General features: G+C 67.5%; 59 protein-coding genes and 3 tRNA genes (1 of these 62 only partly in view). 35 read left to right on the top strand and 27 right to left on the bottom strand.

From position 1 onward, the window contains the following. Positions 1 to 226 precede the first annotated feature (226 nt). The 4 genes from ACI2KI_RS14070 (at position 227) to tldD (ending at position 3,553) form a co-directional block, all read left to right on the top strand. Entirely contained in the window at positions 227 to 643 is a 417-nt protein-coding gene (locus ACI2KI_RS14070; protein ID WP_292083787.1) for a PadR family transcriptional regulator, read from the top strand. Continuing rightward, positions 640 to 1,206, top strand: coding sequence for a DUF1700 domain-containing protein (locus ACI2KI_RS14075; protein WP_292083788.1), 567 nt, complete (start codon positions 640 to 642; stop codon positions 1,204 to 1,206). Before ACI2KI_RS14070 ends, ACI2KI_RS14075 begins: the two co-directional genes overlap by 4 nt. Positions 1,207 to 1,225: 19 nt before the next feature. Next, positions 1,226 to 2,005, top strand: coding sequence for a GIN domain-containing protein (locus ACI2KI_RS14080; protein WP_404621062.1), 780 nt, complete (start codon positions 1,226 to 1,228; stop codon positions 2,003 to 2,005). A 117-nt stretch (positions 2,006 to 2,122) separates the two neighbouring features. Continuing rightward, on the top strand, positions 2,123 to 3,553 hold the full coding sequence (tldD, locus tag ACI2KI_RS14085) for a metalloprotease TldD (protein WP_404621064.1): 1,431 nt from the start codon (positions 2,123 to 2,125) through the stop codon (positions 3,551 to 3,553). 7 nt (positions 3,554 to 3,560) lie between these two features. Here the strand turns inward: tldD and ACI2KI_RS14090 are convergent, their stop codons facing one another. Genes ACI2KI_RS14090 through ACI2KI_RS14100 form a run of 3 tightly spaced genes read right to left on the bottom strand, consistent with a single transcriptional unit; the run spans position 3,561 to position 5,501 of the window. Next, positions 3,561 to 4,271 (bottom strand): TraB/GumN family protein, encoded by a 711-nt coding sequence (locus ACI2KI_RS14090; protein WP_404621066.1) that lies wholly within the window; start codon positions 4,269 to 4,271, stop codon positions 3,561 to 3,563. A 9-nt stretch (positions 4,272 to 4,280) separates the two neighbouring features. Next, complete coding sequence (locus ACI2KI_RS14095) at positions 4,281 to 4,478, bottom strand: hypothetical protein (RefSeq protein WP_404621068.1); 198 nt, start codon at positions 4,476 to 4,478, stop codon at positions 4,281 to 4,283. A gap of 57 nt (positions 4,479 to 4,535) precedes the next feature. Beyond that, entirely contained in the window at positions 4,536 to 5,501 is a 966-nt protein-coding gene (locus ACI2KI_RS14100) for a TraB/GumN family protein (RefSeq protein ID WP_404621070.1), read from the bottom strand. Positions 5,502 to 5,649: 148 nt separating this feature from the next. Between ACI2KI_RS14100 and ACI2KI_RS14105 the strand changes: the two genes are divergently transcribed. After that, entirely contained in the window at positions 5,650 to 7,686 is a 2,037-nt protein-coding gene (locus ACI2KI_RS14105) for a TonB-dependent receptor plug domain-containing protein (RefSeq protein ID WP_404621072.1), read from the top strand. Positions 7,687 to 7,819: 133 nt separating this feature from the next. On the opposite strand, the gene ACI2KI_RS14110 is transcribed toward ACI2KI_RS14105, so the two are convergent. Continuing rightward, the gene (locus ACI2KI_RS14110; protein WP_312064163.1) at positions 7,820 to 9,598 is read right to left on the bottom strand and encodes an oligopeptide:H+ symporter; all 1,779 of its coding nucleotides are present in this window, start codon (positions 9,596 to 9,598) and stop codon (positions 7,820 to 7,822) included. A gap of 223 nt (positions 9,599 to 9,821) precedes the next feature. Here ACI2KI_RS14110 and ACI2KI_RS14115 point away from each other — a divergent pair, with 223 nt between their 5' ends. Next, a complete protein-coding gene (locus ACI2KI_RS14115; protein ID WP_404621075.1) occupies positions 9,822 to 10,991 on the top strand; it encodes an N-acetyltransferase in 1,170 nt (389 codons plus the stop codon). 36 nt (positions 10,992 to 11,027) lie between these two features. Here ACI2KI_RS14115 and mscL read toward each other — a convergent pair whose 3' ends face one another. The 6 genes from mscL to aroA form a co-directional block, all read right to left on the bottom strand. Further along, complete coding sequence (mscL, locus tag ACI2KI_RS14120; RefSeq protein WP_313101346.1) at positions 11,028 to 11,429, bottom strand: large-conductance mechanosensitive channel protein MscL; 402 nt, start codon at positions 11,427 to 11,429, stop codon at positions 11,028 to 11,030. Between the two features lie 19 nt (positions 11,430 to 11,448). Beyond that, entirely contained in the window at positions 11,449 to 11,739 is a 291-nt protein-coding gene (locus ACI2KI_RS14125) for an integration host factor subunit beta (RefSeq protein ID WP_105562595.1), read from the bottom strand. A gap of 212 nt (positions 11,740 to 11,951) precedes the next feature. Then, positions 11,952 to 13,655, bottom strand: a complete 1,704-nt coding sequence (gene rpsA / locus ACI2KI_RS14130) for a 30S ribosomal protein S1 (protein ID WP_292083798.1) — start codon at positions 13,653 to 13,655, stop codon at positions 11,952 to 11,954. Positions 13,656 to 13,863: 208 nt separating this feature from the next. Continuing rightward, entirely contained in the window at positions 13,864 to 14,514 is a 651-nt protein-coding gene (cmk, locus tag ACI2KI_RS14135; RefSeq protein WP_404621306.1) for a (d)CMP kinase, read from the bottom strand. Further along, positions 14,511 to 14,750, bottom strand: coding sequence for a hypothetical protein (locus ACI2KI_RS14140; protein WP_313412994.1), 240 nt, complete (start codon positions 14,748 to 14,750; stop codon positions 14,511 to 14,513). The genes cmk and ACI2KI_RS14140 overlap by 4 nt, the downstream gene beginning before the upstream one ends. 40 nt (positions 14,751 to 14,790) lie before the next feature. Continuing rightward, the gene (gene aroA / locus ACI2KI_RS14145; protein ID WP_404621078.1) at positions 14,791 to 16,119 is read right to left on the bottom strand and encodes a 3-phosphoshikimate 1-carboxyvinyltransferase; all 1,329 of its coding nucleotides are present in this window, start codon (positions 16,117 to 16,119) and stop codon (positions 14,791 to 14,793) included. A 131-nt stretch (positions 16,120 to 16,250) separates the two neighbouring features. Here aroA and ACI2KI_RS14150 point away from each other — a divergent pair, with 131 nt between their 5' ends. From ACI2KI_RS14150 to ACI2KI_RS14160, 3 genes are all read left to right on the top strand, one after another. Continuing rightward, a complete protein-coding gene (locus ACI2KI_RS14150) occupies positions 16,251 to 16,718 on the top strand; it encodes a TIGR02300 family protein (RefSeq protein WP_292083801.1) in 468 nt (155 codons plus the stop codon). A gap of 125 nt (positions 16,719 to 16,843) precedes the next feature. Then, a tRNA-Ala gene (locus ACI2KI_RS14155) sits at positions 16,844 to 16,919 on the top strand. Positions 16,920 to 16,965: 46 nt separating this feature from the next. After that, positions 16,966 to 17,041 (top strand) — tRNA-Ala (locus ACI2KI_RS14160). A 50-nt stretch (positions 17,042 to 17,091) separates the two neighbouring features. Here ACI2KI_RS14160 and ACI2KI_RS14165 read toward each other — a convergent pair. Next, positions 17,092 to 17,304: a hypothetical protein gene (locus ACI2KI_RS14165; protein ID WP_404621080.1), complete on the bottom strand. Its 213-nt coding sequence runs from the start codon at positions 17,302 to 17,304 to the stop codon at positions 17,092 to 17,094. Positions 17,305 to 17,525: 221 nt separating this feature from the next. Between ACI2KI_RS14165 and ACI2KI_RS14170 the strand changes: the two genes are divergently transcribed. After that, on the top strand, positions 17,526 to 18,437 hold the full coding sequence (locus tag ACI2KI_RS14170) for an isopenicillin N synthase family dioxygenase (RefSeq protein ID WP_404621308.1): 912 nt from the start codon (positions 17,526 to 17,528) through the stop codon (positions 18,435 to 18,437). An 81-nt stretch (positions 18,438 to 18,518) separates the two neighbouring features. Here the strand turns inward: ACI2KI_RS14170 and ACI2KI_RS14175 are convergent, their stop codons facing one another. The 3 genes from ACI2KI_RS14175 to ACI2KI_RS14185 all read right to left on the bottom strand — a co-directional run bounded on the left by ACI2KI_RS14175 (position 18,519) and on the right by ACI2KI_RS14185 (position 22,206). Next, positions 18,519 to 20,378, bottom strand: coding sequence for a ubiquitin-activating E1 FCCH domain-containing protein (locus ACI2KI_RS14175; protein ID WP_404621082.1), 1,860 nt, complete (start codon positions 20,376 to 20,378; stop codon positions 18,519 to 18,521). A gap of 117 nt (positions 20,379 to 20,495) precedes the next feature. Further along, positions 20,496 to 21,200: a monofunctional biosynthetic peptidoglycan transglycosylase gene (gene mtgA / locus ACI2KI_RS14180; protein WP_404621084.1), complete on the bottom strand. Its 705-nt coding sequence runs from the start codon at positions 21,198 to 21,200 to the stop codon at positions 20,496 to 20,498. A 40-nt stretch (positions 21,201 to 21,240) separates the two neighbouring features. Continuing rightward, positions 21,241 to 22,206 (bottom strand): WD40 repeat domain-containing protein, encoded by a 966-nt coding sequence (locus ACI2KI_RS14185; RefSeq protein ID WP_404621086.1) that lies wholly within the window; start codon positions 22,204 to 22,206, stop codon positions 21,241 to 21,243. Between the two features lie 87 nt (positions 22,207 to 22,293). Between ACI2KI_RS14185 and ACI2KI_RS14190 the strand changes: the two genes are divergently transcribed. Next, positions 22,294 to 22,986, top strand: a complete 693-nt coding sequence (locus ACI2KI_RS14190; RefSeq protein WP_404621088.1) for an alpha/beta fold hydrolase — start codon at positions 22,294 to 22,296, stop codon at positions 22,984 to 22,986. Positions 22,987 to 23,128: 142 nt separating this feature from the next. On the opposite strand, the gene ACI2KI_RS14195 is transcribed toward ACI2KI_RS14190, so the two are convergent. The 4 genes from ACI2KI_RS14195 to ACI2KI_RS14210 all read right to left on the bottom strand — a co-directional run bounded on the left by ACI2KI_RS14195 (position 23,129) and on the right by ACI2KI_RS14210 (position 26,506). Next, a complete protein-coding gene (locus ACI2KI_RS14195; protein WP_404621090.1) occupies positions 23,129 to 23,353 on the bottom strand; it encodes a DUF2093 domain-containing protein in 225 nt (74 codons plus the stop codon). Continuing rightward, positions 23,350 to 24,453, bottom strand: a complete 1,104-nt coding sequence (locus tag ACI2KI_RS14200) for a CobW family GTP-binding protein (protein WP_404621092.1) — start codon at positions 24,451 to 24,453, stop codon at positions 23,350 to 23,352. The genes ACI2KI_RS14195 and ACI2KI_RS14200 overlap by 4 nt, the downstream gene beginning before the upstream one ends. Positions 24,454 to 24,765: 312 nt before the next feature. Next, complete coding sequence (locus ACI2KI_RS14205; RefSeq protein WP_404621094.1) at positions 24,766 to 25,761, bottom strand: cation diffusion facilitator family transporter; 996 nt, start codon at positions 25,759 to 25,761, stop codon at positions 24,766 to 24,768. 85 nt (positions 25,762 to 25,846) lie between these two features. Beyond that, the gene (locus tag ACI2KI_RS14210) at positions 25,847 to 26,506 is read right to left on the bottom strand and encodes a hypothetical protein (protein WP_404621096.1); all 660 of its coding nucleotides are present in this window, start codon (positions 26,504 to 26,506) and stop codon (positions 25,847 to 25,849) included. A 274-nt stretch (positions 26,507 to 26,780) separates the two neighbouring features. Here ACI2KI_RS14210 and rplU point away from each other — a divergent pair, with 274 nt between their 5' ends. From rplU to ACI2KI_RS14265, 11 genes are all read left to right on the top strand, one after another. Further along, positions 26,781 to 27,260, top strand: coding sequence for a 50S ribosomal protein L21 (gene rplU / locus ACI2KI_RS14215; RefSeq protein ID WP_003163928.1), 480 nt, complete (start codon positions 26,781 to 26,783; stop codon positions 27,258 to 27,260). 96 nt (positions 27,261 to 27,356) lie between these two features. Further along, on the top strand, positions 27,357 to 27,641 hold the full coding sequence (rpmA, locus tag ACI2KI_RS14220) for a 50S ribosomal protein L27 (RefSeq protein WP_207823383.1): 285 nt from the start codon (positions 27,357 to 27,359) through the stop codon (positions 27,639 to 27,641). A 174-nt stretch (positions 27,642 to 27,815) separates the two neighbouring features. Beyond that, positions 27,816 to 28,349, top strand: a complete 534-nt coding sequence (locus ACI2KI_RS14225) for a GNAT family N-acetyltransferase (protein WP_404621310.1) — start codon at positions 27,816 to 27,818, stop codon at positions 28,347 to 28,349. Between the two features lie 124 nt (positions 28,350 to 28,473). Continuing rightward, a tRNA-Leu gene (locus tag ACI2KI_RS14230) sits at positions 28,474 to 28,560 on the top strand. Between the two features lie 158 nt (positions 28,561 to 28,718). Continuing rightward, on the top strand, positions 28,719 to 29,333 hold the full coding sequence (locus ACI2KI_RS14235; RefSeq protein WP_404621099.1) for a ribonuclease D: 615 nt from the start codon (positions 28,719 to 28,721) through the stop codon (positions 29,331 to 29,333). Positions 29,334 to 29,340: 7 nt separating this feature from the next. Further along, on the top strand, positions 29,341 to 30,003 hold the full coding sequence (gene lptC / locus ACI2KI_RS14240) for an LPS export ABC transporter periplasmic protein LptC (protein ID WP_404621101.1): 663 nt from the start codon (positions 29,341 to 29,343) through the stop codon (positions 30,001 to 30,003). Continuing rightward, positions 30,000 to 30,485, top strand: a complete 486-nt coding sequence (locus ACI2KI_RS14245) for an LptA/OstA family protein (protein WP_292083816.1) — start codon at positions 30,000 to 30,002, stop codon at positions 30,483 to 30,485. Before lptC ends, ACI2KI_RS14245 begins: the two co-directional genes overlap by 4 nt. 6 nt (positions 30,486 to 30,491) lie before the next feature. Further along, positions 30,492 to 31,286: an LPS export ABC transporter ATP-binding protein gene (lptB, locus tag ACI2KI_RS14250; RefSeq protein ID WP_292083817.1), complete on the top strand. Its 795-nt coding sequence runs from the start codon at positions 30,492 to 30,494 to the stop codon at positions 31,284 to 31,286. Positions 31,287 to 31,394: 108 nt separating this feature from the next. Further along, positions 31,395 to 32,909 carry an RNA polymerase factor sigma-54 gene (gene rpoN, locus ACI2KI_RS14255; RefSeq protein WP_404621103.1) on the top strand — a complete coding sequence of 505 codons (1,515 nt, stop codon included), beginning with the start codon at positions 31,395 to 31,397 and terminating at the stop codon, positions 32,907 to 32,909. Between the two features lie 76 nt (positions 32,910 to 32,985). Beyond that, a complete protein-coding gene (gene hpf / locus ACI2KI_RS14260; RefSeq protein WP_292083819.1) occupies positions 32,986 to 33,633 on the top strand; it encodes a ribosome hibernation-promoting factor, HPF/YfiA family in 648 nt (215 codons plus the stop codon). 78 nt (positions 33,634 to 33,711) lie between these two features. Continuing rightward, positions 33,712 to 34,176: a PTS sugar transporter subunit IIA gene (locus tag ACI2KI_RS14265; RefSeq protein ID WP_292083820.1), complete on the top strand. Its 465-nt coding sequence runs from the start codon at positions 33,712 to 33,714 to the stop codon at positions 34,174 to 34,176. A 49-nt stretch (positions 34,177 to 34,225) separates the two neighbouring features. On the opposite strand, the gene ACI2KI_RS14270 is transcribed toward ACI2KI_RS14265, so the two are convergent. Next, a complete protein-coding gene (locus tag ACI2KI_RS14270) occupies positions 34,226 to 34,480 on the bottom strand; it encodes a DUF1150 family protein (protein WP_404621105.1) in 255 nt (84 codons plus the stop codon). Positions 34,481 to 34,538: 58 nt separating this feature from the next. After that, on the bottom strand, positions 34,539 to 34,958 hold the full coding sequence (locus tag ACI2KI_RS14275; RefSeq protein ID WP_404621107.1) for an Hsp20 family protein: 420 nt from the start codon (positions 34,956 to 34,958) through the stop codon (positions 34,539 to 34,541). Between the two features lie 202 nt (positions 34,959 to 35,160). On the opposite strand from ACI2KI_RS14275, the gene ACI2KI_RS14280 reads away from it, so the two are divergent. Next, entirely contained in the window at positions 35,161 to 35,835 is a 675-nt protein-coding gene (locus ACI2KI_RS14280) for an OmpA family protein (protein WP_292083823.1), read from the top strand. Positions 35,836 to 35,908: 73 nt separating this feature from the next. Here ACI2KI_RS14280 and ACI2KI_RS14285 read toward each other — a convergent pair whose 3' ends face one another. Together ACI2KI_RS14285 and ACI2KI_RS14290 are read right to left on the bottom strand one after the other, a co-directional pair. Beyond that, positions 35,909 to 37,225, bottom strand: coding sequence for a UDP-glucose dehydrogenase family protein (locus ACI2KI_RS14285; RefSeq protein WP_404621109.1), 1,317 nt, complete (start codon positions 37,223 to 37,225; stop codon positions 35,909 to 35,911). 175 nt (positions 37,226 to 37,400) lie between these two features. After that, a complete protein-coding gene (locus ACI2KI_RS14290; RefSeq protein WP_390182447.1) occupies positions 37,401 to 38,561 on the bottom strand; it encodes an OmpA family protein in 1,161 nt (386 codons plus the stop codon). Between the two features lie 244 nt (positions 38,562 to 38,805). Between ACI2KI_RS14290 and ACI2KI_RS14295 the strand changes: the two genes are divergently transcribed. From ACI2KI_RS14295 to ACI2KI_RS14325, 7 genes are all read left to right on the top strand, one after another. Next, positions 38,806 to 40,128, top strand: a complete 1,323-nt coding sequence (locus ACI2KI_RS14295) for a glycosyltransferase family 4 protein (RefSeq protein ID WP_390182446.1) — start codon at positions 38,806 to 38,808, stop codon at positions 40,126 to 40,128. 1 nt (position 40,129) lies between these two features. After that, the gene (gene cysD, locus ACI2KI_RS14300) at positions 40,130 to 41,053 is read left to right on the top strand and encodes a sulfate adenylyltransferase subunit CysD (protein ID WP_404621111.1); all 924 of its coding nucleotides are present in this window, start codon (positions 40,130 to 40,132) and stop codon (positions 41,051 to 41,053) included. Continuing rightward, positions 41,053 to 42,891 carry an adenylyl-sulfate kinase gene (cysC, locus tag ACI2KI_RS14305; protein ID WP_404621113.1) on the top strand — a complete coding sequence of 613 codons (1,839 nt, stop codon included), beginning with the start codon at positions 41,053 to 41,055 and terminating at the stop codon, positions 42,889 to 42,891. Before cysD ends, cysC begins: the two co-directional genes overlap by 1 nt. Positions 42,892 to 43,070: 179 nt before the next feature. Continuing rightward, entirely contained in the window at positions 43,071 to 43,844 is a 774-nt protein-coding gene (locus ACI2KI_RS14310; protein ID WP_292082192.1) for an ABC transporter permease, read from the top strand. Positions 43,845 to 43,885: 41 nt separating this feature from the next. Further along, the gene (locus ACI2KI_RS14315; RefSeq protein WP_404621115.1) at positions 43,886 to 45,049 is read left to right on the top strand and encodes a chain-length determining protein; all 1,164 of its coding nucleotides are present in this window, start codon (positions 43,886 to 43,888) and stop codon (positions 45,047 to 45,049) included. After that, positions 45,049 to 45,720 (top strand): ABC transporter ATP-binding protein, encoded by a 672-nt coding sequence (locus ACI2KI_RS14320; protein ID WP_404621117.1) that lies wholly within the window; start codon positions 45,049 to 45,051, stop codon positions 45,718 to 45,720. The genes ACI2KI_RS14315 and ACI2KI_RS14320 overlap by 1 nt, the downstream gene beginning before the upstream one ends. Continuing rightward, positions 45,717 to 46,595 carry a hypothetical protein gene (locus ACI2KI_RS14325; RefSeq protein WP_404621119.1) on the top strand — a complete coding sequence of 293 codons (879 nt, stop codon included), beginning with the start codon at positions 45,717 to 45,719 and terminating at the stop codon, positions 46,593 to 46,595. The genes ACI2KI_RS14320 and ACI2KI_RS14325 overlap by 4 nt, the downstream gene beginning before the upstream one ends. Here ACI2KI_RS14325 and rfbB read toward each other — a convergent pair. The 3 genes from rfbB to ACI2KI_RS14340 are packed head-to-tail and all read right to left on the bottom strand — an operon-like array spanning position 46,592 to position 49,234. After that, positions 46,592 to 47,641, bottom strand: coding sequence for a dTDP-glucose 4,6-dehydratase (rfbB, locus tag ACI2KI_RS14330; RefSeq protein WP_404621121.1), 1,050 nt, complete (start codon positions 47,639 to 47,641; stop codon positions 46,592 to 46,594). The two genes, ACI2KI_RS14325 and rfbB, sit on opposite strands and share 4 nt — an antisense overlap. Positions 47,642 to 47,672: 31 nt before the next feature. Beyond that, positions 47,673 to 48,260, bottom strand: coding sequence for a dTDP-4-dehydrorhamnose 3,5-epimerase (gene rfbC / locus ACI2KI_RS14335; protein ID WP_404621123.1), 588 nt, complete (start codon positions 48,258 to 48,260; stop codon positions 47,673 to 47,675). Continuing rightward, a complete protein-coding gene (locus ACI2KI_RS14340) occupies positions 48,257 to 49,234 on the bottom strand; it encodes a cell wall hydrolase (RefSeq protein WP_404621125.1) in 978 nt (325 codons plus the stop codon). The genes rfbC and ACI2KI_RS14340 overlap by 4 nt, the downstream gene beginning before the upstream one ends. 115 nt (positions 49,235 to 49,349) lie before the next feature. On the opposite strand from ACI2KI_RS14340, the gene ACI2KI_RS14345 reads away from it, so the two are divergent. From ACI2KI_RS14345 to ACI2KI_RS14355, 3 genes are read left to right on the top strand one after another with little or no spacing between them, the layout of a single operon-like run. After that, on the top strand, positions 49,350 to 49,976 hold the full coding sequence (locus ACI2KI_RS14345) for a prepilin-type N-terminal cleavage/methylation domain-containing protein (protein WP_404621127.1): 627 nt from the start codon (positions 49,350 to 49,352) through the stop codon (positions 49,974 to 49,976). Then, the gene (locus ACI2KI_RS14350; RefSeq protein WP_404621129.1) at positions 49,963 to 51,006 is read left to right on the top strand and encodes a general secretion pathway protein GspK; all 1,044 of its coding nucleotides are present in this window, start codon (positions 49,963 to 49,965) and stop codon (positions 51,004 to 51,006) included. The genes ACI2KI_RS14345 and ACI2KI_RS14350 overlap by 14 nt, the downstream gene beginning before the upstream one ends. Next, the gene (locus ACI2KI_RS14355; protein ID WP_404621131.1) at positions 50,975 to 52,060 is read left to right on the top strand and encodes a hypothetical protein; all 1,086 of its coding nucleotides are present in this window, start codon (positions 50,975 to 50,977) and stop codon (positions 52,058 to 52,060) included. The genes ACI2KI_RS14350 and ACI2KI_RS14355 overlap by 32 nt, the downstream gene beginning before the upstream one ends. A gap of 10 nt (positions 52,061 to 52,070) precedes the next feature. Here the strand turns inward: ACI2KI_RS14355 and ACI2KI_RS14360 are convergent, their stop codons facing one another. After that, positions 52,071 to 52,508, bottom strand: coding sequence for a Tfp pilus assembly protein FimT/FimU (locus tag ACI2KI_RS14360; RefSeq protein WP_404621133.1), 438 nt, complete (start codon positions 52,506 to 52,508; stop codon positions 52,071 to 52,073). Between the two features lie 4 nt (positions 52,509 to 52,512). Further along, positions 52,513 to 53,025, bottom strand: a complete 513-nt coding sequence (gene gspG, locus ACI2KI_RS14365; protein WP_404621134.1) for a type II secretion system major pseudopilin GspG — start codon at positions 53,023 to 53,025, stop codon at positions 52,513 to 52,515. A 92-nt stretch (positions 53,026 to 53,117) separates the two neighbouring features. Here gspG and ACI2KI_RS14370 point away from each other — a divergent pair, with 92 nt between their 5' ends. Together ACI2KI_RS14370 and ACI2KI_RS14375 are read left to right on the top strand one after the other, a co-directional pair. After that, on the top strand, positions 53,118 to 53,798 hold the full coding sequence (locus tag ACI2KI_RS14370) for a hypothetical protein (protein WP_404621135.1): 681 nt from the start codon (positions 53,118 to 53,120) through the stop codon (positions 53,796 to 53,798). After that, positions 53,795 to 54,070 carry the 5' portion of a hypothetical protein gene (locus tag ACI2KI_RS14375; protein ID WP_404621137.1) on the top strand. It continues 192 nt past the right edge of the window, so the window shows 276 of its 468 coding nt (coding positions 1-276); it begins with the start codon at positions 53,795 to 53,797; the stop codon falls past the right edge of the window. Before ACI2KI_RS14370 ends, ACI2KI_RS14375 begins: the two co-directional genes overlap by 4 nt.

The raw sequence follows: 54,070 nt of genomic DNA on the forward strand, positions 1-54,070 counted from the left end.
CAGCCGATACTTGCGAGCAATTCGCAAACACCCCCCGGGCCCTTGCGGACCTCGGCGTTTCAGGCCGGTCCTTATCGGCTCGGCTTGCGCTTGCCAAGCGATCAAGACGCTCAAGTGACGGGATGAGGCGAAAGTTCGGCGGATTAATTCGCTGTCATGTACCGACAGCTACCTTGCACCGCACGATACCTTGCGATACCCATTCGTTATCAACGAAGGGAACGCCATGCCCGACTCCATCGACATCCAACTGAAGAAAGGCGTGCTGGGATTATGCGTGCTGGCCCTGCTGGCCCGCTCCGACAGCTACGCCTACGAGATCGCCAGCCGCCTGTCCGACGCCATCGGCATGGGCGAAGGCACCATCTATCCGCTGATGCGGCGGATGCAGAGCGACGGTCTGGTCGAGACCTATCTGGTCGAATCGCCCAGTGGCCCGTCGCGCAAGTACTATCGCCTCACCAGCGCCGGCCGAACGGCGCTGGAAGGCCAGACCGCCGAATGGCGCGCCTTCGCCCAGGCCGTCGAGGCCCTGGTGGCGAACACCGCGCCGCACAGCGACGCCATAGCGGCGGGCGCGCCGGTCGAACCGGCGGCCTTGACCGACCAATCCGAAGACGCTCAACGGGGAGCTGAACAATGAACCGCGCAGAATTCCTGGCCCGCCTGAAACGCGGACTGGTCGGGCTGCCGACCATCACGGCGAACGAGATCGTCGCCGACTATGAAAGCCATTTCGCCGACGGCGCCGCCGCCGGCCGCACCGAGGCGCAGGTCGCCGAAGCCCTGGGCGATCCCGATCGTCTGGCTCGCGAACTGAAGGCCGAGGCCAGCGCCAAGCGCTGGACCCAGGAACAGTCCCCGCCCGCCGCCGCCGGCGCCATCTTCGGCATCCTTGGCCTGGGCGCGATCGACATCCTGATCCTTCTGCCCATCGCCCTGCCGATCTTCGGCACGGTTCTGTCCATGCTGATCGGCGGGGTCGGGGTCTTCGTGGCCGGCGGCTTCGTCATGGTGGCCGGCTCCTTCATGGGCCTGCCGGGCGGCGCCCTCGCCGCGGCGCTGCTGGGCGTCGGCCTGATGGGCCTGGGAATCTTCATGGTCGCCCTGATGGCCCTGCTGACCAAGTGGCTGATCGACGCCACCATCTGGTACGCCCGGCTGCACTACCGCGTCCTGAAACCCGCCCTCGAACCGCAAGCCTGAGCCAAGGGAGAATAATGTCATGATCCGCAATCTGCTCATCATCTCCGCCGCCGGCCTGGTTCTGGCCGTTGTCGGCATCGGCGGCGCCTTCGCCGTCGGCGGCCGCGACCTGGCGCGCCACGACTGGACCTGGGTCGTCACCGACGACGAGCCCGGCGACAGCGGCTTCACCATCGAACGCGGCAAGGTTTCGCCCGAGACCACCCGCACCATCGCCTGGGTCGAAGGCGAGCGCCTGGCCATCGATCTGCCCGCGGACGTGGTCTATGACCAGCAGGCCGACGCCCCCGGGATCACGATCACGGGCGCCGAGAACGTGGTCAATCGCGTGCGCTTCGCCAACGGTCGGCTGACCCTGGACGAATCGCCGCGCGGCGACCGGAGTTATGTCCGCTGGACCCGCACCGGCATTCGCGGCTGGAGCGAGACCGACGCCCTGAAGGTCATCATCAAGGCGCCGTCGGTGAAAGCCTTTGATCTGTCCGGCATGACCGAACTGAAGATCCGCGGCTATGACCATCCGACGCTGGAGTTGAGCCTGACCGGCGCTTCCGACGTCAAGGTCCAGGGCCGGACCGGCGCCGCGACGATCGACGCCTCCGGCTCCAGCGACGCCCGCCTGGACGAACTGATCGTCGACGACGCCAAGGTGCGGGTCAGCGGCTCGGGCGACGTCCGCGTCGGCCCCACGGGCAAGGCCGACGTCGACGTCTCGGGCAGCGGCGACGTGCGCCTGACGCGCCGCCCGGCCGAACTGCGGCAGTCGGTCAGCGGGTCGGGCGACGTCACCCAGGACTGATCCTCCATATTGCAGACGTCCTCACGCCCCCTTTCGCCATGCGGAAGGGGGCCTTCCCTATGCGGAACCGGCGGTCTGCCCCGTGACGGGAGCCGGTCGAGCGCCTATCTAGCCTCCATGAGCACCGTCGCCTCCCCCTCCCCCATCCTCGACGCTTCCGGCGTGGCCCCCGACGAGGCCCTGTCCATCCTGCAGACGGCCCTGGCCGGCGCGGACGACGGCGAGCTGTTTCTGGAAAAGACCGAGAGCGAATCCCTGGTCTTCGACGACGGACGGCTGAAGGGCGCCTCCTATGACGCGGTCGAGGGTTTCGGCCTGCGCGTCGTGGCGGGCGAGACCGCCGGTTACGCCCACGCCAACGAGATTTCCGCCGCCGCCATCCGTCGCGCCGCCGACAGCGCCGCCCTGGCCAAGCGCGGCTACGCCGGCCAAGCCGCCGAGGCCCCGCGCGCCACCAATCAGAAGCTCTATGACGAGGTCGATCCCCTCGCCTCGCCCGGCTTCTCGGACAAGATCGAACTGCTGTCGGAAATCGACGCCTGGGCACGCGCCCGCGACCCCCGCGTGGTTCAGGTCTCGGCCTCGATCATCGGCGAGCGCCGCGCCGTCGAGATCCTGCGCGCCGACGGCCGCCTGCTCAGCGACGTGCGCCCCCTGGTCCGGCTGAACGTCTCGGTCACGGTCGAACGCGACGGCAGGCGCGAGAGCGCCTCGTCCGGCGCCGGCGGCCGCGCCGGCTTCGAGGCCTGGATCGCCCCCGACCGCTGGCAGGGCCAGATCGACGAGGCCCTGCGCCAGGCCCTGATCAACCTCGACGCCGTCGACTGTCCGGCGGGCGAGATGGATGTGGTCTTGGGCGCCGGCTGGCCGGGCGTCCTGCTGCACGAAGCCGTCGGCCACGGCTTCGAGGGCGACTTCCACCGCAAGGGCTCCTCGGTCTTCAGCGGCAAGATGGGGCAGCGCGTGGCCGCCCCCGGCGTGACAGTGGTGGACGACGGCTCGATCGCCGGACGTCGCGGCTCCCTGTCCTTCGACGACGAAGGCACCCCGACCTCGCGCACCGTCCTTATCGAGGACGGGATCATGGTCGGCCTGATGCACGACCGCCTGTCGGCGCGTCAGCTGGGGGCGAACGCCACCGGCAACGGGCGTCGCCAGTCCTTCGCCCACATGCCCATGCCCCGCATGACCAATACCTTCATGGAAGGCGGCAGGGACACGCAGGCCGACATGATCGCCAGCACCAAGCGCGGCCTCTACGCCGCCAACTTCGGCGGCGGCCAGGTGGACATCACCAACGGCAAGTTCGTCTTCCAGTGCACCGAGGCCTATCTGATCGAGGACGGCAGGATCACCGCCCCGGTGCGCGGCGCCACCCTGATCGGCGACGGGGCCACGGCCCTGACCCATATCCAGATGATCGGCGACGACTTCGCCTTCGACCCCGGCGTCGGCACCTGCGGCAAGTCCGGCCAGGGCGTCCCCGTCGGCATCGGCCAGCCCAGCCTCAAGATCGGCGGCCTGACCGTGGGCGGCACGGCGGTCTGATCTGGGATCAGTCGGCCTTCCAATCCGGGCCGCTGACGTCCAGTCCTCGCGCCTCGGCCTGATCGAGCAATCCGGCTGGCTCGGCGGCGATGCTGACGGGGGCGACCATCAGGGTGGTCTTGGGCGCGGCCAGCGCATCAATGAGCGCCTGGCCCCATTGGGCGCGGCCCGCGCGGCGCAGTTCGCCATCCGCGAACCAGGCGCAGCGGTCGATGGCCTGTCCCAGGGGCGTCGCCATCAGGCTGGGCACGTCCTGACGCGCCCAGCTGGACGCCCGCAAGACGACGCCGTCCCGCCCAGCCTCGACGGCGCTCATGGCGGCCGTCAGACAGGCGACCTGGCCCTGATCCGGCACAGCGACCGCCTCATCGATGTGATGGGCGTCCATGTCGCCGACCAGGACCGAAGTCTTGTTCGCCTTCCGCGCCGTGGCGCGGATCACGCTCTCCGCGCTGGGTCCGTTCCCGCGTCCATAGGCCAGTCGGCGGTTCAGCAAGTCCTCGGCGATGGCGACCAGGCCGCGTTCGGAATAGTCCCGCCGACAATTGACGCCCAGCCGCTGCAGCCGCCCCTGCTGTTCAGCATCGATATAGTCGGCGACCGTCGTCCCTTGCGGCAACCGCGCCTTGGCGCGGCGAAGACGCATGAAATCCCCCAGGCTCATCGTCGCCGACTGCGACATGACGATGGCGTCGGCCTGCTGCACCGCCGCCTCCAAGGCCTCGGGTCACCAGACGATGTCGCGGGGGATCGACCGGGCCGACCCGACCAGGATCACCGTGCTGTCGCCGTCACGGATCCGCCAAAACGGGGCGCCAGACCGGCGCGCGATCACGACGATGTCTTCCAGCTCGGTCGTCGGATCATCCTGAGCGGCGGCGGGCAGCCCGAGGACCAGACCCGCCATCGCGGCGAGAAGCGTCATAGATCTCGGCATCCTCGACCTCCCCGGCATTGGTCCAACCTGTATCATTCCGTCCGCTCAGTCGTCAGCGGCGGCAGCCTTCCACGCCGGCCCCTCGATCTCGTAGCCTTCGGCCTCCAGCGCATCGAGCACGCCATTCGGTTCGGCCAGGACGCGCAACTGGGCGACGGCCAGGGTCACGCCCGGCTCGTCCAGCGCCGTCTGCACCGCCTCGGCCCACTGACGGCGCAGCAGGGGCGCGATCTCGGGGTCGCCCCAGGGCCAGCACAGGCCGAGCGCCTGCTCCAGCGGCTGGGCCATGACCTCGGGGACGCGGCGCGCCTTCCACGCCGCAATGCGCACTGCGGCCCCCTCCGGTCCCGCCTCGGCGGCGGCCAGGGCGCGCTCCACGCAGGTGGCGTAGGCGGCGGGCGGGGCGGTGATCAGGTTGTCGACGATCTCGTCGCCGCGCACGGTCCCGACCGGGCGCACCGGGATGCGGGCGTCGCGTGCCGCCTTCTTGATGACGTCAGTGGCGTTGCGGGTGCGGCCCCGCTCATAGCCGGCCTTGTCGCCCGTCAGATCCATGCTGAGGATCATCAGGCTGTTGGTGCGCCAGCCGTCGTTCCGCTGGTCCGCCATCACCGTCTCGAGTCGCGCCTGAACCTCGGGCGACAGGTAGTCCGCCGTCGTCGTGCCGTTCGGAAGGCGTGCGATCGTACGGATACGCCAGATCAGGCGCATCACGTCGGCCAGGGACGCGCGGCCCTCCTGAGGGAAGAGGATGCGTTGCGCGCGCCGCGCCGCGTCCTCAAGGGCCTCGGGCCGCCACTCGACATCGCGCGGCACGCCGCTGATGGCGCCGACCAGGATCAGGGTGCTGTCGCCGCGCGTCACCTCCCAGATCGGGGCGTCGGTGCGACGGGCCGTGACGACGATCTCGTCCACCGTGGTCGCGGGCGTCTCGCCGTCCTGCGCTTGAGCGGTAGCGCCGACCGACAGCGAGAGAACAAGCGTCGAAAGAGCGAGGATACGTGAGATCATGTCAGATGGCGTAACAGTATCCAGCCAGGCTGTAATCTGACTATTCGGTAATGCTGTCCGCAATTTAATCCACCTGTCAGGCTTGTAACTGGAGGCTGGGCCTCGCTGCCGTCACACCTTCCCCACGACCGAGGGAGAGGACGACGCCATGACCAAGACCATTCTGCTGGCCACCACCGCCGCGCTGGCTTTCGCCGCTGCAGCCCCGGCCCTGGCCGAGACCACGCGCGCCCCCCAGACCGCCGAGGCCAGCGACCAGGGCGTCCTGATCTTCGCGCCCGACTTCTTCAAGGACGCCCGTCCGAACACGGCGCTGGACATGGTCAACCGGATCCCCGGCTTCTCGGTCAACGACGGCGACGGCGCCCGGGGCTTTGAAGGCGCGGTCGGCAACATCCTGATCAACGGCTCGCGTCCGGCCTCCAAGAACGACACCGGCTCCAATGTGCTGAGCCGCACGGTCGCCGCCCAGGTCGAGCGCATCGAACTGGTCCGGGGCGGCGCCCCCGGCATCGAGATGCAGGGCTATTCGGTCGTCGCCAACGTCATCCTGAAAACCACCTCCAGCCGCGAACACATCCTGACGACCAACGCCAGCCTGTTCGAAGGCGGCCAGGATCTGTTCGGCGGCTCCTATCAGTTCACGGCTCGCGAGGGCGACCGGACCTGGGGCGTGACCCTGAGCGACGGCATCTCGTCCAGCGATTCCAACGGCGCCGGCTACGTCGTGCGCTCCGACGCCAACGGAAACGTCCTGCGCAACGAACAGTATTACAACGACGGCTACGGCGGCGGGAACTCGATCCGCGGCAACTACTCCAGCCCCTTCATGGGCGGCAAGATCGACCTGACGGCGCGCTACGGCATCAACGACTGGCACAACATCAACCGTCAGACGGCCCCCAACGTCCTGCGCGAAAGCTTCTATGACAACGACGGCAAGAGCGGCGAAGTCGGCGTGGTCTATACGCGGCCGCTGAGCGAGAAGCTGAAGCTGGAGACCCGCTTCATCCACGAGTTCGAGGAGTTCGACAACGTCTCCACCTCGCGCAACCGCGACGGCGCCGTGGTCAGCCCGGAACAGCTGTTCGCCTCCAACGGCAATGGCTCCGAGACCATCCTGCGCGGCCTGGTCCGCTATGAGCGGTCGCCCGCCATGGACTTCGAGGCCGGCGGCGAGGTCGCCTACAACATGCTGGAGACCGAACAGGCCTATTCGGTCGGCGGCGTGGCCGTTCCCCTGCCCTCGGCCTCGGTCAAGGTCGAGGAGACGCGCGGCGAGCTGTTCGGCAAGGGCACCTGGCGGATCAATCCGAAATGGACGCTGGAGAGCGGCCTGCGGCTGGAATCCTCGACCATCAGCCAGTCGGGCGACGCCTCGCAGGAAAAGAGCTTCTTCTTCGCCAAGCCGCGCATCCTGGCCACCTGGACGCCCATGGCCAATACCCAGGTCCGCGCGCGTTTCGAGCGCACCGTGGGCCAGCTGGACTTTGACGACTTCGCCGCCTCGGCCGAATTCGCCGATGAGAGCGTCTTCGGCGGCAATGTGAACCTGTCGCCGGAGTCTCGCTGGATCAGCGAGCTGACGTTCGAGAAGCGCTTCTGGGGCGAGGGCATCGTCAGCCTGGGTCTGCGCCACGACGAGATCACCGACGCCATCGACCTGATCCCGCTGGACGGCGGCCTGGCGGCGGTCGGCAACATCGGCGACGGCACCCTGGATCAGTTGGCGCTCAACGTGACCATCCCGACGACGAAGCTGGGACTTTCGGGCGGCAAGTTCGGCTTCCGCAACACCTGGAACAAGACCGAGGTCACCGACCCGACGACGGGCGAGACCCGCCCCATCTCCGGCGTGCGGCCGACCCAGGCGACCGTCACCTTCCAGCAGGACATCACATCGTGGAAGCTGCAGTGGGGCGGCGCCTGGATCCCGCTGCTGGGCCAGAAGAACTACCAGCCGGACCAGGTCTCGGGCTGGCGCGGCACCGACTATTACGAGATGTGGGCCGAGTACAAGCCGACCCCGACCCTGTCGATCCGAGCCCAGGTCAACATCTGGAACGACTTCGATCAGGAGAAGATCGTCTTCGCCAACCGCCAGACCCGGCCCGTGGCCTTCGTCGAGGAGCGCTTCGTCGACCCTCGCACCTTCTGGCAGATCCGCGTGCGCAAGACCTTCTAGGGCTCAAGACCAAGACCCCGGCCCGTCTCCTGGAGGAAGCACGGGAAGAACGGGGCCTCCCCCGGACCAACTGAAAAGGGCGGCGCCTCCTGCGAGACGCCGCCCTTCTCTTGTCGATCGGGATGTCAGGCGATCAGTGGATGCCCGCCATGCCCTTCTTCAGCAGCGGCGACAGCACCAGCAGGACCACGCCGACGACGACGCCGGTCCAGCCGATGGTCCCGAAGATCGAGCCATAGGTCTGCAGCGCCAATTCGGGGCTGGTGACCACGCCCGCGACGGTGTCGGTCGAGGTGGCCTGGGCGATAAAGCCAGCGGCGATGTGCGCCACCGAGCTGGACAGGAACCAGACGCCCATCATCAGGCCGACAACGCGATCCACCGACAGCTTGGTGATCATCGACAGCCCGACCGGCGACAGGCACAGCTCGCCCATCGTGTGCAGGAAGTAGGTGAAGAACAGGAAGATCAGCGGCACGCGGAAGTCCACGTTGGCCTGGGTCATCGAAGCCCAGGTCAGCAGCAGGAAGCCGGCGCCGACCAGGACCAGGGCGAAGGAGAACTTCACCGGGGTCGAGGGCTCCATGTTGCGCTTGCCCAGCCACACCCACAGGGCGGCGATGATCGGACCGCCGATGACGATGATGCCCGGGTTGAACATCTGGGTCATGGGCGCATTGAACCACGACGGCATGGCCGTCGACTGGTCGGCGAACAGGGTCAGCGACGAACCGGCCTGTTCGAACAGGGCCCAGAACAGCACCGAGAAGAAGATCAGGGTCAGGGCGACCAGCATGCGGCTGCGCTCGGTGCCGCGCAGCTTGAACACCACGTAGCCGACCACCGAAGCGAAGATGAGGCCGGCCAGCCAGGGCAGGGCCGTCTCGATGATGTGGTGACGCTGCATCAGCAGCCAGACCGGCAGGACGGTGACCAGGCCGCCGATCCAGAAGACGGCCTCGAACGGCACGCCGAAGACCTTGCGGGTCTTGAGCATTTCCGGCTGCGGCGGGCCGCCGCGACCTTCCAGCCAGCTTTGGCCCAGGATGAAGGTGATCAGACCCAGGGTCATGCCGATGCCGGCCAGACCGAAGCCATAGGCCCAGCCGTACTTGATGCCGAGATAGGAACAGGCCGCCGTGGCCAGGACCGAGCCCAGGTTGATGCCGACGTAGAAGATGGTGAAGCCGCCGTCCCGACGGGGATCGTTCTCTTCATAAAGGGCGCCGACGACGGTCGAGATATTGGCCTTCAGGAAGCCCACGCCGACGATGATCAGCGACAGGGCGAAGAACAGAACCGGCTCCCCAAAGCCGAGATCGCGAACGGTTTCCAGCTTGTAGCCGTCCGTGGCGGTGAAGGCCGGGAAGCCGCTCGCCTGGGCCACCGCCGGAACAGCGGCGTCAGCCGCGACTGCGGCCGCCGGCTCGGCGCCGACCCTGGACACGCCTTCCGGCGAGATCGTGATCTGGGTGCGCTCGTCGCCGTTGACGGCGAAGATGGCGCGGTTCTGATCGCGGCCTTCGACCTGAAGTTCATAGGTCGTGGCGCCGATGGTCAGCTTCTCGCGACCGCCGGTGCCTTCAAAGGCCATCATGAAGTGGCCGGCGACCAGCAGAACGGCGCCGATGATGACCGCCTTGCGCGATCCCAGATACTTGTCGGCCAGCATCCCGCCGACCACCGGCATCAGATAGACCAGCGCGGCGTAGGCCGCGTAGATGCCCTGCGCCTCTTTCGGGCCGAACAGGAAGTGCTGGGTCAGATAGAGGACCAGCAGGGCCCGCATGCCGTAGTAGGAAAAGCGCTCCCACATCTCTGTAAGGAACAGGACCACCAGCCCCCGCGGGTGTCCCAGAAACGTCTTGCGAGGCGCCGCCGAAAGCGCGCCCCCCCCATCCGTCGTGCTCAACGGCGTTCTCCCAAATGCTGCGCCCAGACTGGCGCATTAAGGCCGGAGAAACAGCACGACGAAGCCATGCGGACAAGCGTTAACGCCGCGACCCGTCATCGCAATGACGCATTTTTTAAACAACGAACAACAACTTTAACGGGAATGTCTTCAATCTGGAACGCTCTATGCAACCTCCAGCCCCGTGGGTTGTTCGAGTCCCGTTCAGGAATAACGCCGTGTCATGATCCGTCGCTTTCACCCTTCAGACATCCCGGCCGTCAACCGGCTGCACCGCGACGTCTGGTGGCCGGAACGCTCGCCCGAAGGCTGGCGCTGGCTGGACGACAACCCGGCGCGGCGCGAGATGGACGCCCCCTCCGGCTGGGTGATCGAGGGCGCCGACGGCGGGCCTGCCGCCTTTCTCGGCAACTTCATCCAGCGCTTCTGGATCGGCGAGCGCGCCCTGCATGGAGCGACCGGCTTTTCGGTCATCGTTCCGCCCGATCAGAGAGGCCGCAGCCGCGATCTTCTCAGCGCCTTCGTCGCCCAGCCGAACTGCTTTGCGCGATACACGCTGAACGCCAACGCCCGATCCAGCCCCCTGTACAAGAAGTTCGGCATGGCCCCCTGGCCGATCGCGACCCACGGGCTGAAGCTGTCATGGGTCATCAACCCCGTGGCCTGCCTTTACGGCCGCGCCCTGCGCCGGCTCGTGGCGCGCGAGCCGCGCGCCGCGCGCTGGCTCGGCGAACAGCTGATGCCGGGCCCTCGGCCAGCCCTCGACATGACGGGATTGCCTGGCGGGATCTCGGAACTGACAGACCTGTCGGACGCCTCGCCCTACGCCGACTTCTGGACGGCCCTGCGCGATCAGGGGCGGCTGACGGCGGACCGAAGCCCGGCCGTGTTGCGCTGGCGGCTGTCCGACCCTGATCTGACGGTCCGCCCGCTTCACCTGGCGCGCCGCGTGAACGGGGAAATCACCGGTCACGCCCTGGCCCTGCTGGGCAAGGGCAATCCGATTGAGCCGCCGATGCTGGAGATTCTCGATCTGGAGGCCCTGGATCGAGACCGGCAGGCGATCCCGGCCCTGGTCGACGCCCTGCTGAAACTCGCCCCCGCGCTCGGCGCGGCCAAGGTGCGGCTCCAGGTCGTCTCGGAAAGCACCCTGCGCGATCTCGGCGACCTGGCGCGCCGCGCGCGGCGCGAGGGCGGCTGGGGTCACTGCCATGCGGCCTTCACGCCGGGTCTCCTGGGGGCAGGGGGGCAGGACGTCGGCGGCTGGCGTCCGACCCCGTTCGACGGCGACTATTCCTTCTGCATCCGGCCCCTGCCCCCGCGCGCGCCGCGCGGTCAATGGCGAAGGCTTTCGGACAAGGAAGTTCCGACCGGATCGAAGGCCTCGGCCTGAGCGGCCGCGCCCGCGGTTCGCCTCGAGCGTCCAGCCCTAGGGCCGCGCCTTCAGTTCGTCGCGGATTTCGGTCAGCAGGGCCTCGGTCGGAGTCGGGGCGGCGGCTTCCGGCGCCTGTTCCCGGCGCATCTTGTTGATGCCCTTGACCAGAAGGAAGACGACGAAGGCCACGATCAGGAACTGGATCAGGGTGTTGATGAAGGCCCCGTACTGGATGGCCACCTTCTCGACGCCGGCCGCGGCGTCCGCAGGCTTCAGCACCCATTCCAGGTGGGCGAAGTCGACCTTGCCCAGCAGCAGGCCGATGGGCGGCATGATGACCTGATCGACCAAGCTGGTGACGATCTTGCCGAACGAGGCGCCGATGATGACGCCGACCGCCAGGTCGACGACGTTGCCGCGCGCAGCGAATTCACGAAACTCGGTCAGCAGGCTCATTTCAACTCAGTCTTTCGTTTCAGGCGTCGCCGGACGCGTTCAGGCGTTCGCGAAGTTCCTTGCCGCTCTTGAAGAAAGGCACGGCCTTGGCGGGCACTTCCACCGTCTCGCCGGTGCGGGGATTGCGGCCGACCCGCGCAGGGCGGCTGCGCACCGAAAAGGCGCCGAAGCCCCGAAGTTCGACCCGTCCGCCGTCGGACAGAGCCTCTGTCATCTGACCCAGGATGACGTTGACGACCCGTTCCACCTCGGCGTGGGTGAGGTGGATGTTCTCGGCCGCCAGCTTCTCGATCAGTTCAGACTTGATCATTCAGGCCCCCGCCCGTGGCTGTTTCAGATGCAGTCGCTTCCGTTCAGGTCCGCACCCTAACCGTCTGACGCCACAGGAATAAAGAGGGCGCATCAGATTAAGAGCGATTCTCAAGGGGTAGCCTCGCCATTGGCGCGGGTTCTTGCCCGTCACGCAAGAAAAAAGGCGGCTGGATTGCTCCAGCCGCCCCATTTTCTGGTCGAAGAGGACGATTAGTCCTTCGAACCGGCCTTTTCGCGAAGCGCGGCGCCCAGGATGTCGCCGAGCGAAGCGCCCGAGTCCGACGAACCGAACTGTTCGATGGCCTCGGCTTCGTCCTTCATTTCCAGCGCCTTGACCGACACCGAGACGCGGCGCGTGGCCTTGTCGATGCCCGTGATCATGGCGTCGATGCGATCGCCGACGGCGAAGCGTTCCGGACGTTGCTCGTTGCGGTCGCGCGACAGGTCCGACTTGCGGACGAAGGCCGTGACCGGCGCGTCGTCTTCACCGAACTTGACTTCGATGCCGCCCGTTTCGATCGACGTCACGGTGACGGTGATCTGCTGGCCACGCTTGTAGACGTCGCCTTCCATCGGGTCGCCGCCGAGCTGCTTGACGCCCAGCGAGACGCGTTCCTTCTCGATGTCGACGTCCAGCACCTTGGCCTTGATCGTTTCACCCTTGCGGTAACGCTGGATGGCTTCTTCGCCCGAGACGTTCCAGTCCAGGTCCGACAGGTGGACCATGCCGTCGATGTCGTTGTCCAGACCGACGAACAGGCCGAACTCGGTGGCGTTCTTGACTTCGCCCTCGACGGTCGAACCGATCGGGTGAGCCTCAACGAAGGCTTCCCACGGGTTGTTCTGGGCTTGCTTCAGGCCCAGCGAGATGCGGCGCTTGGCGCTGTCGACGTCCAGGACGATGACTTCCACTTCCTGCGAGGTGGAGACGATCTTGCCGGGATGGACGTTCTTCTTGGTCCACGACATTTCCGAGACGTGCACAAGGCCCTCGACACCGGCTTCCAGCTCCACGAAGGCGCCGTAGTCGGTGATGTTGGTGATGCGGCCCGTGTACTTGGCGTTGACCGGGTACTTGGCTTCGACGCCGTCCCACGGATCCGACTGCAGTTGCTTCATGCCGAGGCTGATGCGCTGGGTGTCCGGGTTGATCTTGACGATCTGGACCTTGACGGTGTCGCCGACGGCCAGGACTTGCGACGGATGCGAGACGCGCTTCCACGACATGTCGGTGACGTGCAGCAGGCCGTCGATGCCGCCCAGGTCGACGAACGCACCGTAGTCGGTGATGTTCTTGACGACGCCTTCGCGGACTTCACCCTCTTGCAGCTGGCCGACCAGCTCCGTGCGCTGTTCGGCGCGGGCTTCTTCCAGGATGGCGCGACGCGAGACGACGATGTTGCCGCGCGGACGGTCCATCTTCAGGATGGCGAAGGGCTGTTCCTTGCCCATCAGCGGGCCGACGTCGCGCACCGGGCGGATGTCGACTTGCGAGCCCGGCAGGAAGGCCGAGGCGCCGCCCAGGTCGACGGTGAAGCCGCCCTTGACGCGACCGACGATGGCGCCGTTGACCGGCTGACCTTCGGCGAAGACGACTTCCAGACGGGTCCAGGCTTCTTCGCGGCGAGCCTTGTCGCGGCTGATGACGGCTTCACCCAGGGCGTTCTCGACGCGTTCCAGGTAGACTTCGACGTTGTCGCCGACCTTCGGGATGACGGCGCCTTCGCCGATGCCGAATTCGCGGGCCGGGATGCGACCTTCGGTCTTCAGACCGACGTCGATGATGATGATGTCCTTCTCGATGCCGACGACGCGGCCGTGAACGACCTGGCCTTCGCCAAGGTCGCGACCCTGCAGTTGTTCGTCGAGCAGCGCGGCGAAATCGTCGCGCGAGGGGTTGAGAGTGTCGGTCATGGAACTCTGGGGTTGAGGCGCGCGACCGGATGGCCCCGCGCGGGTGGATAAGGATGGAAAAGGGAAAATCAGGTCGTCAGGACGCGAGGCCGGCGCAAGAGGGCGCGAACAGATAAAGCCAGAACGCCCGCGGAAGCCGAGGTCAGGAGCGTTGGATTTGTCCGCCGGGCTCTATGCCTTCCCTACCGCATCGCTGCTTGAGGGAATTCTAGAGACCATGCCGGACGCGCGCCGCCTCGACGATACGGCGGGCCGCATCGAAGGCGGCTTCTATACCCAGATCGGTCGTGTCCAGCAAGACCGCGTCCTCGGCCTGGACCATGGGCGCGGAATCCCGTCCCGAATCCCGCTCGTCGCGCCGGCGGATGTCCTCCAGCATGTCATTGAAGGCGATGTCCTGCCCTCGTGCGGTCAGTTGCTTCCAGCGGCGCTCGGCGCGGACCTCGGGCGTGGCGGTGACATAGAGCTTGGCTGTGGCGTCCGGGGCGATGACCGTGCCGATGTCGCGCCCATCCAGAACGGCGCCGCCGGGCTGGGCGGCGAAGTCCTGTTGCAGCTTCAACAGGGCGGCGCGCACGCCCGGATGGCTGGCGACCCGGCTGGCCGCCTCGCCCGCGTCGCGCTCGGTCAGGCGCAGGTTATCCGCCAGGCCGACGATATCCAGCGACAGGGCCGCCGCCTCGGCCGCTGCGGCGTCGCCCAGATCATGGCCCGCATCCAGCACCGCCAGTCCCACCGCTCGATACAGCAGCCCCGTATCCAGATGCGGCAGGCCGTAGTGCGTCGCCAGGCGCGCGGCGATGGTGCCCTTGCCGGATGCGGCGGGGCCGTCGACGGCGATGACGAGCGCTTGGGTCAGGAGTTTGTCTTTCTTGTCACGTCACGAAGAGCGATCAACAGGCAGAAAACGGCGAAGGCGCCGGCAGCCAGAACCGAGACACTGTAGAAGCCGCTCAGGCCCCAGAAGACAAGCGGCTTGTCGCTGAGCGCGACATCGGGCCCCTTGCCGTGCAGCAGAATCCCCGCCTGCCAGCTGCGCCACAGAAAGCGCGCGCCCTCCAGACTGCACCACGCCATGAAGCAGGCGGCGAGCACGAATTGAAACCAGGACCCAAGGCCGGACTTCTTTCGCGCCCTAGCCACGGCCTTCGCCGATGTCGGCGCCCAGCCCGTTCATCATATGGACGAAGCCGGGGAAGCTGGTGGCGATCATTTCCGGGTCCAGCACCGAGACGGGTTGCTCGGCGCCGAGGCCGAGGATCAGGTGGCTCATGGCGATGCGGTGATCATGGGCGGTGGCGACGGTCGCGCCGCCCTTGACCGGACCACCGGTGACGATGAAGCCCTCGGCCTCTTCCTCCACCGCGACGCCGCAGGCGGTCAGGCCGGCGACCATCAGGGCGATCCGGTCGCTTTCCTTGACCCGCATCTCACCGATGCCGCGCATGATGGTGCGGCCCTCGGCATAGGCGGCGACGGCCGACAGGATCGGATATTCGTCGATCATCGAGGCGGCGCGGTCTTCCGGCACGATCACGCCCTTGAGCGCGGAATAGCGGGCCGTGATGTCGCCGACGTCCTCGCCGCCGCTGACACGGCGGTTGGAGATGGTCAGGTCGGCGCCCATCTCGATCCAGGTGTCGAACAGGCCGGTGCGCTGCGGGTTCAGCATGACGCCCTGGACCGTCACCTCCGATCCCGGCGTGATCAGGGCCGCCGCCAGGGGGAAGGCCGCCGACGAGGGATCGCCCGGCACCGCCACATCAGTTCCGCTCAGCTTCTGTCCGCCCGTCAGGCGAATGCGCCAGCCCTCGCCCTCCTCGGTCACGTCCACCACCGCCCCAAAGGCGCGCAGCATCCGCTCGGTGTGGTCGCGGCTCTTTTCCGGTTCGACCACGACGGTCTCGCCCGCCGCGTTCAGCCCGGCCAGCAGGATGGCCGACTTGATCTGGGCCGAGGCCACCGTCTGCACATATTCGATCCCCGTCAGACCGCCGCCGTGCAGGGTCAGGGGCACGCGGTCCTCGGCCGCGTTCCAGTCGAAACGGGCGCCCATGTCAGCCAGGGGGCCGGTGACGCGCTTCATCGGCCGCTTGCGCAGCGAGGCGTCGCCGTCGAAGGTCGCGCTCAGGTCATAGCCGGCGGCGGCGCCCATCAGCAGGCGCACCCCGGTGCCGGCGTTGCCGCAGTCGATGACCGAAGCCGGCGTCGTGAAGCCGCCCTGCCCGGTCACGCGCCAGTGGCCTTCACCCAGCCGCTCGACCTTGGCCCCGAAGGCCTCGACCGCGCGGGCGGTGGCCAGGATGTCGTCGCCCTCCAGCAGGCCCTCGATCTCGGTCACGCCCTCGGCCATGCCCCCGAAGATGAGCGAGCGGTGCGACATCGACTTGTCGCCGGGCGCGCGGACGGCGCCCTTCAGGGAAGCGACAACAGGACGCGCAGTAAGGGTCGAAGAGGCGGTCACCTGGCCAAAAACTCCAATTGTTCAGGAAACGCCGCGCTGGCGCGGATAAGAAGGCTTTTGACAGCGGCCCCCTTGGGTGGCAAGGGAGCCGGCCGAATTCCGGATTTTCAACTCCTGCCGAAGGTTATCCCGTGGCCAAACCCGAACTGGGCCAAAAGCAGGTCTGCCCGAACTGCCAGGCCAAATTCTACGATCTGAACCGTCGCCCGGCGCACTGCCCCAAGTGCGACACCGAGTTCGATCCGCTTGAAGAAGCCATGCGCAACCGCCGCGTTCGCGGTCGCGCCGGCGCCGGCTTCGCCGCCGACGACGAGGCCGAGGATCAAGTCGCCGACAAGTCGGTCGACGGCGACGAAGAGGAAGAGGACGCTGAAGCCTCGACCCCCGAAATCGACGAGGAAGGCCACGAGCCGATCCTGACGCCGGACGACGACGACGACGGCGAACCCGGCGCCGACGACGCCGGCATGGGCTCGTCCGACGGCGACGACGACGACGCCCTGAGCGACGACGACGATGACTCGGTGCCCTTCATCGAGGACGAAGACGACGACAGCCTGGACGATGACCTCGTCAAGCCGTCGCGCGACGACGACTGATACCAAGGGTCGGAAAAATAAGCGGAAAAAAAGTTGTCGGACCGGCTTGATCTCTCAAAAGGCCTGACATAGTTTCCGCCCCTCGCTGGGGGCCAAAATCTCCGGCGAGGCCGACCGAAAGGTTCGGGGCTTTAGCTCAGTTGGTAGAGCGCTTGCATGGCATGCAAGAGGTCAGCGGTTCGACTCCGCTAAGCTCCACCATTCGTCTCGACCCGGTTCGCCGGCACATACCCAAGCCGCAAGGCGCGGGGCTTTAGCTCAGTTGGTAGAGCGCTTGCATGGCATGCAAGAGGTCAGCGGTTCGACTCCGCTAAGCTCCACCATCAAAGGCCTCGCGGAAGCCCCGCGGGGCCTTTGTCCTATCCGTCCCCGATCAATCCTCGTCCATGGCCCGGAACATCGCCTCGGCCTCGTCGAAGCTGTCGTAGGACAGTTGCTCGGGCGGGCGGGTGATCACGAACCAGGTGACGGACCGCTCTGGCGTCAGGGTGCGGGTCTGCTGCCAGAAGCTGCGGTCGGCCCGGGACTGGAGCAGGGTCCATGTCCCCTCGCCCTTGGGCGGCTGAGGCTGCGATCGCGCGTCCATGTCGTCCTCCATCCTGACTGAACCCGCACCCCACAACAGCGCCGCTTGAGAGTCAAAGACGAGATCGCGCCGCGAGGGCGCCGGGCTGCCAATTTGTTGCGGCAAGGCGTATGAAACCCTTCATATCACCCATTCAGAGGCATTTTCCGCCCGTGAGCTCTCCGCTGACCGCTTCCTCCGCCGAGGACCAGACCAAGACCCGCGCCATCGTCCCCGTGTCGATGAAGGGCTATGACGCCGACTTCCAGGCCTTCGCCGACGCCCTGGGCGCCTCCTTCGCTCGCTACGGTTTCGCGGTGATCGCCGACCACGGCCTGGACCAGGGCCTGATCGACGCCGCCGTGTCCGACGCCAAGACCTTCTTCGCCCTGCCGGAAGACGTGAAGCGCCAGTATCACCAGCCCGGCACGGGCGGCGCGCGCGGCCTGACCCCCTTCGGCGTCGAAGCCGCCAAGGGCGCGGCCGCCGTGGACCTGAAGGAGTTCTGGCACACCGGCCGCGAGCTGCCGGAAGGGCACGCCTATCGGAAGTACATGCGCGACAATCTCTGGCCGACCGAGGTCGAGGGCTTCCAGGCGCACGTCTACGGCCTGTACGAAGGTCTGGACGAACTGGGCCGTCGCGTCCTCAAGGCCATCGCCCGCTATCTGAAGCTGGACGACGACTACTTCGAGGACAAGGTCCAGCTGGGCAACAGCGTCCTGCGCCTGCTGCACTATCCGCCGGTCCCCGCCGACGCCCCGGGCGTGCGCGCCGGCGCCCATGAGGACATCAACGTCATCACCCTGCTGCTGGGCGCCGAAGAGGCGGGGCTGCAGCTGAAGGACGCCGACGGCGAATGGCTGGACATCGCCCCGCCGGCGGGCGCCCTGGTGGTCAACATCGGCGATATGCTGCAGCGCCTGGTCAACCACGTCCTGCCGTCGACGACGCACCGCGTGGTCAATCCCGCGCCCGAGCGTCGCGGTTTCGCCCGCTATTCGACGCCCTTCTTCCTGCACTTCAACCCGGACTTCCCGATCGAGACCCTGCCGTCGACGATCACCCCGGCAAACCCGGACCGCTATGCGGGCAAGACCATCCTGGCCGAGGACTTCCTGACCGAGCGCCTCAAGGAGATCCGCCTGATCTGACGGATCGGCGCATCGCCGAAGATGAAGAAAGGGCCGGCGGATCGCTCCACCGGCCCTTTTGCCTGTCCGTCCTCGCCCGCGTCAGCGGGCGATGCGCAGCCGGGTGATGTCGCGGCCGATGGCCTTGAAGGCCTCCTTCAGGTCCGTGCCGCTTTCGGCCTTGAAGAAATGCTTGTCCTTGGAGGACGCGCATTCCTCCATCACCTCAATGGCGGTGTCGATGCCGGCCTTGCCGCGGTTCGTCCCGAGATTGAAGCCCACGGTATAGACGACGATGTTGTCTCGCTTCATCGCGTTGCACAGCGTGATGGACTGGCTGAATGGATCGCCGTTCTGGGCGTTGCAGTTGATCCGGGTGTCGGCGTCGCCGTAGCCCGCGTTCGCGGCGAGCACGCCCTGGCAATAGTTGGTGTTGAAATCGCCGTCCGTCATCAGAACGACGGCCTTAAGCGTCTTGGACGGATCGTGGGCCGCAGGAGCGCCGTCGCTCGGCCAGATGTTGCTGAAGTTCGGCGAGATCAGATGCCAGGCCGCGGCCAGACCGATCTGCCCCGCGGTGCCCCCGGTGGCGCTATAGCTGTTGATCTGACCCTTCAAAGTGTCGCGCAGAGACGTCAGCGGCGTGATCTTGGCGGAGGGACAGGCCGACTCGGTCGGATAGAGACGCCCCAGCCAGGCGTCGACGCCCGGCGCCGCGTCGGTGCCTGCGGAGGCGCCGGGCCGTTCAGTCACGCAGTTGGAGATGGTCTTCTGAAGAACACTCCCCCGCATGTTTCTGAATATCCGGACCCTGCAGCCGTCATAGCCGCACTGGGCGTCGCCGCCGCTGGTGTAGGCGGCCTGGGTCGGACCGAGGAGCGTGGTGCGGAAGGTGTTCGCGGTCACGCTGTCCACCTGCCAGGTCGCGTTGAGGTTCGTCATTCCCCGAACGCCGGACACCGCGACATAGTCGCTGTCCGACAGCTTATGATTATTGGACGTCACCACCACGGTGCATCCGGAAGCCAGGCATCGCGTGACGTTGCCGTTAGTCCCGTCCTTGCTGTAGCCGGTCGTGCTGGTTCCGTTGAGGTCGAACGTGTTCGCGTCCCTGACCGTGACCGTATAGGCCCTGTCGTTCAGGCCGCTCATGTTGCTGATGCTCTTGATCCAGACCGAGTCTCCGGTGGTCAAGCCATGGCCGTTGGCGGTCACGCGCGCGGTGCTTGCGCGGGTCACCTTGGAAATCGTCACGCTGGAACCCGCCGCCCACTCCGCCTTGGAGATCGAGGTCGTGCCGACCGGCGCGCCGCGCAGGGCGTTGGCGTAGGTGTCGACGTTCACCCCGATGGAATAGGGCGCCAGGGCGACCTTGGAATAGAAGGGCGTCTGTTCGGTCTGCACCACGATGTCGATGAGTTCGTTCGCCGCCGCCTTGAGATCCTTCAACTTCTGACCGGCCATCGATCCGGTGATGTCCAGCGCCATCGCCACCTCGACGTTGCGCGAGGCGCGCAGGACTTCCGACGACGTGCCGACCGGCAGGTAGTCGTCCATCAGCTTGCCATAGGGCGGCAGAACGATATTGGCGACCAGCACCTTCACGTTCACACGGGCGTTGGCGACGATCTTGTTATTGTCCAGGGTGAAGCTGGCGGTGTCCTCGCTGTCCGGGTGGAAATAGGCGGGCATGTTCGCCTTGAGCGCCGCCAGTCCGATGCGGTTCAGATTGGTGTCGTCGGTGTATTTCGAACGCGCGGCGGCCAGGGCGGCCGCGTCCAGCGCATCCTGCAGGTGGGCCTTCACCTTGGAGGCCTGGTGAATGTCGACCGCGCCGAGCGAAATCATCAGCAGGGCCGGCAGCGCGAGGGCGAACATCATCGCGACATTGCCGCGCGTGCCGCGCACGAAACGCAAAACAAGGCCCCGCGCCCCGCGCGCCAGCCGGTCCAGTCCGTTCATTGCGCCGTATCTCACCGTCTCGGCCCCTGAATTCCGCAGCGGACACAGGTCCGCATTCCGGCGAAGGGTGACGCGGTTCGGTTAAGGCTTGGCCCTATGCTGACGGTTAACGCCGCCTTAGCGGTCGACGCAGCGGTCCAGCCCTGCCTCGCGCACCGTGCCCATGGCGGCCTGGATGCGGCTGGCGCGACGGCGGACATAGGGGCCGGGCGACGCCGCCTTGTAGCGGCGCGGGCTGGGCAGGATGGCGGCCAGGCGGGCGGCCTCGCGCGCGGTCAGCTTGTCCGCGCTCTTGCCGAACCAATGGCGCGAGGCGGCCTCGGCGCCATAGACGCCCGGCGCCCACTCGGCGACGTTCAGATACATCTCCATGATCCGGCGCTTGCCCCAGACCAGCTCGATCAGGCCCGTGTAGCCGACCTCCAGCCCCTTGCGGACCCAGTCGCGGCTCGGCCAGAGGAAGACGTTCTTGGCGGTTTGCTGGCTGATGGTCGAGGCGCCGCGCCGCTTGTCTGAGCCCCGCTGCTCGGCCCGCTCATTGGCCTCCATCGCCTTCTGGATGGCCTCGACGTCAAAGCCGTGGTGCTGACAGAAGCGGGCGTCCTCGGCGGCGATCACAGCCTCGACCAGACGCGGCGAGATGTGATCCAGCGAGCGCCAGCGATAGTCCATGCCGTGACCCGCGACCGCCTGCTTGACCATCAGGATGGTGAACAAAGGCGGCACGAAGCGGTGCAGCACCACCCCGCCGATCGGGATCAGGGCCAGGATCAGCAGCAGGGTCAACAGCGGGCGCCGCTTGCGGGTCTTCGCACGGGTCATGCCGTCATCCTGCCGGGCTCAAGCGTCAGCGCAAGCGGGATCAGAGCGAGACCACGCCCGCCTGACCGTCCTCGTTGGCCCAGGCGACGCGGGCGGCGCCGGAACTCATGGCCAGGGCGACGATGGGCGCGCCCTTGTCCTTCTTGATGAAGTCCAGCCCCTGCCCCGCCGGATCGGCCCACCAGACGCGGCCGTCTTCCAGGCCCGCAGCCAGTCGCCCATGCTGGGGCGCGGCGGCGACCTGGGCGATCAGGGTGGTCTCGTCGAAGCCGATCTCGGTCGCCTCACGCCCCATCGGGCCGTTGGCGCCGATGAAGGGCCACAGCACCACGCCCTGAGCGCCGGCCGTGGCCAGCAGCTGGCCCTTGGCCATGAAGGCGAAACTCTTGATCTTGGACGGATAGCCGCCCATCCGCATGTTCTTCTGATCCTTCAGACGCCAGCCGTGCATCTGATTGTCCTGCATGGCGGTGACGACGAAGGCGCCGTCGGGCGAGAAGCCGACCGCCAGGTGCGACCCGGCCCAGGCCATCTTGACCGGCTGCTGCTGCTCGATGCGCGCATACCACAGCCAGGCCCCGCCATAGGTCGAGGTGGCGATGCGGCGGCCCTTGGGATCAAAGGCCACGCCCGAGACGGTGCGCTCGTGCTGGAAGTCCCGGCGGAAGGCCACGTCCTTGCTGTCGATCACCGACAGGGTGCGGCCCGCCGAGAAGGCGATCAGACCGCTTTCCGACGAGGCGTCGATGGAATCGATCCATTGCCCCTTGGCCGTGGCCAGGACGACGCTCTCGCCCTCGCGGCTCCAGACCACCTTGCCGTCGTCGCCGCCGGTGACGATCCCCTCGCCCGAGGGGTGGACGCAGGCGCACAGGACGGCCCCGTCGTGGACCTCGCTGCGGCCGCCGTTCTCGAACCGCACAGAGCCGTCGCCCAGGGCGAAGATGGCGCCCGTCTTGTCGAACAGGGCGGCGGTGACCTGGGCGTCGAAGGAGAAGGTCGGCATGTCGGCTCACGCAAGGCAGAGAAAGTCAGACGCGCCTCATAGCCTCCTGCGTCGCGTCTGTCGCCGGTCGGGCCTATAGAGACGCCCATGACCCTGCTGCTCATTCCCGGCTTCATGGCCGACGCCACCCTTTGGGACGACATGACCGACGATCTGGCCCCGTTCGGGCCTCTGGTCGCCACCGACCTGAGCCGGGGCGAGGACATCGAGAGCATGGCCGCCGCCATCCTCAGCGACGCGCCCGATCGCTTCGTCGCCGTGGGTTTTTCCATGGGGGGCTATGTGGCGCGCGAGCTGGCGCGGACCGCGCCGGACCGGGTCAGCGCCCTGATTCTGATCGCCACCTCGGGGCGCGGCGACACCGAGGAACTGATCCGCCAGCGTCGCTCGGCCCTCAAGGCCGCGCCCAAGGCCTTCAAGGGCTTGAGCCGCCCGGCCATCGTCTCGTCGCTGCATCCCGATCTGGCGGGGGATGAGGCGATGATCGCGCGGGTGCGCGACATGGGCTTGAGGCTGGGCGGCGAGGTCTTCCACCGTCAGTCGGCCATGGCGCGCGCCGGCGACCTCGACCGGCTGGGCGAGATCCGTCAGCCGACCCTGATCGTGGCGGCCGACGCCGACCGCCTGCGCGGCCCGGACGAAGCCGAGGACCTGCATCAAGGGATCAAAGGCGCGACGCTGGTTCACATCGCGCGCAGCGGTCACATGATCCCGCTGGAACAGCCGCAGGCGCTGGCCAAGTTGATGACGGACTGGCTGGCGACGCTACCAACCGCCTAACCGCGCCCCTCTTCCGTCATCCCCGCGAAAGCGGGGACCCAGACGTTTGCTAATTAACGCCGGATTGCGTTTCTGAAGCGCGAGGTCAGCCCGTTCTTACCGCCTGGGTCCCCGCTTTCGCGGGGATGACGACGATAGTGGATCAGCCCTTATGAGTCTCGACCCAGCGCTGGGTCATCAGCGCGCCCGAGGCATAGGCTTCCTGAAGCTCGACGCTCCAGTAGTTGAGCATGTCCAGCGGGATGACCGCACCCGAGACGGCGCAGACGACGTGGTCGCCGCCCTTGATGATCTCGAACTCGGGCGTGCCGTAGATGACCTTGGCCTCGACCCGGGCCCTCCCCGCCGATTTGGGCGGCGGGTTCATGCCGCGCAGGCCTCGAACCCGGCCTTCAGGACGGCTTCGTCCAGATCGCGGCCGATGAAGACGGCGCGGCTCCAGCGGCGTTCCTTGTCGCCCCAGGGCTGCTGCAGGTCGCCTTCCAGGATCATGTGCACGGCCTGGAAGACCAGACGGCGGTCCTCGCCGTCCACATCGATGATGCCCTTGGCGCGCAGGATGTTCTGACCCTGCTCGCCCAGCAGCTTGTCCAGCCAGGCGGTGAACCTGGCGCCGTTCAGCGGCCGGTCCAGCGTCAGGGAGATGCCCTTGATGTCGTCGTTATGGGCGTGGCCGCGCGGGCCATGCGCGTGGTCGTGGTCGTGGTCGTGGTGATCGTGGTCATGGCCGCAGTGCTCGTCATGGACGTGGTCATGCCCGTGATCGTGGCCGCAATGCTCGTCGTGGACGTGGCCCTCGGCGCCGTGGGGCGGGTTCACGAAGTCCGGCTTGACCTCGAGGATGCGCTCCAGATCGAAGGCGTGCAGGCCCAGGACCTGATCCAGCGGCACGTTCGAGCGCTCGGCGCGGACGATGGGGGCCAGCGGGTTCAACGCGCGCAGGCGGGCCTCGACGGCAGCCAGTTGGGCCTCGTCCACCAGGTCGATCTTGTTCAGGATGATGCGGTCGGCGAAGGCCACCTGCTCGCGCGCTTCCTTCGAGTCGTCCAGACGCGCCATGACGTGCTTGGCGTCGACCAGGGCGGTGACGCTGTCCAGCTGGGTCTTGGCCTTGACCTCGTCGTCGACGAAGAAGGTCTGGGCCACCGGGCCGGGGTCGGCCAGGCCGGTCGTCTCGACGATGATGGCGTCGAAGGCCGGCTTGCCGGGGCGCTGGCGCTTCATCAGGCCGTTGACCACGCGGATCAGGTCGCCGCGCACCGTGCAGCAGACGCAGCCGTTGTTCATCTCGAATACGTCTTCGTCGGCGCCGACCACCAGGTCGTTGTCGATGCCGATCTCGCCGAACTCGTTGACAATGACGGCATAGCGCTTGCCGTGGTCCTCGGTGAGGATGCGGTTCAGCAGCGTGGTCTTGCCGGCGCCGAGGTAGCCGGTAAGGACGGTGACGGGAGTCTTCTGGGTCATGGGCGGCTAGATGGAGCGTCTAGGGCGGAAAGGGAAGGCCCTGCGCTCTAGCGTTCTAACCAAACGCAAGCATCTCGGGCTGCGTCGCCCCGAGCATCGCCACAAACGAGATCCCCCCGAGAGCCAAGCAGGCCAACCAACTCCCGAGGAACTTGAAAACGAAGCCTGTCCGGCTTTCGCCGCGCTTCGCCCCGAAGAAGAGCTTCAGGTGAATGACGCCGTATGCCCATGAAACTATGAAGCCCAGTATCGAGACGATCGCCAAAAGCGTCCAAAGGTTCGTGATCGGCGAGGCACTCATCATTTAAGCTTTCAGCAACTCGGGCAGTCCGGCAGGGCGCCGCTTTCCAGCTGGAAGGTAGTGTGGCTGACCCCGAAGCGGCTGCGCGCCAGGCCTTGCGCCTCGGCCAGCAGGGCGTCGGCGTCGGGCCGGTCGTGGACCAGGTGCGCCGTCAAGGCCGTGTCCGTGGTGGACAGGCCCCAGATGTGCAGATCGTGCACGGCGCTGACGCCCGGCAGGGCCAGAAGAGCGTCGCGGACCTGATCGACCTCGACCCCGTTCGGCGCGGCGTCCAGCGCCAGATTGACCGAGTCCTTCAGCAGGCCCCAGGTCCCGATCATGATGACGACGACAATGCCCAGGCTGACCAGGGCGTCGATCACGGCCCAGCCGGTCAGCAGGATGACGGCGCCCGCCACCACCACCCCCAGCGACACGGCGGCGTCGGCCATCATGTGCAGATAGGCGCCGCGCACGTTCAGGTCCTTGTGCTGGTCCTTCATGAACAGCAGGGCCGTGCCCAGGTTGATGAAGAAGCCGATGCCCGCCACCGCCATGATGACGCCGGACGCGACCGGGGCCGGCTCGGCCAGCCGCCGCACCGCCTCGAAGGCGATGGCCCCGCAGGCGAAGATCAGCAGCAGGGCATTGCCTAGGGCGGCCAGCACAGTCGCCTTGCCGTATCCATAGGTGCGCTTGGGCCCCGCGGCGCGGCGCGCCAGCCAGGCGGCGCCGCCGGCCATGGCCAGGCCCAGGACGTCGGACAGGTTGTGGCCCGCATCGGCCATCAGGGCCGTCGAATCGGCCCAGAATCCGGCCCCGAACTCGCAGGCCACGAAGGCCAGGTTGACGATCAGGCCGACAGCATAGCGCCAGTCGCCGGTATCGACCGGCCCATGATGGTGGCCGCCGATCCCGTGGGAATGGCCGTGCCCGTGATCATGGCCATGCGCATGACTATGGCCGCCGGGTCCGTGGTCATGCCCGTGCGCGTGATCGTCATGGTCGTGTGCGTGGTCGTGCGCCATGAAGACCCTCTAGGCTCGCCCGCCGCGCCCCGTCAACGACAACGAATATAAGTCATTGAATATAAATATATAACATATCAGCGCCTCAGTGCTGATGCGCCATCACCAGGAAGCCGATCAGGATCAGAGCGACCCCCAGAATCGCGCCTTCATAGCGCGCCCAGCGCTCCAACCGAAGGATGGAGTATCCTGCGCTGGCGAGCGCCGCCAACAAGGTCATGCCCAGCACGGTCCCGGCCGCGAAGGCGACGGTCAGCAGACCCAGGGCCATCACCCCCTCAGTGGCGGACGACAGATAGATGGGCAGCAGGACCTCGCCCGGCGTCACCGCCATCATCAGCACCAACCCCCAGAAGGCGGCCCGATCCGACACGGCCGGCTCAGGCACCTCGGCCTCCGGCCCTGTCGCCGTGATCGGCTTCTGCAGCGAGGCCCGCGCCAGATAAAAGGCGCCGAACAGGAACAGCAGGGCCGCCGACAGGTGCGGCAGCAGGCCGCCGATCCAGGCGTTCAGCGCCAGCCCCGCCGCCACGATCAGCGACCCGACCAGGGCGGTGGACGCGATGTGCGCCAGCCCCGCCGTCACCGCCACGGTCATGACCCGCATCAGGCTCCACCGCTGCGCTCGTCCCACCAGAACGAACGGCAGCCAGTGGGTCGGCAGGGCGGCGTGCAGGAAGGCCGCGACGAATCCCCCGCCCAGCAAGGAGATCAGTACGGGCTGCTGGAGATCGGGCGGCGACATTCCGCGCCTTCTATACTGTTACTTTGTAACGGTCGAGAGCCGATCCGAACGAATCTCCCTTGCGCGCCCTCTCACGCGCGGGCGTTCTTCCTATTGCGGATGAACGACAAATCAGACCACATCATCGCTGCAGCGCCGCCTGCGCGGGGTTTTAGCCCCGAATGCCGCCCTTTCGCGTTGACTCTGGCGCGCCCTTCCGTATATGTCGCCGCTCTTCGCCCGCAGGGTCTCCTAGCGGGCGCATTCTTTTTTGCGTTCACGCTGAGGCTTCCAAATGTACGCGGTGATCAAGACCGGCGGAAAGCAGTACCGGGTTCAACCGGGCGATGTGATTGTTGTCGAGAAGATCGACGGCGACGCTGGCGCTGCCGTCAATTTCGGTGAAGTCCTCATGCTGGGCGGCGACAAGGGTGTTACGGTCGGCGCTCCGCTGATCGACGGCGCCGCTGTCGCAGCCACGCTGATCGAGACCCGCAAGGGCGAGAAGATCAAGATCTTCAAGAAGATCCGTCGTCAGGGCTACCGCCGCACGAACGGCCACCGCCAGATGGAATCGGTCCTGCGCATCACCGGCATCGAAGGCGCCGGCGAGAAGGCCAAGTGGGACGGCAAGGTCGAGCTGATCACCAAGGCTGAAATCAACGCTCGCGCCCGTGGCCTGGCCCCGCGCGTCGAGGCTGTCGAAGCCGAGGCCCCGAAGGCCAAGAAGGCTCCCGCCAAGAAAGCCGCCAAGGCTGAAGGCGCCGAAGCCTAAGGTATTCACCGGCGCTGGATCAGCGCCAGACCAGATCGTCAGGGGCGCTCAATCAGGCCGAACGGCCGGTAGCGCCCCAAGAAGAGGAGCAGCAAGATGGCTCACAAGAAATCCGGTGGTTCGTCGCGTAACGGTCGCGACTCCGAGTCGAAACGCCTTGGCGTGAAGAAGTACGGCGGCGAGAAGGTTCTGGCCGGCAACATCCTCGTGCGTCAGCGCGGCACCACCTTCCACCCGGGCGACAACGTCGGCCTGGGCCGCGACCACACCCTGTTCGCCACGGTGAACGGCTCGGTGAAATTCACCACCAAACGTGGCGGCCGTTGTTACGTGTCGATTCTCGCGGCCAACGACGACGCTCAGGCCATGGCCGCCGAGTAACGCGAACTGGACCAAAATCCGGGATCGCGTCGCTCAAGAAGCCGCGATCCGGACCAGGGAAAATATTCCGCGGGGAGTCTGGATCACCAGGCTCCCCGTTTGCGTTTCCCCGCCTCGCTGACCGCCCGAGCCCTGATGAACAAGGACGGCGGTCGCACCAAAGGGGCGCGACCCATGTGCGTGATTGAAACTTCTCCCGTCGTCGAAACCCGGCGTCTCATCCTGCGAGCGCCCGGCGCCCAGGATGTCAGCCGCATCGCGGCCCTGGCCAACGACCGCGACATCGCGCGCATGACCAAGCGCATGCCCCACCCGTTCAAGGTCGAGGACGCCGAGGACTTCGTCCTGCACGTCGCCTCCCAGGACCCGAAGCGCGCCAACACCTTCGTCATCGAGCACGAGGACCTGGGTCCGGTCGGCGTCATCGGCCTGTTCGAGGGCGAAGACGCCGTGCCCGAGGCCGGCTACTGGATCGGTCGCGAGTTCTGGGGTCGGGGTTTCGCCACGGAAGCCCTGGAAGGCGCCCTGGTCTGGGCCTCGAAGCGGTGGAAGCGCCGCGCCCTGGTCGCCGGCCACTTCGCCGACAACCCCGCCTCGGGCCGCGTGCTGGAGAAGGCCGGCTTCCTCTATACGGGGGAGACCCGCCCCGCCTTCAGCCAGGCGCGCGGCGCGATCGCCGATACCCGGATGATGGTCTGGCTGGCCTGATAGAACGCTGATTTCGCGGGAATTTCGGTCAACGGTGCAGTTTTTTCAGAGATCGGAAAAAAGCCTGTTGACCGCCCCGAAGCTCCCCCCTATTAGATCGCTCCTCGGCGGGGCGACCCACCGGGCCCAGATGGCGGAATTGGTAGACGCGCTGGCTTCAGGTGCCAGTGACTTAACGGTCGTGGAGGTTCGAGTCCTCTTCTGGGCACCATATTCTCAAACGGCGTCGCATCCGATCGGATGCGGCGCCGTTTGTCATTTCAGCCCCCAGCTTCATCACCCATAACGGCGAAGGTTGGCCCTGCGTCCTAGCGATAGCGCGCGGTTCGTCTATGTTGTCGCCCTGAACGACCACCCGAGTTTCCAAGCATGACCGTTTACCTGCACGAAGGCGACCTGCCCGACGGCCTCGACCTCGGCCCTGAGGTCGCGATCGATTCAGAGACCATGGGCCTGCGCTTCCGTCGCGACCCCCTGTGCGTGGTGCAGCTGTCCTCGGGCGACGGCGACGCCCATGTCGTGCGGTTGAACCGCCCCGGTTACGACTGCCCCAACCTGAAGCGCCTGCTGGCCGACCCCAAGGTGCTGAAGATCTTCCACTTCGGCCGCTTCGACATCGGCATGTTCGACCTGCATCTCGGCGTCGAGACCCGCCCGGTCTATTGCACCAAGATCGCCTCCAAGCTGGCCCGCACCTACACCGACCGTCACGGCCTGAAGGACGTGGCGCGCGAACTGGCCGGGGTGGACATGTCCAAGGCCCAGCAGAGCTCGGACTGGGGCTCGCCGGTCCTGTCTCAGGCCCAGCTGGACTACGCCGCCTCGGACGTCCTCTATCTGCACGCCATCAAGGCGAAGCTGGACGTCATGCTGGATCGCGAAGGCCGCGCCGAGCTGGCCCGCGCCTGCTTCGACTTCCTGCCCACGCGCTCGCGCCTCGACCTGGCCGGTTGGGACGAGATCGACATCTTCGCCCACGCCTGAGCAGCCCATGAGCGACCGCGACGCCCAGGAAGCACGCAAGCGCGCCGACGAGGCCCGGGTGGCCCTGGCCGGCGAGCGCTGGCGTGCGCGTTCGCGTCGGGTGAAGCTGTATCGTCGCGTCCTGCCCATCATCATCCTGATGCTGGCGGGCGGGGCCCTGACCTGGACCGTGTTTCGCACCGTCATGTCGGGCGTGGAGCGCAAGGCCAGCGAAAGCCGCCAGATCCGCCTGGACAACCCCATGTTCCATGGTCAGGACGCTCAGGGGCGCTCCTTCGTAATCGGGGCCAAGGGCGCGATCCGCGACCCGGCCACGGGCCACTTCCGCCTGGTCGGCCCCCTGCTCCGCCTGAACCTGGGCGGTCGCAAGGTGACGGAACTGACCGCCGACGGCGGCACCTATATCGAGACCAGCCGCAAGGTGGTGATCGGGCCGAACGTCAAGATATCCGACGGCGGCTCCGGCTTCGTCCTGACCACGCCGGAAGCCGTGGTCGACACCAACACCGGCGTGGTGACGGGCGACAAGGGCGTCCAGGGGCGAGGGCCCCTTGGAACGATCAATGCTTCGTCCTATGCCATCTATGATCAGGGCCAACGGGTCGTCTTCAGCGGCCAGGGCGAAAACAAGATGAGCGGGACCATCAATCCCGCGGGATCCGACAGATGACCATGTCCAAGTCGAACACCATGATCGCAGGCGCCGCCCTGCTGCTGGCCCTGACGGTCCCCGCGACCTCGGGCGCCCAGAGCAGCCGCGCCGACGCCTCCAAGCAGCCGGTCCAGTACGGCGCCGACGGCGGCGAATACACGCCCAACGGCTTCGCCCTGCGCGGCCGGGCCGAACTGACGCAAGGCGGCAACCGCCTGCGAGCCGACGCCATCTCCGGCGTCACGGCCAACGGCGACCTGAGCCGGGTCGAGGCGACAGGCAACGTCTATTTCGTCACCCCGGACCAGAGCATGCGCGGCGACCGCGCCGTCTACACCCTGAGCAACGCCGAGGTGGTGGTGACGGGCGACGTCATCCTGACCCAGGGCAAGAACGTCCTGACGGGCAATCGTCTCGTCTATAACGTCCGCACCGAGACCGCTCGCATGGAAGGCGGAAACGGCCGCGTGCAAGGCGTCTTCTATCCGCAAGGGAACTGACCCCGCTTGGCGCGCAAGGAACTCTCAGCCCTCAACCTCGATCAGACGGACGCCGTAGCGCCCGTCGCCGAAGAGGCGCGCCAGACCGGCCTGCGCGTCGAGCACATCGCCCGCAGCTTCGGTCAGCGTCAGGTGGTGCGCGACGTCTCCCTGACCGTCCAGCGCGGCGAGGTCTGCGGCCTGCTGGGCCCCAACGGCGCGGGCAAGACCACCTGCTTCTACATGATCACCGGCCTGATCCCGGCCGACAGCGGCGCGATCTGGCTGGACGGTGAAGAGATCACCCAGCAGCCCATGTATCAGCGCGCCCGCATGGGCCTGGGCTATCTGGCGCAGGAAGCCTCTATCTTCCGCGGGATGTCTGTCGAGCAGAACATCAAGGCCGTGGTCGAACTGCACGAGAAGACCGCCGCCGGGGTCCGCGACGAAACGACCCGCCTGCTGGAAGAACTGCGCATCGACCATCTGCGCCACGCCCCGGCCACGGGCCTGTCGGGCGGCGAGCGGCGCCGCGTCGAGATCGCCCGGGCGCTTGCCGCCCGGCCCAGCTTCATGCTGCTGGACGAACCCTTCGCCGGCATCGACCCCCTGGCCATCGCCGACATCCGTCATGTGATCCGCTATCTGTCCAGTCAGGGCATCGGCGTGCTGATCACCGACCACAACGTCCGCGAGACCCTGGACATCATCGACCGCGTCTCGATCATCTCGGCCGGTTCGGTCCTGTTCGAAGGCACCGCCGACGAGGCCGTTCACGACGCCGAGGTCCGCCGCGTCTATCTGGGCGAAATGTACGCCTGACGCGTTGCGGCCACCTGGCGAACCCGCCGTTCGCCAGACGTTAAGGTCTCTGCCGCACGATCCCAGCAAGAACCGGGCCACTTCGCCCGTCGGAGGGATTGAAGCGCCGTGATCGGTCAGAGGCTGGAGGTCAGACAGGGGCAGGGGCTGGTCATCACGCCCCAGCTGCAGCAGGCGATCAAGCTGCTGCAACTGTCGAACCTTGAGCTGGAGGCCTTCGTCGAGGGCGAGCTGGAACGCAATCCCCTGCTGCAACGCGACGAGGGCGAAGCCGGCGGCGACAGCTCCGCCGAAGCGGTCGAGGCCGCCGCATCAGGCGACGCCGCCGAGTTGCAGTTCACCGAGCCCTCGGGCGAGGCCGAGCAGGCCATGGATGCCCGCACCGAGGACCTCTATGACGACGCGCCCGGCGAACGCGACGTCGAGCGCAAGCGCGACGCGGGCGAAACCGGTGAACAGCCAGGCCTGTCCGACTGGTCGCGCGCGGGCGCCGGCGGCGGTCTGGACGGCGAGGGCATGGAGCGTCCCGACACCCGTGACGCCACCCTGTGGGAGCATCTTCAGGCCCAGGCCTCGTCCGCCGGTTTCAGCCCTGCCGACCACGCCATCGCCCTGACCCTGATCGACGCTACCGACGAGGGCGGCTATCTGCGCGGCGAATTGCAAGAGATCGCCGACCGGTTGGGCGTGGACCCGGCGCGTATCGAGGCGGTTCTGGCCGTCTGCCACGGCTTCGAGCCGACCGGCGTCATGGCCCGCTCGGCCCCTGAATGCCTCAAGCTTCAGCTGATCGAGCGCAACCGCTTCGACCCGGCCATGGAAGCCCTGCTCGACAATCTTGAGCTTCTGGCGCGCCGCGATCTGGCCGCCCTGCGCAAGGTCTGCGGCGTCGACGCCGAGGATCTGGCCGAGATGATCGCCGAGTTGAAAGGCCTGACGCCGCGCCCCGGCGCCGGCTTCGGCGGCGAGCCCGCCCAGACGGTCGTGCCCGACGTCCACGTGCGGCCGGATCCGGCCGGCGGCTGGCGGGTGGAGCTGAACACCGACACCCTGCCCCGCCTCCTGATGGACAAGCGCTATCACGGGGTCGTCGCGGCCGGGGCCCGTTCGGAGACCGAAAAAGCCTATGTCGCCGACTGCGCCGCCCAGGCCAGTTGGCTGGTCAAGTCGCTGGACCAGCGCGCCAAGACCATCCTGAAGGTCGCGTCCGAAATCGTGCGCCAGCAGGACGCCTTCCTGGCCTTCGGCGTCGAGTTCCTGCGCCCCCTGACGCTGAAGACGGTGGCCGACGCCATCGAGATGCACGAATCGACGGTCAGTCGCGTCACCTCGAACAAATACGTCGCCACCCCGCGCGGCGTTTTCGAGCTGAAATTCTTCTTCACGGCGGCCATCCAGTCGTCTGACGGCGGCGCCTCCCACTCGGCCGAAGCGGTCCGTCATCGGATCAAGACCATGATCGACGGCGAGGCTGCAGACGGCGACGTGCTGAGCGACGACCGGATCGTCGAGATCCTGAATGAGACCGGCATCGACATCGCCCGCCGCACCGTGGCGAAATATAGAGAAGCCCTTAGAATTCCGTCCTCTGTCCAGCGTCGACGCTTGCTGAAGGCCGGCTGATCACGCTGCGGCGAAGCGTCACCACAAATCGGTGATCGGCGTTGACACCAAACGCGACCCGTCGCGTTCTATGCCTATGCAGATCCAAGTCAGCGGCAAGCAAGTGGATGTCGGCGAAGCGCTAAGCTCGCGCATCTCCCAGGAACTCGAAGAGGGAGTCGGCAAGTATTTCGCCCGTGGCGGCGAAAACGCCGAGGTCGTGGTGTCCAAGGACCGTCACGGCTTCCGCGTCGATTGCTGGGTCCGTCTGGCCTCAGGCCAGAGCCTGGTGACGACCGGATTCGGCGGCGACGCCCAGGGCGCCTTCGCGGACAGCCTGGACAAGCTGGAAAAGCGCGTCCGTCGCTACAAGCGTCGCCTGAAAGACCATCACATCGGCCCCAAGGGTCTGTCGCCCGAGAAGACCGAGGATGCGGCCCGCGAAGTCGCCGCCATGACCGTCTTCCGCAACCCCGACACGGTCGAGGATGAGGCGTTCGGCGAGGCCGGCGCCCCGGATGAACCGCCGCCCGTCGGCATGGTCATCGCCGAAACCGAATCGGAAATCCGCACCATCACGGTCGGACGCGCAGTGCTGGAACTGGACATGACCGGCTATCCGATCGTCATGTTCCGTAACGCGGCGCACGGCGGCCTGTCGGTCGTCTATCGCCGTCCGGACGGCAATGTCGGCTGGATCGATCCGGAGCGGACGCTCAAGGCAAAGAACGGCTCAGGCGCGTAAGGCTTCCCCGCGGAGGGCGAAGGCGCTAGAAGACGCCTCGCCCTTCCGCAATGTCGGGTACCAAGGTTCGGGGTGATTATGGACATCGCTGATTTGCTGTCGTCGGGCGGGATCGTCCTGCGGGGCGGCGTGTCGTCCAAGCGACAGGCGCTGCATACCGTTGCCGAGGCCGCGTCGGTCGCGCTGGGCATTGACGAAGATCGGGCGCTGGACGCCCTGCTCGAGCGCGAAGCCCTGGGCTCGACGGGGCTCGGCTCCGGGGTGGCGGTGCCGCACGCGCGCATCAAGGGCCTGGACCGGGTCTGCGCCGTCTTCGTGCGCCTGGACACCCCGGTGGCCTACGAGTCGCTCGACGATCGCCCCGTGGACCTGATGTTCGCTCTGTTCGCCCCGCTGAACGCGGGCGCCGAGCATCTGCGGGCGCTGGCGGCGGTGTCGCGCGCCATGCGTTCGCCGGAACTGCGCGAACACCTGCGTCAGGCCCGCACGGTTGACGCCGTACGCGCGCTGTTCGTCAAGGACGCGCCCGCCACAGCCGCCTGAGGCGATTGCGCCCCCACGCCGGCAAACCGGCCGAACGCGCCTTCTGAAATCAGTGAACCGAGACCGGCTCCAGTTCATGGGCGGCGGCGGCGGCGAAGGCTGTCTCGCGATCCAGCATGACGGCCAGCCGCTCGCCGTCTGCGCCGTGGACCGCATAGAGAATCTGATCGGGATCAATGTCCACGCCGGGCCCGACCTCGACGTGCGCGTCCTCCATCAGGTCGGAAGCGCGAATGGCCCGCACATAGACCAGGTCGGGCGCGCCCAGACCGGCGAAATCTGTCTTGTTCATCACAGGCGTCATAGGACCGCCTCCTTACGCTTGACTGAACGCCCGGCCAGCCGGGCGGTTCGACGGCTTCTCAAGCCGTCGTGATCGGAATGCGGCGGACCTCCCGGTCCTGTTCAGGCCGAACCAGATCCACATGCAGCAGCCCGTGTTCAAGCTTCGCATCGGCCACCTCCAACCCGTCGGCCAGCACGAAACTGCGGACAAAACCGCGAGCCGCTATGCCGCGATGCAGGAAGGCCTGCTCGCCTCTGCCCGCCTCGTCGCGCTTGCCCGCGATGGTCAGCTGGCGACCGTCCAGGGTGATGGCCAGTTCATCCGGCGCGAACCCGGCCACGGCCAGGCTGATCCGCACCGCCGCGTCGCCGACCTGCTCGACATTGTAGGGCGGATAGCTTTCCGCGGCGGCCTTGGCCGCTCGGTCGATCAGGGCTCGGGTGTGATCAAAGCCCAGAAGGAAGGGGCTGTCGAACAGGATGGTGCGCGTCGTCATCGGTCCTCGCAAACAAGCGACCCGGTCGTCCATGTCCTCCCTGAGGCGGCGAGGGCGTGCGACCGTTTGCAACAAATGGTTATGGGCGGCGTCACGGTCAACCGCGCGGCTGGCTGTCGCCCTCATTCACGTGACATACAGGTTGGAACCTTCACCGTAGGGCTACGTTTTTCGGCCAGATCGCCGCAACAAAGGACATTCCATGCGCGCCAAGCTCATTGTCGCCAGCGTCAGCATCGCCGCCATGCTCGGCGCCGCCGCCTGCACCACGACCGACCCCTACAGCTCGACCCCGACCCGCAACAACACCGGCACCGGCGCCATCGCCGGCGCCCTGGGCGGCGCCCTGCTGGGCTATCTGACCAACACCTCCAGCGGAGAACAGGGCCGCAAGAACGCCCTGATCGGCGCCGGCATCGGTGCCCTGGCCGGCGCAGGCGTCGGCCAGTACATGGACCGCCAGCAGCGCGCGCTGGAAGCCGAACTGTCCGGCACCGGCGTCGGCGTGGCGCGTCAGGGCGACAACCTGGTTCTGCGCATGCCGTCCGACGTGACCTTCGCCACCAACCAGTCCAGCCTGGACAGCCGCTTCCTGCCGGTTCTCGACGACGTGGCTCGCGTGCTGCAGGAATACGACCGCTCGATGGTCGACGTCATTGGCCACACGGACGCCTCGGGCGGCGACGCCATCAACCAGCCGCTGTCGGAGCGCCGCGCCTCTTCGGTCGCCTCCTACCTGATCGACCGCGGCGTGATCCGCGAGCGCCTCTATGTCGCGGGCATGAGCGCTCGCAATCCGATCGCCTCGAACGACACCCCCCAGGGCAAGGCCCAGAACCGTCGCGTCGAGATTCTGATCCGCCCGTTCACGGGCTGATTGAGCGACATCGCTGAAGCGATCGAGGGCGGCGTCCCGACGCCGCCCTTTTTCGTGGTCGCCGCCCGCCCGGTCAGGCCTTGTCGGGGCGACCGATCGACGAGTAGCGGAACCCGCGCGCCTTCATGTCTTCGGGGCGATAGACATTGCGCAGATCAACCATGACGGGCTGCTTCAGCAGCAGTTTGATCCGGTCCAGATCCAGGGCGCGGAACTGGTCCCACTCGGTCAGGATGACCACCACGTCGGCGCCTTCGACCGCGTCATAGGGACCGTCGCGGAAGGCGACGCCGTCCAGCAGCTTGGACGCCTCATGCATGCCCTCGGGGTCAAAGGCCTGGACCGTCGCCCCCATGGCCATCAAGGCCGGCGCCACGTCCAGCGACGGCGCGTCGCGCATATCGTCGGTGTTGGGCTTGAAGGTCAAACCCAGCAGGGCGACCGTCTTGCCCCGAAGGTCGTTTCCGCCCAGGGCGGCGGCGACTCGGTCAGCCATGCCCTTCTTGCGCGCGTCGTTCACCTCGACCGTGGTTTCGATCAACCGCAACGGCGATCCGGCGTCGGTGGCGGTGCGAACCAGGGCCAGGGTGTCCTTGGGGAAGCAGGAGCCGCCGTAGCCCGGCCCGGCGTGCAGGAATTTGGACCCGATTCGATTGTCCAGGCCGATTCCGCGCGCCACCTGCTGCACGTCGGCGCCCAGGCTCTCGCACAGGTCGGCCATCTCGTTGATGAAGGTGATCTTCAGCGCCAGGAAGGCGTTGGCGGCGTACTTCGTCAGTTCGGACGTGCGCCGGCCGGTGAAAAGGATCGGCGTCTCGTTGAGGTTCAGCGGACGGTAGAGCTCGGTCATGACCGGGCGGGCGCGCTCATCCTCAAGACCGACCACGACGCGATCCGGGCGCTTGAAGTCGCCGATGGCCGCGCCTTCGCGCAGGAATTCGGGATTGGACACCACGGCGAAGTCGGCGTCCGGACGCCGGGCGCGAATGATGCGCTCGATCTCGTCGCCGGTGCCGACCGGCACCGTGGACTTGGTGACGACCACCGTGAAGCCGTCGATCAGGTCGGCGATCTCTTCGGCGGCGGCATAGACGTAGGACAGGTCGGCGTGACCGTCGCCGCGGCGCGAAGGCGTGCCGACGGCGATGAAGACGGCGTCCGCCGCGCGAATCGCCTCGGCGCCGTCCAGGGCGAAGGACAGGCGGCCGTCGCGCACATTGGTCGCGACCAGATCCTCAAGGCCCGGCTCATAGATCGGCATCCGCCCGGCGTTCAGATGATCGATCTTGGCGGCGTCCTTGTCGACGCAGGTCACCACGTGGCCGAAGTCGGCGAAACAGGCCCCGGAAACAAGCCCGACGTAGCCGGTGCCGATCATTGCGACGCGCATGCAGTCATCCTCTTGATGCAGTCAGGCCGAGATAACGTTCAAGCATGACGTTTGCCAGTCAACCGGCAGGGCTGCGGACAAAGAAAAAGGGCGGCCGACCCGATGGGATCGACCGCCCTCAATCTTATCGACCTTCGAGATCATCGGGACCGGCGTGAACCGGTCCCTCTGAACCTTAGAAGTTGATGTCGATGGTGGCGCGACGGTTGAGCGGCTCGCGCACGCCGTCAGCGGTGGCCTTGGCCGGGGCGGTTTCACCCTTGCCGTCGACGGCGATGACGCCGCCGTTGACGCCTTGGGCGACCAGGGCGTCGGCGACGGTGCGCGAACGACGGTTGGACAGACCCAGGTTGTAGGCCGCGTTACCCGAGGTGTCGGCGTGACCGACGACCAGGATGCGGGTCGGCGCGCCCGACTTGGCGTAGTTGGCGGCTTGCGTCACCACCGAACGGGCCTCAGCCGTCAGGTCCGAGCGATCCCAGTCGAAGTAGACCACGAACTGACGCGCAGCCGGCTTGGCCGGAGGCGGCGGCGGCGGCGGCGGGGGCGGCGGGGGCGGAGGCGGCGGGGGCGGCGGCGGGGGCGGCGGCGGCGGGGGAGCAGCCGGCTCGGCGCCGAAGGCGTAGCGCAGACCCAGGGTCACGGTGTGCGACTGGTCGTAGTCGCCGGCCATTTCGCCGAAGGCGTTGGACGCGGTGTTCGTGAAGGTCGCGAACTCGGCGTCGCCCGTCAGGTAGCGATAGGTCAGGTCGATGTTGGCGCGGTCCGAAACGGCCCAGGCCAGACCGGCGATCGCCTGAGCGGCGAACTTGGTCGAGCTGTCGTCGGCGGCGAAGGCCACGGTCGGGTTCTGACGCAGGCGGCCGACGACGTCGGTGTTGACGTGGTTGGCGCCGACGCCGAGGCCGACGAACGGACGGATGCTGCCGGCCGAGTAGCCGAAGTCATAGATGACGTTGGCCATCACGGTGGTCGAGGTGATGTCGCCGTCGGGCGAGTAGCACGGACCGGTGGCGGGCGTGATGTTGCACAGGCCTTGCGGGCCCGAGACGGCGCGCACGGTGCCGATGTCGCCCGAGCGGTAGCCGCCTTCCAGTTCAACGCGCCAGTTGGGGTTGAAGCGGTAGCCGAGGCGGGCGAAGGCGGCCCAGCCGTCGTTGACTTCCCAGTTCCAGTTGGAACCGCGGGTCGACGACTCGGTGTTGATGTCGTCGATGATGTGGTAGCCGGCGTCGACGGCGCCGTACCAGCCGTCCGGCTCAGCCGAAGCGGCGCCAGCCGACAGGGCCAGAGCCGCCGCCGCGCTAGATGCCAGGATCAAACTCTTGACGCGCATGGATGCGGCCCTCCGAGATCTGTTGTTCGTGGACGACGGATACGTCGCCTACCCCACTCCCTATCAGCGTTGCCGTGAGCGGTCGAGCGCGAAACGCCCGATTTACCGAAGGTTGCAACACACCGTGGCCGACGGGCTACAGGATTTAACAGCACGTTAAGGCGCGCATTACCCGCTGATAGGAACTTGACCTGCGCCCCGCCCTGTCGTCCACATCGCCCGAACGTTCGCCCCTCGGGATTTCATGACTTCCATCTGCATCGACGGTTTCAACCTGGCCCTGGCCAAGGGGACGGGCATCGCGACCTATGGGCGAAACCTGCTCGACAGCGCGCGCGCCGTCGGCTTCGGCACCCAGGTACTCTATGGTCCGACAGCGCGCCGCCGTGACGACAATCTGCTGAACGAAACCTCGCTGGTGGACGCCGAGCGCCCGCCACAACGGCTGAACCGGAAACAAAAGGTCCAGCGTTTCGCCGACACCTTTACGTCGCGATACGGCCGAACCGCCCATTCCATCCTGCCTTCGGGCGAGGTCATCTGGCCGGCGCGATCCGGAGGGCGTCCGGCCGCCGATCGTTTCTGGGCTGCCCGCGACCTGTTCACCCACGCCAACCGTTGCTTCTCGGCCTACGGCAAGGAGACACCCGTCTCGTTCGAGACCTCAGCCGCCGCCCCCGCTCCGGACGTCATGCACTGGACCGCCACCTTGCCGCTGCACGCACGCAAGGTTCCCAACATCTACACCATCCACGACCTGATCCCGTTGCGCCTGCCGCATACGACCCTGGACGACAAGGCCACCTATCGAGCCCTGTGTGACGCGATCGCGCGCCGCGCCGACCATATCGCCGTGGTTTCGGAGACGACCCGCCAGGACGTCATCCGCCTGCTCGGCGTCAGCGAAGATCGCGTCACCAACACCTATCAGGCCGTCAGCCTCCCCGAAAAGCTGACCTCGCGCAGCCAGGCCGACGTCACTCTGGAACTGGAGGGCGTCTTCAACCTGGGCTGGAAGGGCTATTTCCTCCACTTCGGCGCCATCGAACCCAAGAAGAACCTGGGCCGTATCGTCGAGGCCTACCTGGCCTCGGGCAGCCAGACGCCTCTGGTCATCATCGGCGGCCGCGCCTGGCTGGACGAGGGCGAGACCGCCCTTCTGAACCAGGTGAAGCGCGACGGCGGCCCCAGCGCCGACCGTATCCGCCAGTATGAGTACATGCCCTTCTCCATGCTGATCAGCCTGATCCGGGGCGCCAAGGCCACTCTCTTCCCCTCGCTTTACGAGGGCTTCGGCCTGCCGGTGCTGGAGTCCATGGCCCTGTCCACGGCCGTGCTGACCTCGACCGGCGGATCCCTGCCGGAAGTGGCGGGCGACGCCGCCGTGGTCGTCGATCCCTATGACGTTCAGGCCCTGACGCGCGGCATCCGGGCCCTGGACGCCGACGAGGGACTGCGCCTGGACCTGCAGGCGCGCGGCCTGATCCAGGCGGGCAAGTTCACGCCCGAAGCCTACCAGGCCCGTCTCAAGGACCTCTATGGCAAGGTCGGGGTCTCGGCGGCCTGAAATGACGCGCCCCCTCGCCGCCCCAGAGCGACTGAGCCACCTGCAGCGGCTTGAAGCCGAGAGCATCCACATCCTGCGCGAGGTGGCGGCCGAGTGCGCCCGCCCCGTGCTGCTTTATTCCATCGGCAAGGACTCGGCGGCCCTGCTGCATCTGGCCCGCAAGGCCTTCTATCCGGCGCCCCCGCCCTTCCCCCTGCTGCACGTGGACACGACGTGGAAGTTCCGCGCCATGTACGCCCTGCGCGACCGGATGGCGGCCGAGAGCGGCGCACGGCTGATCGTGCACCACAACCCCGAGGCCCAGGCGCAGGGAATCAATCCCTTCGACCATGGCTCTGCGGTCCACACCGACATGTGGAAGACACAAGGGCTGAAGCAGGCGCTGGACCTGCACGGCTTCGACGCCGCCATCGGCGGGGCCCGCCGCGACGAGGAGGCCAGCCGCGCCAAGGAGCGCATCTTCTCCTTCCGCGGCCCCGGCCACCGCTGGGACCCACGCCGTCAAAGGCCGGAACTGTGGAGCCTCTATAATGCGCGGGTCGCGCCGGGCGAGAGCATGCGCGTCTTCCCCCTGTCCAACTGGACCGAGATGGACGTGTGGGAATACGTGGCCCTGGAGAAGATCCCCGTCGTAGACCTCTATTTCGCCGCCGAGCGCCCCGTGGTTCGGCGCGACGGCGCCCTGATCGTGGTCGACGACGAGCGGATGCGGTTGGCCCCCGGCGAGACGCCCGAGATGAAGTCGGTGCGGTTCCGAACCCTCGGCTGCTACCCCCTGTCGGGCGCCGTCGAGAGCACGGCCACGACCCTGGACGCCGTCATCGCCGAGATGCGCGCCTCGCGCAGCTCCGAACGTCAGGGACGGCTGATCGACCGCGACCAGGCCGGGTCGATGGAGAAGAAGAAGCAGGAGGGCTATTTCTGATGACGTCCTCGACGCTTCAGCGTGACACCCTGCGCTTCATAACCTGCGGCTCGGTGGACGACGGCAAGTCGACCCTGATCGGCCGCCTGCTGCATGACGCCGGCGCCGTGCCCGACGATCAGATCGCGGCCCTGCGCGACGCCGACGGGCGGCTGGACTTCTCCCTGCTGGTGGACGGCCTTCTGGCCGAGCGCGACCAGGGCATCACCATCGACGTGGCCTATCGCTACTTCTCGACGCCGCGTCGCCAGTTCATCGTCGCCGACACCCCCGGGCATGAGCAGTACACCCGCAACATGGCCACCGGCGCCTCGACCGCCGACGCGGCCGTGGTCCTGGTCGACGCGCGCAAGGGCGTGCTGACCCAGACACGGCGGCATAGCCACATCGTCGCCTTGCTCGGCGTGCGCCATGTCGTCCTGGCGGTGACCAAGATGGACATGGTCGCCTGGTCGCAGGACGCCTTCGACGCCATCGCCGCCGACTACCTCGCCTTCGCCGAGGCCGCCGGACTGCCCGCACCGACCGTCATTCCCGTGTCCGGCGTGACCGGCGACAACCTGGTCCGGCGCGGCGAAGCGGCCGAATGGTACGCGGGACCGACCCTGCTGGAAGTCCTGGAAGGCCTGCCGCCTATCGCCGAAACAGCCCGACCGTTCCGCATGGCGGTTCAGGGTGTGAATCGGCCCAACCTCGACTTCCGCGGCTATACGGGCCGCATCAACAGCGGCGTTGTGCGTGTCGGCGACGCGGTCGCCGTCTCGCCCTCGGGCGTTCGCTCGCATGTGGAGCGCATCGTCGTCATGGGCGGCGACCTGCCGCAGGCGCGGGCCGGCCAGTCCGTCACCCTGACCTTCACCGACGAGATCGACGTGTCGCGCGGCGACGTCCTGGCCGCCGCCGACGCGCCGCTGGAGGCGGCCGACCAGTTCGAGGCTACGCTCATCTGGATGGCCGAGGCGGAAATGGTCTCAGGCCGCGTCTATGACCTGAAGATCGGGGCGCGCACCGTCCCGGCCCAGATCACCGACATCCGTCACCGCGTGAACGTCAACACCCAGGAGAAGCTTGCGGCGCGTTCGCTGGCGCTGAACGACATCGGCGTCTGTCACCTGTCGCTGGGTCAGGACGTGGCCTTCGAGCCCTATGAGGTCGAGCGCGAGCTGGGCGCCTTCATCCTGATCGACCGGCTGACGCGGGCCACGGTCGGCGCAGGCATGATCCGCTTCGCCCTGCGTCGCGCCCACAACATCCATCGCCAGGCCATCAAGGTGGATCGCAATCAGCGCGCGGCGCTCAAGGGCCAGAAGGCCGCAGTGGTCTGGCTGACCGGCCTGTCGGGGTCCGGCAAGTCCACCATCGCCAACCTGGTCGAGGAACGGCTGACGGCGGAGGGGCGGCACGCCTATCTGATCGACGGCGACAACCTGCGGCACGGCCTCAGCCGCGACCTGGGTTTCACCGAGGCCGACCGGGTCGAGAACATCCGGCGGGCGGCCGAGGTCGCACGGATGATGGCCGACGCCGGCCTGATCGTCCTGGTGTCGCTGATCTCGCCCTTCCGAGCCGAGCGCCAAATGGTTCGCGACATGATGCCGGACGACGAGTTCCTGGAAGTCTTCGTCGATGCGCCCCTCGCAGTGGCGGAGGCGCGCGACGTCAAGGGGCTCTACGCCAAGGCCCGTCGCGGCGAGATCGCCAACTTCACCGGCGTCAGCAGCCCCTATGAGCCGCCGACCGAGCCGGACCTGCATCTTCAAACGGACGGGATGAGCCCCGCCGAAGCCGCGAACGCCGTCATCGCCCGCCTGCGCACCGACCAGCGACTGGCAGGATAGATCCGCAAACCGGTCGAACGACCGCCGGGGTCTGAAAACGCCGTAAAACTTCCTCCATGCCAGGGCGAGATCGCTTGCGCTTGCGACGACGCAAGCTATGGTCGCGGCGTGATCACGCTCATGGTAAAGGCTGTTTTCACGCTCGATTTTCTCGCGCTTGGCGCGCCTCAAATGCCCTGATGTTCGAACCCATCGTCCGCCATTTCCGAATCCTTGGCGCACTCATCATGCGCGAGATGGCGACGCGTTTCGGACGCGAAGGGCTGGGCTTCGCCTGGGTCGTCGGCGAACCTCTGATCTTCTGCTTCGGCGTTCTGATCCTCTGGGGCGTCACCAAGCCCGCCTATGAACACGGGGTGCGGCTCGCGCCCTTCGTCATGACCGGCTATATGTCGCTGATCCTGACCCGTCACATGATCGGTCTTCTCGGCGGCGCGCTCCAGGCGAACCTGGGGCTGCTCTATCACCGCCAGATCTCCGCGCTGCACATCTTCGGCGCGCGTATTCTGCTGGAACTGGGCGGGGCCACCGCCGCCTTCTTCATCGTCTATGTGGTGCTGTTCTGCCTCAAGCAGGTCGGCCTGCCCCACAACTATCTGCTGCTCTACGCTGGCTGGTTCCTGCTGGCCTGGATCTCTTGCGGCTTCGCCCTCATTCTCACGGGCCTCGCCATGCGCTATGAGACGTTCGAGCGCGTCGTGGGCCTGATCAGCTACATCCTGATCCCGGTTTCGGGCGTGTTCTTCATGGTGGCCTGGCTGCCGCCGGGGGTCCGCGACCTCTACCTCTACGTCCCCTTCCCGCATGGGGTGGAGATGATTCGGGCAGGCGTCTTTGGGGAATTCGTGCCGACCTACTACGATCCGCTCTACGCGCTCGCGGTGGGCTCCGTTTTCAATATTCTGGGTCTGGTGCTGATCGCCGGAGCCCGAGACCGCATCTCGGCTGAGTAAAAGACATCGTCCGACCATGAAACACATCACCCAGAAGACGAATGGCTGACACCAACCTGACCTATCTCGGCGCGGCCGAAGAACCGCGCATCGCGCCCAAGGCCAAGCCTTCGTGGCGCAAGCGGCTGCCGCTCGGTTTCCTGATCGTGGTCGGGATCCCCAGCCTGGTGGGCGGCGTCTATTACGGCCTGATCGCCTCGCCCCGGTACGTCTCGGAATCCCATTTCGTGGTCCGTTCGGCCAATTCGGCTCAACCGACAGGGCTTGGCATTGCTCTGCAGGGCGTGGGTCTGTCCACCGGCATGAACGATGCTTTCGCGGTGCACGAGTATCTCGACTCGCGTGACAGCCTGAAGGTCCTCCAGACGCGCTTCGACCTGAAGGCCATGCTCACCGGACCGAAGGTCGACTGGTTCTCGCGCACGCCGCGCCCGTGGGAGGGCACAAGCGAGGAAGCCCTGTACAAGGGCTTCAAACGCTACCTGACGGTCGGATATGACGCCGCCTCGGGCATCAGCACCCTTCGGGTCGAGGCGTTCAGCGCCAAGGACGCGGCGACGATTAACGCCGCCATGCTGGACAGCGGCGAGGCCCTGATCAATCGCCTCAACGAACGCTCGGCCGCAAATGCGGTACGCGACGCTCGCGTCTCCTTCGACCACGCTCGCGCCGAGGTGGCCGCGTCGCAGCAGGCTCTTACCGCCCTTCGCAACAGCGCCCAGTTCATCGACCCTCGCGCCGCCGTGACTGAAACGACCGAGGTCGTGGCCGGCCTGCTGGTGACCATCGCCCAGCTGCGCGCCGATCGGGCGCAACTGGCGGCCGAAGCCCCCTCCAGCCCGCAACTGCCCATCCTTGACAGCCGGATCGCCGCCTATGAGCGGCAGGTCGCGGAAGCCCGCGCCAAGGCCACCGGCAGCGCCTCGTCGCTGGCGCCCAAGGTCGGCGCCTACGAGGACCTGGTGATGCGCCGCGAGATCGCGGACAAGGTCTTGGCCCAGGCCACCGCCGCCCTGCTGAGCGCTGAACAGGAAGCACGTCGCCAGAAGCTCTACCTCGAACGCATCGTGGCGCCGAGCCAACCGGACAAGCCGACCCAACCCCGACGCTTCCTGGCCTTCCTGACCGTCTTCGCCTCGTCGCTGCTGGTTTACGCCGTGGGTTGGCTCATCTGGGCCGGCGTACGGGAGCACAGGCAGGACTGATGCAGACCCCCGAGGTTCCCGGTCTGCGCGTCATCGATGTCGGAAAGACCTACCACGGCGCCCGCAAGCCACTGTTCAAGAACATCAACTTTGATCTTGGCACGTCGGGGCGACTGGCGATTCTCGGCCGCAACGGTCAGGGCAAGTCCACCCTGATCAAGATGCTGGGCGGCGTCCTGCCCGAAACCGAGGGCCGGATCGAATGGCGGATGTCGTCGTCCTGGCCGATCGGCTTCGGCGGCGGCTTCCAGGGCAGCCTATCGGGCCTCGACAACGTCCGCTTTCTCGCGCGCCTATATGACCGCGACTACCACCAAATGCTGGAGCGGGTGGATGACTTCGCCGAACTGGGCAAGGCGTTGCGCGACCCGGTTAAGCACTACTCCTCGGGGATGCGCGCGCGTCTGGCCTTCGGCCTGTCGCTGGCCATTGAATTCGATTGCTATCTGATCGACGAACTGGTCGCCGTGGGCGACGCCCGTTTCCAGCGCAAATGTCAGGAAGCTCTGTTCGAGCACCGCGCACACCGCGCCTTCCTGATGGCGTCCCACGACACCCATCTGATCGCCAACTATTGCGACCGCGCGCTGATCATCGAAGGCGGGCGGGCCAAGGTGTTCGACGACATCGACGAGGCGGTTGAGGTCTATACCTGGTTGCGCGCCGCGTGAGTTCTTCCCCCTCTTCGCAAGCGCGATGGATCGTCCTTCCGCCCTTCCGTCATGACGCCACCTGGCGCGCGGCCGTCGCGAGCGCCGCGGCTGAAGCGGGCCTGCGACTTCACGACCTCGACGCCGACCCGCAAAACGCGCCCCTTGGCGATGCCAAGGCCGTCATCCTGACCGCCGATGCGCAGCAGCCCCTGGCCGCCGGCGTGCCCGCCGAGGCCCTGGCGGGCCTGATCGCCGGACCGGGCATGCATCTGGACGGCGACGAGGCGCCCGACGCGATCCCTCCTCATATCGCCGTCTACACCGACCTGATGGGGCGGACCGATCTGTTGCCGGCCCATCGCCTATTCCGCAGCCGCGACTTCGCCTCGGGCGCGGTCGAGATCTTCCCGGGCCTGAAGCTTCATCGCCCGACGATCGCGCCTTCCAGGCCCTTGTCGCCTCGTCTGCAGGCCGTCACCGAGGCCGTCGCCCTGCTGGACCCGGCTTCGCCCAAGGCTGTCTGGGCGCCGGATCTGTTCAACTATGATTCGCGCATCGTCCCGGGCGGGACACGCGGTCAGCTGGACCTGACCGGTCGCCCTCGCTTCCTGATCACCGGTCCCTACATCACCATGCCGCCGGGCCGGTGGCGCGCGACCTATCGCCTGACTTTCGACGCCAAGGGCAGCCGACCACGTTTCCGTGTCGATTGGGGCGGCCAGACCGACTACCTGTCGGAAGAGTTCGTGCCCGGCCGGGCCGGCGTGTTCGAGATCGTACAGGACTATGTCTGGACCGAACGCTCGGTTTGCGAGCTTCGGGTCGTGGTGCTGGAGGGCGTGTTCGACGGGCGCATGACCTTCAGCGGCGCCGAGATCGAACGGATCGGCTAGAGCCGGCCCAGACGGGCCAGCCCCTGAGGGTCGGCCACCAGGGGCGCCCACCAGGCCTCATGGTCGAGATACCACCGCACCGTGCGCTCCAGGCCCTGGTCAAGGTCGACCTTCGGCGCCCAGCCCAGCTCCGCACGGATCAGGGCGGCGTCAATGGCGTAGCGGCGATCATGCCCGGGGCGGTCCTCGACCATCTGAATGCGATCCGCATAACGGCCGCCGCCCGGCGCGGGCCGCAGCCGGTCCAGCACCGCACAGAGTGCATGAACCAGTTGCAGGTTGGTGCGCTCGGCGTCGCCGCCGACGGCATAGGTCCGACCCGGCGCGCCGCGTTCAAGAATGTCGGCAAGCGCCCGGGCGTGGTCCTCGACGAACAGCCAGTCGCGCACATTGGCGCCGTCGCCATAGACCGGCAGGGTCTCGCCGCGCAGGGCGCGCAGGATCATGGTCGGGATCAGCTTCTCGGGAAATTGGCGGGCGCCGTAGTTGTTGGAGCAGTTGCTGATCATCACCGGCAGGCCGAAGGTGTGGCCCCAGGCGCGAACCAGATGATCCGACGCCGCCTTGGACGCCGCATAGGGCGAGCGCGGGTCATAAGGGCTGGCCTCCGAGAACCGTCCCTCGTCGCCCAGCGAGCCGAAGACCTCGTCCGTCGAGACGTGCAGGAAACGGAAGGCGTCAGCGGCCTCACCCGACAGGGCGCGCCAGGTCGTCAGCGCCTGATCCAGCAGCACCTGGGTTCCCACGACATTGGTGCGCACGAAGACGGCAGGGCCGTCGATCGAGCGGTCGACGTGGGTCTCGGCCGCCAGATGGGCCACGGCCTCGGGCTGAAAGTCGGCGAAGACGGCGGCGACGGCCGTCGAATCGGCGATGTCGGCGCGCACGAAGCTGTAGGCCGGGTCGCCTTCCAGTTCACTCAGCGAGGCGAGCACGCCGGCATAGGCCAGCAGGTCCAGAACGCGAACCTCATGGCCGCGCGCCAGCAGTTCGCGCGTCAGGGCCGAGCCGATGAAGCCGGCGCCGCCGGTCAGCAATATCCTCAACGCTCGTCTCCTTGGCCGCCGCCGAACAGGGCTAGCGGCTGATGCGGCCGAGGTCCACGACCGACAGGCTCATGGGGGTCTCGCCGTCGAAGGGCGTGTCCAGATCGCGCAGGCGCGGCCAGTGCCGGTCGCGCTCGGCCAGCACGGCCTCGGCGGCCGCCACCGGCCAGGCGATGTTCAGGTCGGGGTCGTCCCACGCCAGACCCGCTTCATGCGCGGGCGCATAGGCGGCCGTGACCTTGTAGGCCACCTCGGTCCCGGGCTGCAGGGTGACGAAGCCATGGGCGAACGAGGGCGGCACGAACAGCTGGTCGCCGCTCTGCGCCGACAGTTCGACCGCGTGATGCTGGCCGAAGGTCGGCGATCCGGCGCGCAGGTCCACCACCACATCGAGGATGGCGCCGCGCACGCAACGCACCAGCTTGGCCTGGGCATAGGGCGGGTGCTGAAAATGCAGGCCGCGGATCACCCCGGCCGGCTCGGAACGCGAATGATTGTCCTGCACGAAGTCGCAATCGATCCCGGCGGCGTGAAAGCGCGCGCGCGACCAGGTCTCGGAAAACCAGCCCCGCTCGTCCCCGTAGCGCGGGGTCCGCAGCAGGACGACGTCGCCCGTCACGACCCCGCCGGAGCGGAAGGCTCGCTGGGGGCCGCCTGGGCCGTCATCAGCGTATAGGCCCGGTCCAGCGCGTCATTGCGCACGAACAGCAGACCGGACCGCGCCGGTTCGCGTTCCCGCTCCCAGGCGCCGGGATTGGTCCCGCCGTTCAGCGGCGCGCCGTAGAAGATATGGGCGCCGATCTGGCGCACGCGGGCCAGCCGCGAACCCCAGGAAGGACGCACATAGTTGGCGTGATAGTTGACCGAGTTCTTGGGCAGCTGGCTGGCGGAGCGGCCCTCATAGACCTCGCGGGCGATGCGCTCGGCGCGGGCCCAGGCCATCGGGTTGACCGCGCGCCGTCCGATCGAGCCGTCGCAGGTGAAGGTGAACTGGCAGGTGCGGCTGTTGCGCTGATAGACGACCTCGCAAACCCGCTTGGGATAGGCGCGGTGGCGCGACCGGTTCAGCACCACCTCGGCGACCGCCGCCTGACCAGCCTCGCTCTCGTTGCGGGCCTCGTAATAGATGGCCTGGGTCAGGCACTCCAGGTCGTTGTCCGGCACGCGCGGCGGCGTCTTCAGGTCCAGATAGGGCGGCGTATAACCGGTCCGGCGCACGGACGGCGCGGCGTTCGCATTGACCGGCGGCGGGGCGAAGCTCGCGGTCGGCTCGGCGCGGACAGGCCTCGCCGCGACGCGATCGGCTGACGCGGAACGTCTCACCTCGGCGCGACGGCGCTGGGCGGCGGCGGGAGCGTCGGTCAGACGGACGCCCTTGCCGTCCTTGACCATGGTCTGGAGGCGAGCGTTCAAGCGCGCGCGACGGTCATGGTCGCTCTCGACCGGCGCTGCGGCGACGGCTGCGGGGGCATAGGCGGGGATCGGCTTGATCGCGCCGGGTTCGGCCTGGGCGAAGCGGGCGTGATTGGCCAGGCCCGCCCAGACGGCGCACCCCAATCCCCCTGCGATCAGCACCGAGGCGACGCCGCGCATCATCCCCCCCAAAGAACCAAGCCGACTGCATACCAGCCGGGACCGTCAGCGCCAAGCTGAGGCGTGGCTTCGCCCGATTGGCAGGCGCGCCGCGAAGCCCTATCAAGGTCCTGTGATGCAGACCGCCCGCCGCGCCGGCTTTTCCCTGATCGAAGCCCTGGTCGTCCTGGCGATCGGCGGCATGGCGCTGGCCGTCATCTTCTCGATCGGCATCAAGGCCGGAGACACGGGCTTCGCCCTGGGCCGACGGGCCATGTCCGTCGCCGACGCCGACGTGGCGATCAGCGACTTTCGGGCCATCATCCGCAGCCTCAGCCTGCGCCCCCCCGCCTCCATCGTCGCGGGGGTGGACCTGCCTATCCTCGCCGAGCCGAACCGCCTGGAGGCCGACGCCGTCATGGAGCGCGCCACCGGCTGCGCGCCCCAGGGCTGGGCCGGACGCCTGACCCTGACCATCGAAACGCAAGGGGCGGAGCGCGTCGTCATGTGCCAGGCCGGGGCGCGCAAGACGCCGATCCTGACCCTGCCGCGCGGATCGGCGGCCGCCGCCTTCTCCTATTCCCCCGACGGCGCGACCTGGAGCCCGTCGTTCGAAACACCCCGCGACGCGCCGATCAACATGGAGAACTTCCGCAGCCAGAGCCTGTGGGTGCGGCTGAACGGCGGGCCCAAGATGGATGTCGTGGATCTGGTCTATTCCGGCCAGCCAGCCCTGTGGATGCGGCCCAGTGCGGAGTTCTAGAACCCTGCGCCGCGACGGCTTCGCCCTGCCCGCCGTTCTGGCGGTGACGGGAGTGGTGACGCTGATCTTTCTGGTGGCGATCACTGCGCTCGCCAGCCTGACGGCGGAAGCGGCGTCGGCCCGGGCGCGAGTGCGCTTCCTGCAACGCGCCCTGACCGCCGAGGCGACCCTGTCCTATATGGCCGCGACCGAGCCGATGCGGGCGTACGGCTTTGCGATCAACGACGCGCGCGGCTTCATGGACCTGGCCCAGACCGAGCCGCCGCCCAACCTGTCCGGCGCGGAGGTCCAGCCTGTTCGCCTGGACGGTCGCCCCTTCCTGATGGAGGTCGACGGCCCCTTGGTCGTGCGGATGCGCGACGAGGCGGGGATGATCAACATGGCCCTGCTCTACGGCCAGCCCTACGAGCGGCTGATGGAACGGCTCGGCGTCGACGCCGGGCAGCGCCAGGAAATGATCGCCCGCTATCAGGACTATGTCGACACCGACGATCTGAAGCAGCCGAACGGGGCCGAACGGGGCGACTATCCCGACGGGGGCCCCGCCAATCGCCGCCTGATGCGGCCGGCCGAATGGCTGTCGATCCTCGGCGCGCGCGAGGCGGTGAACAAGAAGGCCTGGCGCGAGCTGCGCGACGACCTGGCCGCCGATCCCATGTCCGCCGCCGTCAACGTCAACACCGCCAGCTCCAATGTGCTCGGCATCCTGTTCGGCATGAGCGAGGATCAGGCCCAGGCGTTGATCCGCGCTCGAGAGCAGGCGCCGCTGATGTCCGCCACCGACATCGCCAATGTGACCGGGATGCCCTTCGGGGAGGATTTCGAGCGCATCTACACCTATCCGGCGGGCGTGACCGTGATCACCATCCGCGACACCCGGTCGGCCTGGACCTATCGGGCGCGGTTATCGCTGACGCCTTCCGGCCTTGAGCAACCGCTCTGGATCGATCAGACTGAACTGACAGAGGCCCCCCGCCGGGCCGTGGCCGACACATCCGATGCAACTCGACTTCCTTACACCCCGCGTTGAGCGGCTGGGCGCCGACGGCGCGATCGACGTCGTTCACCCGGGCGGCGCCCTGGGCCGCGCCCTGCGTCGGCCGGTCCTGCTGCTGGCGCGCGACCTGTGCGCCTTCGCCCTGTTCCAGACCGCCGCCCTGCCGCGCGGTCGGCGGCGTCAGGCCGCCGTCCTGCACGCGCGTGTGGCCGCGCCCTATGTCCGCTCGGGCTCGGCGCTGAGCAAGGCCGGCGACGACTTCGGCGTCTGGTGGTGGGACGCCGATCGCGTCGAGGCCATGCTGGCGACCAGCGCAAACGCGCCCGCCCGCCCGCTCGTCAGCCCCGAGACCCTGGCCCAGCCGCGCGGCGAAGGCTGGCGCATCGTTAGACTGAAGGCGGGCTATGAGGCCCAGCTCTGGCGCGGCAAGGCCTTGCTGGCCTCGGCCTGGCGTCGCGAGCGCTATGACGTCGCCGCCTGGTCGGCCTTCGTGCGCTTGCAGCGCCAGGCCGAGGCCGCGCCCGAGAACCCGCCCGCCCCGGCCGACCTGCCCATCGCCTTCGACAACCCCGACGCCTTCGCCCTGGCGCCGGTCGAGTTGACGCGCGAGCAGACGGCCTTGCTGGTCGGCGGCGGCGCGGCCTTCGCCTCGCTCTGCTTCGGCGCCTTCCTGTTCGGTCAGGGCTATCAGATTTCCAAGGATGCGGATCAGGTCGAGATCAAGACCGAGGAAATCCGCGCCGCCACGCCACGGGCAGCCGCCGTCCGCAACCTGGACGCCAGCCAGAAGAAGCTGATCGCCTATCGGCACATCGAGGAACAGACCAGCCCGCTGAGCGCCGCCGGCGCCGCCATCGGCATCCTGGCGCTCCATGAGCTGACGCCCACGTCATTGAACGCCGAGGTCGAGACCCTCAGCTTCACCCTGCCCTATGTGGCCATCGACAAGGTCGCCCCCCTGGTGGAGGAGTTGGAGAGTTCGGGCTATTTCCACGACGTCCAGCCGCGCACCGACGGCACGGCCCAGACCCTGACGCTGGAGATGAAGGTGCGCGAAGCGGCTCCGCCGCTGACGCCCGAGCTTTAGGACCCGAGCCCTAGGACGCGGCGCGGCCCGGGGCCGTGGCCGCCTGCAGCCGAATGAAGCGGCACGTCCCGTCGTCCGTGCGCAGCGTCATGACCACGCGATCCTGATTGATCAGATTGGCGCTGACGGTCGAGCACCCGCCGCCCTCGGCGATGTCCAGGGCCGGGGCCAGCGTATAACGCCAGGGCGCGCGGAGTTCGAGCAGACGGTCCCCATCGCTTTTCGGCATGGAGGGATCGACGATCCGCACCGGCTCGCCCGTGCGGTTCGCCTCGCGACGCAGGTCCGACACCTGACGCTGGAACTCGAAGAAGACCGCGTGCGACGTGGTCTGGTCCAGCATTCGCGCCGTGGACGGCATGATGATGGCCGTGCTCAGGGCGAAGATCGCCAGCACCACCAGCACCTCGATCAGGGTGTAGCCGCCCCGGACGGGCCGGGACGGCAAGGAATCAGCGCGCCTGATCGGAGCTGACATCGGCGTTGACGCCCTGGCCGCCCTCTGCGCCGTCTGCGCCGTAGCTGATGACGCGGGCCCGGTTGTCGGGAGCCACATCGCCCGAGGCCGGAGCGGCGGGCGCCACGTAGATGTAGGGCCGCGCCCACGGATCGGACGGCAGTTCCTTGTCCAGATAGGGGCCGGACCAGCCAGGGACGGCTTCGGCATTGGCCTGCATCAGCAGGGCCAGGCCCTCCTGCTCGGTCGGCAGACGGCCGATGTCCAGACGCATGGTTTCGAGCGCGGCTTCCAGCGACCGGATCTGCAGACGCGCGGTCTGGGTCTTGGACTTGTCCAGTTGCGCGAACAGACGCGGGCCGACGACCGCCGCGATCAGGGCGATGATCGACAAGACGACGAGGATCTCGAGCAGGCTGTAGCCCTCGCGGGACTTACGGCCACGCTGATGCGACGAGGCCACGATCAGCGAAAAACGGTGACGGAGACGGGAACGGCCGCAATGCATCAAACGATCGCCTTGGATTTCTAAGCTGTTATGGGCTTTTAACGGTTGCTATAGCTCAGGGCTCTTGGGGGGTCGATGCGAAATGCAGGCCCATGCGCCGCAACACTGAAACGGGACGCGTCTTGCAGGGCTTCTTCGCTGACATGGTCGCTTCGACGCGCGCGTCGATCCAGACGCTGAAGGACCGGCTGCGCGCCACCACCATGCGCGAGCGCATCCTGTTGGGCGGACTGGTGCTGGGCGCCGCCGTCTATGCACCCGTGGCCGCGCTGGACTGGCGCACCGCCCAGGCCGACCGCTACATCGACGCCCTGTCTGAACAGTCGACCGCGCGCCTGACCGCCAACGCCGCGCGCCGCGTCGCCGCCGGCGCCGCCGATCGCCTGGCCCTCGAAGACATGAACGGCTGGGGCTTCGAAGCGGCCAACCCCGCCGTGGCCCAGGTGCTGATCGAGCAGCGCCTGCTGGAGACCGCGACCGCCACCGGCCTGCCCAACCCGCGCATCACCACCAACGCCAAGGTCGAGGCTGTCGGCCCGACCCGGTGGCTGGAGGCCGAGGTCCAGTCGGACCTGCGCTGGGGTCCGACCTTCGCCTTCCTCGACAAGTTGGGCGAGTGGCCGGAAGGCTTCCGCGTCACGGCCTTCCGCTATGAGGTCACGCCGCCCAATCCGCTCCTGGTCGGCACGCCCGACGCGCCCCCGCCCAGCGGCAAGCTGCGCATCGGCCTGGCCTTCCCCGTGAAGATCGCCAATGCGGGAGCCGCCTCATGAAGCGCCTTCTGTGGCTGGCGCCGCCGCTGGTGCTCGCGGCGGCCTTCCTGACGGGCGCCGCCTATCCCGGCCTTCCGGAAGAACCGCCCGCCGTGGTGCGCGGCCAGTCGGCGCGCTCCGGCCCGGTCGTCCGCCCCGGCGAGAGCGCCGTGGGCGCCGTGGCCTTCCTGAAGACCTTGCGGTCAGACCCACCGCCCCCGCCGCCGCCTCCGCCCCCGCCGCCGCCTCCCCCGCCGCCGCCCCCGCCCGACGTGGCGGTGACCTTCAAGGCG

Origin of the sequence: Brevundimonas sp. NPDC046655 (genome assembly GCF_044901625.1) — a bacterium.
In the GTDB taxonomy this organism is placed as follows: domain Bacteria; phylum Pseudomonadota; class Alphaproteobacteria; order Caulobacterales; family Caulobacteraceae; genus Brevundimonas.

Bases quoted from the DNA above. Each gene is read 5' to 3' on its own strand.
- ACI2KI_RS14070 (WP_292083787.1), top strand. From the start codon at position 227: ATGCCCGACTCCATCGACATCCAACTGAAGAAAGGCGTGCTGGGATTA.
- ACI2KI_RS14075 (WP_292083788.1), top strand. From the start codon at position 640: ATGAACCGCGCAGAATTCCTGGCCCGCCTGAAACGCGGACTGGTCGGG.
- ACI2KI_RS14080 (WP_404621062.1), top strand. From the start codon at position 1,226: ATGATCCGCAATCTGCTCATCATCTCCGCCGCCGGCCTGGTTCTGGCC.
- tldD (WP_404621064.1), top strand. From the start codon at position 2,123: ATGAGCACCGTCGCCTCCCCCTCCCCCATCCTCGACGCTTCCGGCGTG.
- ACI2KI_RS14095 (WP_404621068.1), bottom strand. From the start codon at position 4,478: ATGACGCTTCTCGCCGCGATGGCGGGTCTGGTCCTCGGGCTGCCCGCC.
- ACI2KI_RS14100 (WP_404621070.1), bottom strand. From the start codon at position 5,501: ATGATCTCACGTATCCTCGCTCTTTCGACGCTTGTTCTCTCGCTGTCG.
- ACI2KI_RS14105 (WP_404621072.1), top strand. From the start codon at position 5,650: ATGACCAAGACCATTCTGCTGGCCACCACCGCCGCGCTGGCTTTCGCC.
- ACI2KI_RS14115 (WP_404621075.1), top strand. From the start codon at position 9,822: ATGATCCGTCGCTTTCACCCTTCAGACATCCCGGCCGTCAACCGGCTG.
- mscL (WP_313101346.1), bottom strand. From the start codon at position 11,429: ATGAGCCTGCTGACCGAGTTTCGTGAATTCGCTGCGCGCGGCAACGTC.
- ACI2KI_RS14125 (WP_105562595.1), bottom strand. From the start codon at position 11,739: ATGATCAAGTCTGAACTGATCGAGAAGCTGGCGGCCGAGAACATCCAC.
- rpsA (WP_292083798.1), bottom strand. From the start codon at position 13,655: ATGACCGACACTCTCAACCCCTCGCGCGACGATTTCGCCGCGCTGCTC.
- ACI2KI_RS14165 (WP_404621080.1), bottom strand. From the start codon at position 17,304: ATGGACGCGCGATCGCAGCCTCAGCCGCCCAAGGGCGAGGGGACATGG.
- ACI2KI_RS14170 (WP_404621308.1), top strand. From the start codon at position 17,526: ATGAAGGGCTATGACGCCGACTTCCAGGCCTTCGCCGACGCCCTGGGC.
- ACI2KI_RS14175 (WP_404621082.1), bottom strand. From the start codon at position 20,378: ATGAACGGACTGGACCGGCTGGCGCGCGGGGCGCGGGGCCTTGTTTTG.
- mtgA (WP_404621084.1), bottom strand. From the start codon at position 21,200: ATGACCCGTGCGAAGACCCGCAAGCGGCGCCCGCTGTTGACCCTGCTG.
- ACI2KI_RS14185 (WP_404621086.1), bottom strand. From the start codon at position 22,206: ATGCCGACCTTCTCCTTCGACGCCCAGGTCACCGCCGCCCTGTTCGAC.
- ACI2KI_RS14190 (WP_404621088.1), top strand. From the start codon at position 22,294: ATGACCCTGCTGCTCATTCCCGGCTTCATGGCCGACGCCACCCTTTGG.
- ACI2KI_RS14195 (WP_404621090.1), bottom strand. From the start codon at position 23,353: ATGAACCCGCCGCCCAAATCGGCGGGGAGGGCCCGGGTCGAGGCCAAG.
- ACI2KI_RS14200 (WP_404621092.1), bottom strand. From the start codon at position 24,453: ATGACCCAGAAGACTCCCGTCACCGTCCTTACCGGCTACCTCGGCGCC.
- ACI2KI_RS14205 (WP_404621094.1), bottom strand. From the start codon at position 25,761: ATGGCGCACGACCACGCACACGACCATGACGATCACGCGCACGGGCAT.
- ACI2KI_RS14210 (WP_404621096.1), bottom strand. From the start codon at position 26,506: ATGTCGCCGCCCGATCTCCAGCAGCCCGTACTGATCTCCTTGCTGGGC.
- rplU (WP_003163928.1), top strand. From the start codon at position 26,781: ATGTACGCGGTGATCAAGACCGGCGGAAAGCAGTACCGGGTTCAACCG.
- rpmA (WP_207823383.1), top strand. From the start codon at position 27,357: ATGGCTCACAAGAAATCCGGTGGTTCGTCGCGTAACGGTCGCGACTCC.
- ACI2KI_RS14225 (WP_404621310.1), top strand. From the start codon at position 27,816: ATGTGCGTGATTGAAACTTCTCCCGTCGTCGAAACCCGGCGTCTCATC.
- ACI2KI_RS14235 (WP_404621099.1), top strand. From the start codon at position 28,719: ATGACCGTTTACCTGCACGAAGGCGACCTGCCCGACGGCCTCGACCTC.
- lptC (WP_404621101.1), top strand. From the start codon at position 29,341: ATGAGCGACCGCGACGCCCAGGAAGCACGCAAGCGCGCCGACGAGGCC.
- ACI2KI_RS14245 (WP_292083816.1), top strand. From the start codon at position 30,000: ATGACCATGTCCAAGTCGAACACCATGATCGCAGGCGCCGCCCTGCTG.
- hpf (WP_292083819.1), top strand. From the start codon at position 32,986: ATGCAGATCCAAGTCAGCGGCAAGCAAGTGGATGTCGGCGAAGCGCTA.
- ACI2KI_RS14265 (WP_292083820.1), top strand. From the start codon at position 33,712: ATGGACATCGCTGATTTGCTGTCGTCGGGCGGGATCGTCCTGCGGGGC.
- ACI2KI_RS14270 (WP_404621105.1), bottom strand. From the start codon at position 34,480: ATGACGCCTGTGATGAACAAGACAGATTTCGCCGGTCTGGGCGCGCCC.
- ACI2KI_RS14275 (WP_404621107.1), bottom strand. From the start codon at position 34,958: ATGACGACGCGCACCATCCTGTTCGACAGCCCCTTCCTTCTGGGCTTT.
- ACI2KI_RS14280 (WP_292083823.1), top strand. From the start codon at position 35,161: ATGCGCGCCAAGCTCATTGTCGCCAGCGTCAGCATCGCCGCCATGCTC.
- ACI2KI_RS14285 (WP_404621109.1), bottom strand. From the start codon at position 37,225: ATGCGCGTCGCAATGATCGGCACCGGCTACGTCGGGCTTGTTTCCGGG.
- ACI2KI_RS14290 (WP_390182447.1), bottom strand. From the start codon at position 38,561: ATGCGCGTCAAGAGTTTGATCCTGGCATCTAGCGCGGCGGCGGCTCTG.
- ACI2KI_RS14295 (WP_390182446.1), top strand. From the start codon at position 38,806: ATGACTTCCATCTGCATCGACGGTTTCAACCTGGCCCTGGCCAAGGGG.
- cysD (WP_404621111.1), top strand. From the start codon at position 40,130: ATGACGCGCCCCCTCGCCGCCCCAGAGCGACTGAGCCACCTGCAGCGG.
- cysC (WP_404621113.1), top strand. From the start codon at position 41,053: ATGACGTCCTCGACGCTTCAGCGTGACACCCTGCGCTTCATAACCTGC.
- ACI2KI_RS14310 (WP_292082192.1), top strand. From the start codon at position 43,071: ATGTTCGAACCCATCGTCCGCCATTTCCGAATCCTTGGCGCACTCATC.
- ACI2KI_RS14315 (WP_404621115.1), top strand. From the start codon at position 43,886: ATGGCTGACACCAACCTGACCTATCTCGGCGCGGCCGAAGAACCGCGC.
- ACI2KI_RS14320 (WP_404621117.1), top strand. From the start codon at position 45,049: ATGCAGACCCCCGAGGTTCCCGGTCTGCGCGTCATCGATGTCGGAAAG.
- ACI2KI_RS14340 (WP_404621125.1), bottom strand. From the start codon at position 49,234: ATGCGCGGCGTCGCCTCGGTGCTGATCGCAGGGGGATTGGGGTGCGCC.
- ACI2KI_RS14345 (WP_404621127.1), top strand. From the start codon at position 49,350: ATGCAGACCGCCCGCCGCGCCGGCTTTTCCCTGATCGAAGCCCTGGTC.
- ACI2KI_RS14355 (WP_404621131.1), top strand. From the start codon at position 50,975: ATGCAACTCGACTTCCTTACACCCCGCGTTGAGCGGCTGGGCGCCGAC.
- gspG (WP_404621134.1), bottom strand. From the start codon at position 53,025: ATGCATTGCGGCCGTTCCCGTCTCCGTCACCGTTTTTCGCTGATCGTG.
- ACI2KI_RS14370 (WP_404621135.1), top strand. From the start codon at position 53,118: ATGCGCCGCAACACTGAAACGGGACGCGTCTTGCAGGGCTTCTTCGCT.